Below are 57,671 nucleotides of genomic sequence, written 5' to 3' on the forward strand. Positions count from 1 at the left end.
AGCTGATAGAAACAGAAGCCACTGGAGCACCTCAAAAACACCATCATACACTAAATCAGTAAGTTGGCAGCATCACCGGTCACGGCATGCGTTGAATAAGCACTTAATGCTAGATTGTATTTTGTAACAGATTTATCCATTGTCGTTGATATCTTATTTTTAGCTAAAAATATAAAATCATATTAATTAATATTCATTGTCTTATCATGAGCATCGAATATTAAGACTTTCCCTAGTTTTCGAACCTGTTTTTGTTCCTTTGTATGATCCTTCGGGTTGAGCTGTAACTATTCATAACTTCTGCTTCTTTCTTCTCTGTCTATCGGTAAAATGGCCCCCCGCCAAATGGTGACTTCTTATTTTACCCTATGGGTAATACCCTTCCGCATGTTAAGGCTAATATCCTATTCGGATGGAGATAAATAATGCAGGTAGTAATGTTTGACAGGCAGTCAATATTTATTCATGGAATGAATGTAAGTTTGCAGCAACGTATTCCAGGAGTGGATGTTCAGGGTGTCAGTCAGGCAGATGAACTTTGGCTGACGCTGGAAGATAAACCCGAGGCATTAGTTATATTGGATGGCGACCTTGATGCTGAGTTCTGCTGTAGCTTGCTGCAACAGATAGCAGAGCGCTTTGCGATGGTGAAGGTGCTGGTGACCGCAACGGACTGCCGTAAAAAATGGTTGCAAGAGGTCACTAAACTGAACGTGCTGGCCATTGTTCCGCGCGATTCTGACGCGGAAACCTTTACGCTGGCCCTCAATAGCGTCGCGATGGGTATGATGTTTATCCCCAGAGACTGCATAACCGCTACCGAAAGCGGTGGGCAAAATATCAGATTGCTCAGCGCGCGCCAGCGGGAGATTTTGACCATGCTGGCCGCCGGAGAATCTAATAAACAAATTGGTCGACTGTTAAATATCAGTACCGGAACGGTAAAAGCCCATCTTGAGTCGTTGTATCAGCGCCTGGAGGTAAAAAACCGTACGCAGGCGGCAATGATGTTAAACAACACCATTTACTAGGAACATATTTCACAGTCAGAATATTTCTGGCTGTGAAATAGACACCGGCCAGATATTTTTAGCGCAAAATTGGGTAATTCCCACGCTGAATATCCACGTAATTAATGCTTCCAGCTGAAACCTGTCTTTTATTTGCGTCATTTCCTTATGGATGAATGCCTCGCAGATACTCATATCTGCGAGCAGCAATGTTTCTGCCTGCATCACCGTAATTGGGGTATCAAAGGATTCATTGGCGGAGATTTCGTGCCCGTAACCAATGACCCAGATGCCTTTTTTGTCCTGATACTTTTCCAGCGACAGGCCCTGCCATTGCTTAATAAATGCGATACAGGCGGGCGTGAAATGTGTCGAACGCAGCGGCATAATCATCTCTGTGCAAAGAGACCTATTCTAAAAAAACCACGCCGTTACGCTAGTTGCCTGACAGCCAGTATTTACCGCAAAACGACCTATGCCTTGGGCGGCTGATATTCCTGTTTTAACAGACCAAAAATCCAGTCATCGTGCCAGGTTTGATGTAGCCAGTAGCTTGCGCGTAGCGTGCCTTCATGAATGAACCCGACCTTTTCCAACAGACACCGTGAGGCTTCGTTTCCTGCGGTGACACAGGCGGTCAGTCGCCGCAGACCGCCGCTGGCAAAGGCGTATTCACACACGGCATGCAGAGATTCAGCGCCATAACCTTTACCCTGCGCCTCTGGGGCGAGCAGAAAGCCAACCTCGGCACATTCATTGTTCTCCTGAATGTATCCGGTCACGCCAAGCGGTGCTCCCGATGTCTTATCGCACAAGAGCAGACATAGCCAGTGTGGGCTGCCGGGAAACCATTCAGGCAGGCGGGAGTCGAAGGCTGTCCGTACTTCCTCTTCAGTACGTGCGTCAGCGACAAAACGCATCACATCTGGGTTCTGCTGTAGCGTTAAGAAGAACGTCCAGTCATTTTCTGTCAGTGGGCGGCAGAGCAGACGTGATGTTTGCAGTACAGGCACAGGCTTATCTCCAGAATAATTTTCAATGATTGTGCGGAAGTCACTGTAAAACTTATTTATTTGCTATATGAATGTGTTCTAGTCTACATCGGCACAACGTTGCGTTTAAAAAAGATAATTACATACCATTGTGAGGCCGCACGTTTTGGGTCCTTTTAGGGAAGATGATGACCAATAGCGCGTTACAAGCGACATGTACACCCTTTGAACATTGTCTGGGGATTATCCGCCAGGCGTCGGTAGAAATATTACTGCTTCTAGGCGTACATGCCGCAGAAGGCAAAGACCCGCGGTGGTTTCTCGAACAGCTGGATCAGGCACGACTGAATCTGGGCGGCTGGGGGGCTGTCGCCAGACGGTTGCAGATGAATGATGCGCAATTGAGCCAGTTCACTCTGCGGCTACGTCATCTTCAACAGAGTGTCCCCCAATATGAAAATGGCCAGGACGTCAGTGAAAACCAGCTGATTTCAGCGCTGCGCTTTGTGGCTTCTCTGGAACAATTACGCCAGCAACAGCCCATCCTGAAGTATCAAACCGAAATTGCACCTGTGGAGCCGGATGCTCAGATGCGGGCGCAGCGTCAACTTCGCGCAATAGAATTAACCCTCAAATCTCTGATTGCACGGGTATGGCCGGATCAACATCCTCTCAACAGCTTTCTGAAACAGCACTTTGGTGGTGAACGTCTGCGTCGCTGGCTAAAGTTGGGCGAAGGAAGAGATGCGCTGGACGGTATGATGTTTAGCGAGCTGGCGCTGATGGTCGTCGATAAGAAATTATTCGTTCGCCACTTTACGCAGATTTTTAACGATACCTCAGTGCTCATGTCATTTGTTGAGCCGCGCATCACGCTACGCATGTTTTTGGATGATTGCCGCCTGGCTCGTAACTGCGTTATCGCGCAGCAGCCGCTGACGTCGGTACAACTGATGTTGCTGGACTACCAGTACCGACAGATAACTCATCCTGTGCAACGGGCATTTGAAGAACGGCGTACGCGCATTAATCCTGCGTCGTATCTGGAATCTGATGAGGCCATGGTCCGCCAGTTTTGGGAAACAGCAAAGCAAAAAGACGAGCAAGCGGGAGGCGATAAGCATGAAATCGCAGACAGTATTGATCCGCCGGAAAAGCGGGCCAAGCGCACGGCGGAAGAACGTGAACAGCTGATTTCCGGTATGTTGTGGGTAGCGGTCGGCGTGATGGTGCTGGCGATTTCGCTGGGTGCGTTCTGGTTATTCACTTCGCCGCCGCCACAGGCGTCTTCCGGACAGTCCGTTGAAATCGTACAAGAGGAGCCACGGCGTGATGCCCCTAGCGCACGGGAGGCGGTGACCCGAATGGGCATCACCTGGGATGCCTTTAACATGCGGGCGGCTATCGATCGCAATGACACCCGCGTGACGTCACTTTTTCTGCAGGGCGGGATGGACTGGAAGCTGGCGTGGACGGAGCAGGCGTTTTCGGCGGGCAATACTGAGGTGTTGAGACTGCTGCTGCGTTACCCTTCGCAGATGGATGAAAGCAAACCATGCCGACAGTTTATGACTACGCTCAGCCATGCGATGTCGAATGGGGCATCGCTCACTTCGCTGCATAAAAGTTATCTGCAAAGTTTTTGTTCCGTGCCTGCGGTCGTTGCGCGTCAGCAATATGATCTTGAGCAGGCCGAGCTGCGTGTTCGCGCCCAGCCAAGCCCTGAGAACAAGAAATGGCAGAAAATTCACGCCGAGCTGTATGATGCAATTAACTGACAGCCTGATGACTCAGACCGTCAGCCGCTAGGGTTCGCCATACAAACCGATGAGTCTGCGCACCACGCCATTGGTCCAGCCAAAGCCGTCCTGCAACGGATATTCCCCGCCGCCGCCTTCGCGCGGCGCGGCGTCAGCTATGTGGTATTTTTCGATAAGTTTGTGGTGTTCCTGATAAAAGAGATTCACCGTTTTCAACCAGTTACGGGCAATTTCATCCCCGAGATGGTCGTCACCGTACAGTTTGAAGCCCTGGATCGCCATCCACTGCAGCGGCGCCCAGCCGTTGGGTTTATCCCACTGTTCACCGGTTTCATGCTCCGTGGCTAAAATGCCACCGGGCGTTAGCAGGCGACTGCGAACCGCGTTAGCAAGCCGATCGGCTTGTTCATGCGTTGCCATACCGACATACAGCGGCACAATACTGGCGGCAGAGAACAGGGCCATTTGTTCGCGCCGCCAGTCGTAATCGCGATAGCAGCCGTTTTCATCGTCCCAGAGATAGCGGTTTACCGCATCACGACGATCGCTGGCTTTCTGGCGAAAAAGTGCTTCCGTTTCTTTGTCACCTTTTAGCGCGGAAATATTGGCAATAGTGCTTTCCAGCTTGTAGAGGAATGCGTTCAGGTCAATTGGGATGAACTGCGTGGTGCGTATGCTGGCAAGGCGGCCTGCGTCGCGTAGCCAGCGCGATGAATAATCCCAGCCAGAAGCCGCGCCCGCGCGTAAATCCCGATACACTTCATTGGGCGGGCGACCCGAATGCTTGGCGGTCTCGACGTCTTCAAGCCATGATTCATCGCGTGGCGTATCACGATCGTCCCAATAGCGGTTAAGTAGAGAGCCGTCAGACATTCTGATCACGTGGCGGTAGGCCTGGTTGAGTACCAGGGAATCGGCGCCATCCATCCAGAACGCGTACTCCATTTTTAGATGATCAAGGTAACGACGCGCGCCGCGTACGCCATCCTCTTCAAACAGTTCCACCATCAGCGCAAATACCGGCGGCTGTGAGCGACTCAGATAGTAAGTGCGGTTGCCGTTCGGGATGTGACCATAGTTTTCAATCATCCAGGCAAAGTTATCTGCCATACATTTCAGCAGATCTTCGCGGCCGCTCTCTGCCAGACCCAGCATGGTAAAGTAGGAATCCCAGTAGTAGGTTTCGCTAAAACGCCCGCCTGGCACAATGTATGACTGCGGTAACGCCAGTAGCGAGGACCAGGGAATGTGATCCTGCGGCTCGCGCGTCAGCACCGGCCACAGTTGATCGATATGCTCTTTCAGCGAACTTTCCGGGTCAGAAACGTATTCGCTGGAGGGCGTTTCCGGGAGCCAGAAATGGTTCTCGACGAAGCGTCGCAGATCGAAGTCCCGATGGCGTTTAACCTTACGATAACGAATTAAAATGTCGAGCGGGTCCATTTTGGGCGCACAATCTGGGAAGGTTTTACTATCCGCAAACAGTTTGGATGACTGGACGTGTTCGAACAGTTCGAGATAACGATCGGCAGGGGTTAACGCATCTGAAGCGGGGAGCCCTTCAATCATCTCCGGCTCAGGCTCCGCCTCAATCATTTCATCCAGCTTTAACTCGCACGGATCCATTTCATAAAGCAGATCGATGTCGATCGTCATTTCTTCAGAAGGGGCGTGGGGTAGTTTCTGGTTGAGCATAATGAGAAAGACCTCCGATGGACGTTGAAAGATTAAGGCTATTGCCCGGTCGTCAGTTAAGCGTAGACATTCGCTTCGGTGTCGGGTGAGTAAAGCGTGCGGTTGATCACGTTTTAATGCTGAGCAAAATTTAAAGAATCAGACTATCCCAATGAAAATAATGGATAATTCAAAGTTCTGCATAATCTGAATATATTCCATTTTCAGAGCATTCGATTGCAACGAGGTGTGAACAGAGACAGGTAACGCCTTATCTCTATAATAGGCGCAGGCTATTCTATTGATAGTTCTCCCCCATGTAATTGCTTGATACTTATCAAAATAGTAATTCCCTCATTTCCTATGATGGTCAGGTCTGACAAAGACTGTGCATTAATTATTCTAATTTTCTGGGTCACAATAACTCACAACGGTGAGGGTAAAATAATGAAAATCATTACCCGTCTTACCGCGATTGCCATAGCTGGCATCGTGATTTGTTATTTTGGATTATCCGGTTATGTGTGGTATCACGATAATCAACGTAGCAAACAGGCTGATGTTCAGGCCTCTACGCTGGAAGAAAATAATAAGGTATTAGGATTTTTACGCGAAAAAGGATGCGATTATTGTCACACGCCTTCAGCTGAATTACCTTTCTATTCTTCTTTTCCTGTCGCTAAGCAGTTGATGAATTATGATATTCAACTGGGATACAAATCATTCAATCTTGAAGCCGTTCGTGCGGCGCTGGTCGCAGATAAACCCGTTTCGCAAAGCGACCTGAATAAAATTGAGTGGGTAATGCAGTACGACACCATGCCACCAACGCGATATACCGCGCTGCACTGGGCCGGGAAGGTCAGCGATACGGAGCGAGCCGAGATCCTGGGCTGGATTGCGAAACAGCGTGAGCAGTATTACGCCAGTAACGATACCGCCACGCAGCATCGTAATGAACCGGTGCAGCCGATACCAGAAAGCATCCCAACCGATGCCCGCAAAGTAGCGCTTGGCTTTACGCTTTACCACGACCCGCGTATTTCAGGTGACAGCACGATTTCTTGCGCGCATTGCCACGCTCTGAATGCAGGCGGCGTGGATGGCCGGAAAACGTCGATCGGCGTAGGCGGCGCCGTTGGCCCGATTAATGCGCCGACGGTGTTTAACTCGGTCTTCAACGTTGAACAATTCTGGGATGGTCGTGCGCCAACATTGCAGGCGCAGGCAGGCGGCCCGCCGTTGAACCCTATCGAAATGGCGTCTAAATCCTGGGATGAAATTATCCAGAAACTGGATAAAGATCCGCAATTGAAGCAAGAGTTTATCGCGGTTTATCCGCAGGGATTCAGCGGGGATAATATTACCGATGCGATTGCTGAGTTTGAGAAAACGCTAATTACGCCAAATTCGCCGTTTGATAAATGGCTACGCGGCGATGAAGCAGCGTTAACTGCTCAGCAGAAACATGGCTATCAATTGTTTAAAGATAATAAGTGTGCGACCTGTCATGGCGGTATTATTTTAGGCGGGCGCTCATTTGAGCCATTGGGTTTGAAAAAGGACTTTAATTTCGGTGAGGTCACTGCCGCAGATATTGGCCGCATGAACGTCACTAATGAATTACGTGACAAGCTGCGTCAAAAAGTCCCGGGCTTGCGTAACGTTGCGCTGACCGCGCCTTATTTCCATCGCGGTGATGTGCCTACGCTCGATGGTGCGGTAAAACTGATGCTGCGTTATCAGGTGGGTAAAGAACTGCCGCAGGAAGATATCGACGATATCGTGGCGTTCCTCGAAAGCTTAAACGGCGTGTATACGCCATATATGCAGGGTAAATAAGAGAAAACCGGATGGCAAAGCACCATCCGGTTTATTTATTGCTTAACGCATGGTAACGAATTCTTCTGCCGCCGTTGGGTGAATCGCAACGGTGTTATCAAAGTCTTTCTTGGTTGCGCCCATTTTCAGCGCGACCGCGAAGCCTTGCAGCATTTCATCCATTCCAAAACCAATACCGTGAATACCGACAATTTTCTCTTCCGGACCGACGCAAACCAGCTTCATGCGGCACGGCTGACGATGTGAGGTGACAGCGGTATACATCGCGGTAAATGATGATTTATACACTTTCACCTGGTCATCGCCGTGCTGTTCGCGAGCCTGCTGCTCGGTCAGGCCCACGGTGCCAATTGGCGGGTGGCTGAAGACCACGGTCGGGATGTTGCTGTAGTCCAGATGTTCGTCCGGTTTGTTGTTAAACAGACGCTCGGACAGGCGACGGCCCGCGGCAACGGCAACCGGCGTCAGTTCAACGGCACCGGTGTTGTCGCCGACGGCATAAATACCCGGCACGCTGGTGTTCTGGAATTTATCAACGACGATGTAGCCTTTTTCATTGGTTTTCACGCCGGTAACAGCCAGATTGAAGTTGTCCGTTTCTGGCTCACGACCAATCGCCCAAATCAGGCAGTCTACCGTTTCGCTACGACCATCTTCCAGTTGCAGGGTCAGGCTGCCGTCAGCGTTTTTAACAACCGCTTTTGGAATCGCGTGAGTATGCAGAGTCGGGCCTTCGGCGTTCATCACCTCAACCAACGTTTCGACGATCATCGGATCAAAACTGCGCAGCGGCGCGTGTTTACGCACGAACAGGTGAGTTTCTGCGCCCAGGCCGTTAATCACACCAGCCAGTTCAACGGCGATGTAGCCTGCGCCAACAACGGCTACACGTTTTGGCAGCGCTGGCAGCTCAAAGAAACCATTAGAATCAATACCATATTCCACGCCAGGAATGTTCGGATGGCTCGGGCGACCACCGGTGGCAATCAAAATATGATCGGCAGTAATGGTTTCACCGTTTACTTCAATGGTTTTGGCATCCACAAAGCGCGCAAAGCCTTTGATCACATCGACATTATTTTTGCCCAGCACGTTGTCGTACGAGGTATGAATACGATCGATATAAGCGGTACGCGTGGCGATCAGTTTATCCCAGTCGAACTTATTGATGGTGGTGTCGAAACCGTAATCCGGACCGTACATGTGGATCGCTTCGCGGACCTGTGCGGCATGCCACATCACTTTCTTCGGTACGCAGCCAACGTTAACGCAGGTGCCGCCTAACTCTTTGGCTTCAATCAGTGCGCATTTTTGACCGTACATTGCTGCACGGTTAATGGAGGCAATACCGCCGCTGCCGCCGCCAATAGCGATGTAATCATAGTGCTTGGTCATGACCGCTCCTTTATGTTCATTGTAGGGCGGAGAAGCGTTACGCCATCCGCCAAAATATTCGCGATTGTATACCTGATATTAAAAGGTTCCACCGATGGCTGCGATTACTCCGGCACGATCCAGCTTACGGAAGTGTGTCCGGTTCCTGCGGGAACCAGCTTGCTATGTAGCCACGGCAGGATGTTGTTCATCTGCTGCTCCAGCTTCCACGGTGGGTTAATCACAATCATGCCGGATGCCGTCATGCCGCGCTGATCGCTGTCCGGGCGTACTGCCAGCTCAATTTGCAGAATTTTGCGGATGCCGGTGTCTTCGAGATCGCGGATCATGCGCTTGATTTGTTGGCGCAGAACCACTGGATACCACAACGCATAGGTGCCGGTCGCGAAACGTTTGTAGCCTTCGTTAATACCGGTCACTACTGCCTGGTAGTCGCTTTTGATTTCGTAGGGTGGATCGATAAGGATCAACCCTCGACGGGAAACCGGCGGTAATTTTGCTTTCAGCTGCTGATAACCATCGGCTTTGGCCACGCGAGCGCGCTCATCTTTCTGGAATTCGCCGCGCAGCAGAGGGAAGTCGCTCGGGTGCAGTTCAGTTAATTGCAGACTGTCCTGTTCGCGCAGCAGCTGGCGAGCAATTAACGGAGAGCCTGGGTAGTAGCGCAACTGACCGCTACGGTTGAAGTGCTGCACTACGCCAATGTAGGGTTCCAGTTCGGCAGGCAAATCGTCCTGCTGCCAGATACGGGCGATCCCTTCCAGATATTCACCGGTACGTTCGGCATGCTCACTGCTCAGCTGATAACGGCCAGCACCAGCATGGGTGTCCAGATAGAGAAACGGTTTTTCTTTCTCTTTGAGCGACTCGATGATCAGGCTCTGAACGGTATGTTTAAGGACGTCGGCGTGGTTGCCTGCGTGATAACTGTGGCGATAACTGAGCATGGGTAATGAAATTCCGCTGAAATGACGATTTGCCACAGTTTACAGCAGATCGGCACAGATTACCCGTAGGCCCGGTAAGCGCAGCGCTACCGGGCGTCTTTCCGTCACGGTTAGCATTGAAATCCTCTACACTTAACCCCATTGTACAAATTAATATGCACAGCGCCGGATACGCGCTTCATTCACTCTTTTCAACAGGACCGCGCTAATGACCAATCCATTGCTGACTCCCTTCGAACTGCCGCCGTTTTCTAAAATTCAGCCTGAGCACGTTGTGCCTGCCGTCACTCAGGCGCTGAACGATTGCCGTGAAAATGTTGAGCGAGTGGTTGCGCAGGGCGCGCCGTACACCTGGGAAAACCTCTGCCAGCCGTTGGCGGAAGTTGACGATGTGCTGGGGCGTATTTTCTCGCCAATTAGCCACCTGAACTCGGTGAAAAACAGCCCGGAACTGCGAGAAGCCTACGAACAAACGCTGCCGCTGCTGTCTGAATACAGCACCTGGGTTGGACAACATGAAGGCCTGTACAAAGCGTACCGCGATCTGCGTGATGGCGATCATTACGCCACTCTGAACACTGCACAGAAAAAAGCGGTTGATAACGCGCTGCGCGATTTTGAGCTTTCTGGTATTGGTCTGCCGAAGGAAAAACAGCAGCGCTATGGTGAGATCGCTACCCGCCTGTCTGAGCTCGGCAACCTGTACAGCAATAACGTCCTCGATGCTACGATGGGCTGGACTAAGCTGGTGACCGACGAAGCGGAACTTGCCGGGATGCCGGAAAGCGCGCTGGCCGCCGCAAAAGCTCAGGCTGAAGCCAAAGAGCAGGAAGGCTATCTGTTAACGCTGGACATCCCAAGCTACCTGCCGGTGATGACCTACTGTGATAACCAGGGGCTGCGTGAAGAGATGTATCGCGCTTACTCCACGCGCGCGTCTGACCAGGGGCCAAACGCGGGCAAATGGGACAACAGCCCGATAATGGAAGAGATCCTCGCGCTGCGCCACGAGCTGGCACAGCTGCTGGGCTTTGAGAGCTACGCCTTTAAATCTCTGGCTACCAAAATGGCGGAGAACCCGCAGCAGGTACTCGATTTCCTGACTGACCTGGCGAAACGTGCCCGTCCGCAGGGTGAGAAAGAGCTGGCTCAGCTGCGCGCCTTCGCGAAAGCGGAATTTGGTGTTGATGAGCTACAGCCATGGGATATCGCTTACTACAGCGAGAAACAAAAACAGCATCTCTACAGCATCAGCGACGAGCAGCTGCGTCCTTACTTCCCGGAAAACAAAGCCGTTAACGGTCTGTTTGAAGTGGTTAAACGTATTTATGGCATCTCCGCCAAAGAGCGCACCGATGTTGACGTCTGGCATCCGGAAGTTCGTTTCTTCGAGCTGTACGACGAAAACAACGAGCTGCGCGGCAGCTTCTATCTTGATCTGTATGCCCGTGAACACAAACGCGGTGGGGCGTGGATGGACGACTGTGTCGGCCAGATGCGTAAGACAGACGGCACATTGCAAAAGCCGGTCGCTTACCTGACCTGTAACTTTAACCGTCCGGTGAACGGTAAACCTGCGCTGTTTACCCACGATGAAGTGATCACCCTGTTCCACGAGTTCGGCCACGGTCTGCACCATATGCTGACCCGTGTCGAAACCGCGGGCGTTTCCGGTATCAACGGTGTGCCATGGGATGCGGTCGAACTGCCGAGCCAGTTTATGGAAAACTGGTGTTGGGAGCCGGAAGCGTTGGCGTTTATCTCTGGTCACTTTGAGACCGGTGAACCGCTGCCGAAGGAACTGCTGGATAAAATGCTGGCGGCGAAAAACTACCAGGCAGCGCTGTTTATTCTGCGTCAACTGGAGTTCGGTCTGTTTGATTTCCGTCTGCACGCGGAGTTTAACCCGCAGCAAGGGGCTAAAATCCTCGAGACGCTGGCGGAAATTAAAAAACAGGTCGCCGTGGTGCCGGGCCCAACGTGGGGCCGCTTCCCGCATGCCTTCAGCCATATTTTTGCTGGTGGCTACGCAGCGGGTTACTACAGCTATCTGTGGGCAGACGTACTGGCGGCAGATGCCTTCTCTCGCTTCGAAGATGAAGGGATTTTCAACCGTCAGACCGGACAATCGTTCCTCGATAATATCCTTACCCGTGGCGGTTCTGAAGAGCCGATGGAATTGTTCAAGCGCTTCCGTGGCCGCGAGCCGCAGCTGGATGCAATGCTGGAGCATTACGGGATCAAAGGCTGATTATTCACGTGAAAATCTGCTTAGTAGATGAAACAGGCGCCGGAAACGGCGCCTTATCTGTTCTTGCCGCCCGCTGGGGACTGGAACACGATGAAGATAACCTGATGGCGCTGGTGATGACGCCGGAACATCTGGAACTGCGCAAACGTGATGAACCCAAACTCGGCGGTATCTTCGTGGATTTCGTGGGCGGTGCGATGGCCCATCGGCGCAAATTTGGCGGTGGACGCGGTGAAGCGGTGGCGAAGGCGGTTGGCATTAAAGGCGATTACCTGCCGGATGTGGTCGATGCGACAGCTGGGCTGGGGCGCGATGCGTTTGTACTGGCCTCGGTAGGCTGCCGCGTACGAATGCTGGAACGTAATCCGGTGGTTGCGGCACTGCTTGATGATGGCCTGGCGCGCGGCTATGCCGACCCGGAAATCGGTCCGTGGCTGCAGGAACGTTTACAGCTGATCCATGCGTCGAGTCTGACGGCGTTAACCGATATCACGCCGCGCCCGCAGGTGGTGTACCTCGATCCGATGTTTCCACATAAGCAGAAAAGCGCGCTGGTGAAAAAAGAAATGCGGGTGTTTCAGTCATTGGTGGGGCCGGATTTAGATGCGGATGGGCTGCTGGAGCCTGCGCGTCAGTTGGCCACCAAACGTGTGGTGGTGAAGCGCCCAGATTACGCGCCGCCGCTGGCGGATGTCGCCACGCCGAACGCGGTTGTGACGAAAGGGCATCGGTTTGATATCTACGCTGGGACAGCATAGTTTGTAGGTCTGTGCGCTGTGCTGCCTGATGCGCTGCGCTTATCAGGCCTACGACAGCGTGTCTTTGTAGGCCGGATAAGGCGTTAGCCGCATCCGGCATTATCCATTAAACAAACGGTGCCAGCGGGTCGGCAATCTCAAATGCTACTGCTCGGTCTGCTTTCGGTGGGTAAATCAGCTCGCTGACAATCGACACCTTCAGCTTCTTCGCTTCTGCGCGCGTCAGTTTCACCTGTTGATCCCATCCTTCGCTATACACCGCACCCCAGGCACCAAGATCCAGGCAGGTGACGTAGTTTTCCTGACGATATGGCAGTGGTGTTACGTTTAACAGGTCTGCCGCAGCGTTATTACCGGCAAATTTACCCAACAAAATCGCGTGCTGACAGGTCATTAACGCATGGTTGCCTTTGTCGTCGGTGGTGGCATAGGCCACATCGCCAGTGGCGTAGATATCATCGTGACCCACAACCTGCAGATTGGTATTCACATGCAGACGGCCCTGGCGATCGCGCGGGGCATTAATCTGTGCTGTCAGGCTATTGGCCTGTACGCCGACGGTCCAGATAACCGTCTGAGAGGCAATCACCTGCCCATCTTTCAGCGTGACGCCGGAGGCATCTACGCACTCTACTTCCGCATTGACCAGCCACTCGACGCCCAGTTCAGCAGAGGCTTCGATAATCACGTCACGTAATTCCTGGCTCCAGCGTCCGCCTGGCTGAGCACCGCGTTCAACTACGACAACTCTGGTCTTAGCATCAGCGCCCAATATTTCGCGCAAACGACCCGGTAATTCCAGCGCCATCTCTATCCCGGTGAAACCACCACCACAGACCACCACGGTATTGCGAGCCTCACTTTCCGGTTGTAATGCCAGATTGTTAATGTGCTGCTCCAGTACGGCGGCGCTCTCGAGTTGGTCGAGGTCAAACGCGTGCTCGGCGGCACCGGCGACGGTATCGCGGTTTACGTGACTTCCGCTGGCGAGCACCAGGCGGTCATAGCGACGCAGATGAGTGTCACCGTTGGCATCTTTCCAGCTCACCTCTTTAGAGTCCGGGAGGATTTGCTCGACGTGACCTTGCAGGAAGTTGACGCCGGTAACGTCAAACAACGGTTGCAGTGGTGCGACCAGCGTATGAACGGCGCTTTCATAAAAGCGTGGGCGGACACGCAGCTCCGGCTGTGGCGCAATTACTGTAATATCAATTGCCTGCTGATGTTTATCCGCCAGTCGTGCGGCGCTTAATGCTGCCCACATACCGGCAAAGCCGGCGCCCACGATCAGAATTTGTTTACGCATTGGGGTTTTCTCACTGGTGACTACGAATTATTTACTCGGATTTTATTTGTCGTAGTTAAGAATTGCAATGCGATCGAGATCCTTTTTGTCACAAAGGGTGGTTTTTTTTGATTATCTGTTTGATAAGTATGTATTTAAAGTTCTTTTGTGAAAAGGGATTACTTTGCTGTCTGGAATGAATGAGATGAAAAAGCTACAATAAACTCAGATTCATTTTGGCTGAGATAAGAGAATGGCATTCTACAGTTCGGGAGTTGAGTACGGCATTCATAGCCTGATGTGTATGGTCGACAGTAAGGGCGACGCGCGGGATATGAGCGTGCGGGAAATAGCCGAACTGCAAAGCGTACCGTATGACTATCTGGCAAAAATTTTCACCCGTCTGTCCAAAGCGGGTCTGGTGCGCAGCATTGAAGGCAAAGGTGGCGGTTTCCAGTTAGCTAAACCCGCTGAACACATCACGGTGCTGGATGTGGTGAATGCTATTGATGGCGATAAGCGCATCTTTGAGTGTCGTGAAATTCGCCAGCGGCTGGCGGTATTTGAGGAACATCCACCGGAGTGGGCCTGTGAAGGCATTTGTGGCGTGCGTTCGGTAATGGACATGGCCCAGCAGCGAATGGAAGAAGCGCTCGGCCAGCATACGATTCTGGACTTGGCGCGCAAAATGTACCGCAAAGCGCCGGACACTTTTGTGGTAGAAGTGCAGGAGTGGATAGACGCGCGTAAAGGGTAGTGAGTGAAAATGCCCGATAGCGCAAGGCGACCGGGCATGTTGAATGTAGGCCAGACAGGGGCAATAGCCGCCATCCGGCACTGAAGGTTATTGCTCGGTGCTCGGCGTATTAATCATGCGGTTCAGCCATGGCACCATAATCGCCATCACGACCGTTACGGCCAGGGTGACAAGGCCAATCTTACTGAAGACGTTGGTATAGATAGGCAGCGTTTGCAGCGGGTCGGTGATGTTCTCTGGTACGGCGGTGAACGTAGCGACATAACCCCCCATCAGGAAGGCCGCGGCCTGCGTCAGGAACCACATCCCAAGAATGAAGCCCATCAGATGTTGTGGCACGAGAGCAGCGACCATAGCCAGTCCCAGGGCGCTAATCAGCAGTTCACCCAGGCTCTGGAACAGATACACCAGCACGATAAACCACGGCGACGTCAGCCCTTGTGCATCGGCAAACCACATCCCGGCAGCGGCGGCCGTCAGGAAGCCCAATGAGCACAGGAACATACCGAGCGTAAATTTCATCGGCATGGTCAAGTCTTTGCCTTTGTTGCCCAGACGGGTATAGATTGCGGCCAGTACCGGACTCGACAGTACCACCCAGAACGGGTTCAGCGCCTGGAAGCTCACCGGGTTGATGGCGAAACCAAGAATTTCATGGTGTACGTTATTGATCGCAAAGAAGTTTAGCGATGTCGGCATCTGCGCGTACAGCACGTAGAACACCACCGCTTCCAGCATCAGGATAAAGGCCACGAACATCTTGTTGCGCCCGGTTTTATCCAGTTTGAATGCCTGACGGAAGAAGATGATGGTCACGACAATCGACAGGACGATCAGCACCAGGTTGGCAATCTGCACGTTGTGCATCAGCCAGGCGCAGATAAATACCATCACTACCGTACCGGCCAGCACGTACAACAGGTTACGGAAATTCAGTGGCTTATGGTCTGGCTCAGAGCCGATATTTTTCACCATTCCGCGGCAGGCAAAGTAGACCAGCAGCGCGACGATTAGTCCGGCTCCGCACAGGTTGTAAGTCACAGCGTAGCCAAACTTATCGGCAATCACCGGCGCCAGCGACAGTGACAGCAGCGAACCGATGTTAATCGACATATAAAACAGGGTGAAAGCACCGTCCAGACGGGCGTCTTTCGGGGGATAACATTTTGACAGCAGGCTTGCCGGGTTGGCTTTAAATAGCCCGTTACCAACGGCAATGGTACCCAAAGCAATAAAGATTAGATCCGGCTTAAGCAGCGACATCCCGGTCATGAAGTAGCCGATTGCCAGCACAATGGCACCGAGTACCAGCGTGCGCTTGGTGCCTAACAGGTGGTCGCCGACGTAGCCGCCGATCGAGATCAGGCCGTAAACCAGTGCGGCAAAGGCACCAAAGGTGACAAATGCCTGTTCTTGTGAAAATCCGAGCTGCTTAACAAAAAATACCGCCAGGATGCCCTGTACGCCGTAATAGCCAAATCGTTCCCATAATTCCACAAAGAAGATCATGAAGAACGGACGAGGTTGCTGCAGCAAGCCCGTAGGTGCAGTTTTATTCATATTCCATCGCCTTTCAAAGCCATCCCGAAAAGTATGAACGCGTATGCTTAAACGCGCCGAAAAAGTCTTATTTTGTTATAGACTGCGGTTATTGGCCGCAAGGGTAGAGTATTATAGAGATAGTTTTCGATCCAATTAGTTGATCACACTAATTATGATTTATTAGCTGGATGGATGTACTAATTGTGACCGAATGATAAAAACAAAAACGCCCGCAAAGGCGGGCGTTTACAGGCTTAACGACTTGCAGTGGGCCGGGTTAACTTCCGGCGGCAAGCATTTTATGCTTCTTCGTCGTCACGCAGCGGAACAATCAACATGTCGACGTGGACGGTGTTGATCAGTTGGCGCGCGGAGGACATCAGTTTGCTCCAGAAATCCTGGTGGTGACCACAGACGACCAGATCCATGTCGTATTTTTTGATGGCATCAACCAGAACCTGACCCAGGTCGCCGCTACCGCTCAGGGTTTCGGTGATAGGGTAGCCTGCATTGGTGGACAGCTCGGTTAACGCGTGGTGGGTTTCTTCAGAAATGCGTTTCTGCATGTCGCCCAGATTCACGTCGATAAGCCCGGTGTACAGGTCGGAATAGTTTACGTCAACGTGGATAAGGGAGACTTTAGCATTGTAAGGTCGCGCCATAGAAACCGCTTTTTCAACCAGAACTTTGCTTTCCGGAGAAAGATCAACCGCGATAAGAATGTGTTTATAAGCCATAGTGTTACTCCTTCCATAAGTTGTCGATGACTAGCCTGCTGGCGTTATATGCCGCCGCGTCATCCGCGTCCTGCGAACCTTGTGCGCGGGGCTAGCCCAGTCGTAAAAACGTACCATATAAGGACTATCCTTACATTATAGCGACCAGGATAATCCGTCAATCCGCCTTGCTTGCCAAATAGTTAAACAAATTTTTTAGTTAATTGCATTGATAGCGATTAACCTTATGGCAAAAAAATTAACTAATCTCCTACACTATCTAAAGAGGCGTTCGGATGCGTGATACTAACACGAACGGTTTCGGCTGCACTCTTCATTGAATGGTTTGGCAGGGTATCGGGGAGCGGTAGTCCCGGAAAGGAGTTCCGTGGGCGGGTCGCCGGGGAGGAGGTATGATAAGCACCATTGCATTATTCTGGGCTTTATGTGTCGTTTGCATTGTTAATATGGCGCGCTATTTTTCTTCGCTACGCGCACTGTTAGTGGTACTTCGTGGTTGCGATCCATTACTTTACCAGTATGTAGATGGAGGGGGCTTTTTTACCTCGCATGGGCAACCGAACAAGCAGATGCGTCTGGTGTGGTATATCTACGCTCAGCGTTACCGCGATCATCATGATGATGAATTTATTCGCCGCTGTGAGCGGGTTCGCGGTCAGTTCATTCTCACCAGCGCGCTATGTGGCCTGGTGCTAATCAGCATGGTTGCGCTGATTATCTGGCACTGATTCCAACAACAGATACAAAAAAAGCGGGTCAGCTTCCTGACCCGCTTTTTTACCGTGCATTCGCTTAGATAAGCTTCAGGGACAGCCAGTACAGCACCCCGGAAAGAATAATCGCAGCCGGCAGGGTGAAGACCCAGGCCATCAGAATGCTGGTTACCGTTTTACGCTGCAATCCGCCGCCATCAACAACCATCGTCCCCGCAACGGAAGAAGAGAGAACGTGGGTGGTGGAAACGGGCATACCGGTGTAGCTGGCGAGGCCGATAGAGACTGCGGCGGTCATCTGCGCCGACATCCCCTGGGCATAAGTCATGCCTTTCTTACCGATTTTCTCGCCGATGGTGGTGGCAACGCGACGCCAGCCAATCATCGTACCAATACCCAGCGCCAGTGCGACGGCCATAATGATCCAGATAGGCGCGTACTCAATGGTGCTCAGCATGTCAGCTTTCAGTTTTTTCAGCAGACGCTGATCGTCAGCGCTTACGCCAGGCAGCTTAACCACTTTATCGGTGGTATCAGAGATGCACAGCATAATACGGCGCAGCTGACCACGCTGTTCGACGCTTAACTTGTCATAGGTTTCCAGGTTCGCCAGCATACCTTTCGCACGTTCCAGCGCGTTGATTGTATTCGCCGGGTGGCAATGGAACTCTGTCGTCGTCGCGGGTGCCGCGTCCGTCGGGGACGGAATCAGCTGGTCTACGCCTGTGGCCTGTTTAAGCAGGTCAGGGCGCTGCTGGAAGAAGACTTCGACGTTATTGATTGCATCACGGGTACGGGTAATCTCGTAACCGGAAGCATTCATATTCACCACGAAGCCTGCAGGCGCTACGCCAATCAGCACCAGCATCACCAGACCAATGCCTTTCTGCCCGTCGTTAGCGCCATGAGAGAACGCTACGCCGATAGCGGAGAGGATCAGTGCAATACGGGTCCAGAACGGCGGCTTTTTCTTGCCATCTTTCTTTTCACGTTCTGCTGGCGTCAGGTGGATACGGGCACGTTTTTTTGTACCGCTCCAGTAACGACGCAGAATGAAAATAAGACCGCCTGCAACCACCAGACCAACAATTGGCGAGATGATAAGCGAAGCAAAAATACCGATAACTTTCGGAATGTTAAGTGCGTCCACCACCGAGGTGCCGGTCATCAGTGCATTGGTTAAACCAATACCGATAATGGCGCCAATCAGCGTGTGGGAGCTGGATGCAGGTAAACCAAAGTACCAGGTACCCAGGTTCCAGATAATTGCCGCCAGCAGCATGGAGAACACCATGGCAAGGCCATGTGACGATCCCATATTAAGCAGCAGATCCGTTGGTAGCATATGCACGATGGCATACGCCACGCTGAGACCACCCAGCAAAACACCAAAGAAGTTGAACAACGCAGCCATGACCACCGCCAATTGCGAACGCATTGCACGGGTATAGATCACGGTTGCGACAGCATTGGCTGTGTCATGGAAGCCGTTAATTGCTTCGTAGAACAGCACAAAAGCCAGAGCAAGCAATAGTAAAAGCCCGGTATGTAAATCCAGGCCAGCAAACAAATGTAGCATAGGACGTTACGCCATTTTGAGGACATGAACGCGGCGCATTATCAGTGACTTTGGCGGCGCGGGCAAAGTGAAATATAGAGTTTTTTTGATTTGTCTCCTGCTTTGTTTTACACCACTAAAGAATTATCCTATATATTTCAGTTAAATACACTTTATCGGTAGTTTGGTGCTGGTGCGACCACTGAGGAATCTTTACAATTCACACCCGCTTTTTAGAGAGGATCGCAACGTGGAAAGGTTTGATACCGTTATTATAGGCGCTGGCGCAGCGGGTATGTTTTGTGCCGCGCAGGCAGGACAAGCAGGTAGTCGAGTACTGCTGATTGATAATGGTAAAAAGCCAGGGCGCAAGATTCTCATGTCTGGCGGGGGACGCTGCAACTTTACCAATCTTTATGTCGAACCGGCCGCCTATTTGAGCCAAAACCCCCATTTTTGCAAATCGGCACTTGCGCGTTACACGCAGTGGGATTTTATCGACCTGGTGGGCAAACACGGTATTGCCTGGCATGAAAAAACGCTGGGTCAGCTGTTCTGCGATGATTCCGCTCAGCAAATTGTCGATATGCTGGTAGACGAGTGTGAAAAAGGTAACGTAACTATGCGGTTACGGAGCGAAGTCCTGAGCGTGGTGCAGGATGATGAAGGTTTCACCCTCGAACTGAATGGCATGACGGTCGGCACGAAAAAACTGGTTATCGCTTCAGGTGGGCTTTCCATGCCGGGTCTGGGGGCAACGCCGTTTGGTTATAAAATTGCCGAACAGTTTGGTCTGAAGGTGTTGCCAACGCGCGCGGGACTGGTGCCCTTTACGTTGCATAAGCCACTGCTGGAGCAGCTTCAGGTGCTCTCTGGCGTGTCGGTCTCCTCCGTTATCACCGCCGAAGACGGCACCGTATTTCGTGAAAATCTGCTCTTTACACACCGAGGACTTTCGGGCCCAGCTGTTTTGCAGATTTCCAGTTTTTGGCAGCCAGGCGAATTTGTCAGCATTAATTTGTTGCCGGATGTTGACCTTGCGAGCTTCCTCGACGAACAACGTAGCGCACATCCTAACCAGAGCTTAAAGAACACCTTAGCAATGCAGTTGCCAAAGCGTCTGGTGGAATGCTTGCAGCAGTTAGGGCAAATTCCTGACGTGTCTCTGAAGCAGCTTAACGTGCGCGATCAACAGACGCTGGTTGAAACGCTGACCGAGTGGCGGGTGCAGCCGAACGGTACGGAAGGGTATCGTACCGCTGAAGTCACGTTGGGTGGTGTCGATACTAACGAGCTGTCATCGCGCACGATGGAAGCCCGCAAAGTGCCAGGGCTCTACTTTATCGGCGAAGTGATGGACGTCACCGGCTGGTTGGGAGGCTATAACTTCCAGTGGGCGTGGTCGAGTGCCTGGGCATGCGCACAGGATTTGGTATTGTCCGAGGACAATAAAGTTGTACACAAAGCACTAAAGTTGTAACCATTCTCAAAAAACGACGCTAATGTTGTATACTTACTGAATGTGTAGTTATAGGGTTGGAGACTATAAAATGCACATATAGGTACGTATCAATGTCGTTTTTAGGGTACGATCATGGCTAGGGGTAGGCGTCTCAAATCCTATTTGGATTATGAAAATGCGCTAGGTGACGGCATAGGAGTGGGCTATGGCCAAAGTTATCAGCCCTGGCTTAGAGCTCAGGACGTTAAATCCCGTGGAAACCGTTCGATAGTCTTTGGCCTTAAGACGTTTCGAAACCATCATCTCCTTTCTTCTGTCGAAAGTAACTTTTTCTATCTGGCTGAGTTTAATGACTCGGTGATTGATATCCGGGAACAATTCCCACTCTTTCCTCTCCGGCTTACCCAACAAATAGCAAATCATCTACATTTTCAACATCCTATGGTGAGGGGAGTAAGAGGAGTACCTGTCGAAGTTCTGAATGTTATGACAACCGATTTTTTACTGACCTTGAGAACTCCTGAAGGCGGACTTCGATACAAAGCTATAGCAGTAAAACATAACGAGAGCATACCTGAACGCGAAGCCCAAAAACTTGAAATAGAGAGGATGTTTTGGCAGTTGATTGATGTTGAGTTTCAAATTTATGTTGGCTCGGAACTCAATAACGTCGTCGGTAAAAACATTTGCTGGGCTACTTCTGTATTAAGAGATGGTTCTGAATTTTATGATAAATATCCTCTTGATAAAATCCTATGGAAGCTTAAACCAGATGTTTATCCCATAGTAGGACTACGTGCAATGATTTCATCAATCTTTGGGGTAGATGCACAAGAAGCGATGATGTTATTGCAGGCAATGATTGGATTAAAAATGATAAATGTTGATTTATCATATCCAATACTCGAAACCGGTCTGATAAAGATAATTTCCAATGACCACTATATAGGACTGAACGCAAATGGATATTATTAGGAATTCAGTCTGGCTCTCTCAAGGCACTGATTTGCTTGCAGAGGGACTTTACCGTGTTTTGGATTTTGACAGAAAGGTCGATTTGTTAATTTTGTTTAAAATAAAATCAGAAAGAACGGGTAAGCCAATCCCTTTCTCATTTTCAATGTTTAAATATTATATTGAATCAAATAGCATAACTTGTAAAGATTATATATATCCTTCATATATGTTAGTAGATGAGAAAGAAATAACAGATAAAGACAGAGGAAGGCGAGATGAAAATTACAATATCATTAAAGATCTTGTAGATGACAGAATGTTTCTGTTCGACTATGCATTACATAAAAAGTCGCACCTTTTAATGGATTACTCCAGAAATAAAAAAATATCACAATATACTATCAGAACGCTTCTGGCGTTGTATTGGCGACATGGGCAGGATATTTATGCATTGCTACCCGCATTCTCGAACTGTGGCGCCGCTGGGAAAAGTAGAATCAAACATGAAATTAAACTTGGAAATTCCAAAAAAAACAGAGCATTACCTAATGAACGATCACGTGTTTTCATTCTTAATGAAAGAGATATAAATAATATTAGAAAATCTCTCATTACGTATCATTATAAAGTTAACGGAGATACGATAAAGAAAACATTAGAGAGACATATTGATTTGTATTTTAGGGATGAAATTAAAACAGCAAACCTAGAAAATAGAGCTCCATATGTTCCTTCTTTAAAACAATTTTCATACTGGAATAAAAAACTCTTCACTAAAGATTTCTCGATAAATAAGAAGAACACGAAAAAAGAAATAGACCTCAAAATGCGGGCGCTTTTAGGTAGTGTGGCTAATACAACTGTTTTGCCGGGTGATGTTTTCGAAATAGACTCAACTGTCGCTGATGTACATCTTATTTCGAGTTTAAACAGACGAAAAGTCATTGGGCGTCCTACTATTTATACAGTGGTGGATCGTGCAACAAGAATGATTGTTGGCCTTCATGTTTCTTTATACCATGCTTCATGGCGAGCCGCCCGACAAGCGTTAGCAAATTGCTTTATGCCAAAAAAAGAATATTGTAGATTATTTGGAATCTCTATTACTGATGATGATTGGCCTTGTTCTCACATTCCATTAACATTGATGTGTGACAACGGGGAGATGATTGGTCTTAAACCTCAGGAAGAGATGACCCCCCTGACAAAGCTTGAGTTTGCGCCAGTCGGTAGAGGCGACAGAAAAAGCATTGTTGAACGCTGTTTCGGCATTCTGAATGATGAGGTTATTCATAGGCTTATTGGAACAACACGAAGGGGAAAGATTGTTAAAGGAGAGCCAACACCGCAATCCAGGGCTTGTTTAACGATTCAGGAGGTCACGTCTTTACTGATTCGGGAGATACTTGCACATAATCAGAGAACGTATGAGGAACTGGCTTATATCAATCCCTTACTGATTGAAAATGATCTCGTAATATCACCAAAAAATAGTTGGATGATAAGCTTAAAGCACGGGAGATTCAGCGCAAGAGCCGTTGGGGCCGACGAAGTGATCGCACGATTGTTAATCCCTGTGAACGCTAACATTACCGCCGGTGGGATTCAGTACAATAATCTTTTTTATGAATGTGATCCTGAAATTGCATCAGGTGTCAGAGTATTTGGAAGAACCACTTGTGAAGCAAGAATAGATGACAATTGCGTAGATTATATATATGTAAGATTTGACAAAAATAGCATTTTCAAAAAACATTACCTACTTAAGAAAAGAGATGTATTTAAAGGGAAAGCTCATCTTGATACAGATGTAATGGCTGATTGGGTAGATACTCAAAAAGAAATTAATTTATTTACTCTGGATTCGCTCAGCAATATCAATAATAAAGATGAATTTAACAGGAAAGGTAACGAAAGATTAAATGAAATATACGAATCTCGCCGGGTACATGGTAAAGATATTAAAAAGAACAGGAAAAATGAACTTGATTCATTAGGGCGAACTCATGTTGCTAATGGAAGATCTGAACCCCTACTTCCTTCATCCAGTAATGTTCTGCTTTTGCCTGGCCGGGAGGAGAAACAAAGATGGTTAAAAGGTAAGAAGAAGACTGAGGACGCAGAATAATGAACCTTATACGGCGCGTTTCAGCGATATATAAAGAACAGGAGTTACCTGAGTATCGTGGCAATCCCTTAATTGAAGCACTTCCTGAAGCGCTTACGGAAGATGAAGTACTTCTGGAAATGAGTTATTTCCCCGAAATTGACGAAAAAATCCGCTGGACTGCCCCGGCGAATGTTAGAGAGCAGTATGTCGAACGTATAAAGAAATTCCGTTGCCTCAAACCAATCTTATCCAGGCTTATAAGATGATCTTACGGGCACTTAGGGAAAGCTATGCAGCTCGTAATCCTTTAAAAAGCGGAACAATTCAATATCTTCATTACTATGGAAATGAGCGTCCTGATATTGAGCCAGAAAGTGGATATTTTAAATCCCAGGCTGAAACTATTACGATAGTTGGAATGAGTGGTTCTGGAAAAACTACCATGATTGAGCAAGTCATGGATCATTTCCCTCAGATTATAGAACACAGCAGCTATAAAGGAGTTTTTCCCGGCTTCAGTAAGCAAATTGTATGGGTAAAGATTAATTGTCCATACAATTCAAGTGTGAGAGACCTTTGTGAAGAGATTTTACAAAAATTAGATGATGCAATTGGTATTGAACGAACTACACCTGAGATTAGAAATGGTGCTCTGGCTCGCCAGATTGCACAAAGAATTAAATCATCATTTTTGGGTATCCTTGTTATTGATGAAATGCAGAGGCTTAAATTTTCAAGAACCGGGGGTGAGAGTAAGTTGATTGATTTTTTACATGAAATTGTAGATTCCATGGGGGTATCTATGGTTTTTTGTGGAAATCATCCTTTTGACGAGACGCTGACAAAGAAAATGAGAATTGCCAGGCGGGCAGAGTCTGGTGGTTACATGAAAATTAAGAATGTTAGATACGATTCACAAGACTGGCAATCGTTTATTCATTATTTATGGCCATTACAATGGACAAATGTTGAAACTCCATTAAATGATGAGTTAAACGAAAAATTATTCATTTTATCTAAAGGCAATATTGGATTGGCTCAGATGATTTATCGGGGGGCACAATTAAAGGTTATCGGTAGCGGCAATGAAATCATCACTGGCGCAGTCTTGTCGGCCTCTGTACCGGTACTCGTGAGTCATACGGAGGAATATAAGGATACTCCACTCCCGGGGGCCGCGACTGAAGATGAGGAAGCTAAATGGCTCTCTGCATCTAATGAGGGTGATGCTTCGGCTAAAATCATGGCAGAGAAGTCCCTAAAGTCTTTGATCCCTGGGGATATAGACAGGCCACAGCACAAGGAATTCGTAGGAAAAATAGACGAGGTTTTGCGCAATTTCGACGAGAAAATACTGTCTCTTGACCACGATCTTGTTATCAACAGAACAGCTGAAAAGAAAAATACCTACGATGCTCTTCAGCGTTGCGGGCTTATAAATATAGATCCACTTAATAAATTGTAATGAGGTAACAGTTCGTAACGGTCAAAGAGAGGTGTGGGAAATGAGAATGTTGCCTGTTTTGCCTGATGAATCCTTGTTCAGCCGGTTTTGTCGGACAACTACCGTGTACGGTATGTCCCCATCTTCTCTGTTAACGATCATTTTCAACAAACCTGATATGAACGTCCATCCAATTCTCAATTCAGGATTAAAGGCTATTTCTCTTCATACATCCGAAAGTGCAGATCAGCTCTGGCATGAACAGACTTTACTCCCTCTTTTTGCCTGGGCACTACCAATCAGTCGTAATGAAATTATGGATTTCAACACGACCCCTGCCAGGCTTAATCGATTGTGCCGCCTTAGTAATTTTTCACTAGGGCAGCGCACACTATTGAAGTTTTGCCCGGTTTGCGCTCGTGAAGATACTTTTCATTATGGTGTTACTTATTGGCATCTGGCGCATCAGCTTCATGGGGTTACAACCTGCCATCGGCATCCGGTAGCGCTTGAAAGCATCCATGTCCCTTCTTCACCGCACATACGTATTGGACTGATGCCTCCTGTTTCGTATACAGAACAACTTAGCAATGAGATAGACTTCGATTTTGCTAAGTTTTGTTATGAGTCCCTAAATATAATCAGAAGAAAAGATATTACACACCCCAATTACATGGATGTACTTAAAAAGTTGAATTTATTATCATTGGATGGAAATTTAAAGAAAAATGTATTCTACGCACATGTTTATGCTAAGTGCCAGTTATTTGGGGAGGGTTCATCGGGAATTATACCAACATCCCTAACTGATTATCATTACTGGGAGCCTATACTCAAAGACAAATGTTGTCAGCATCCCACAAAGCATCTTTTGCTTTGTTATTGTTTGTTAAATACTTGCTGGCCAACGTATGCAGGAAGTCGTACTAATAAAAAGAAAGAAATCTTTAAAAGTCATAAGGAATACAGTTTTCATATAGTTGAAAATAATACTAGTGTTAGCAACCTTGGGAAGGAATTTAGTCGCAGCAGATGTTACATTAAAACACTTATTTATAAAAAATACCTGAGGGCGTTTAAGCGAAACACAAAAATTAATATATTCACTGAATTGCTTATCAAGTCTATGGCTGTAAGGGGGTTTAGTCTGGCATCCATAGCTGAGAAAAACTCATTATCGGAAGGAGCTGTATCCTCTGTAATTTCATCTTGTTACGGTTTATGCTCATGGCGTAAAAAATGTAAAAAAGATTCTTTAAGACGGCGTCATAAGCAGAAAATATTAAGATTTATACATAATCAATCCGTTTCTATAACACGAAAGTTAGTCAAAGAAAGTTGTTATGCAAGTTTCTATTGGCTAAATAAACATGAATGTGACTGGCTTAATTCCTGTCTTCCTAAAACAATACGATGCTATAAAAATAAAAGAGTAGACTGGAGCGAGAGAGATATTATCTCATCATCATTAATAAATGATGTTTTATCTCAGGGGCAGTACTCGATGTCACTTACAAGTCTAGATGCTTTACTGGGAGGGCATGGCTGGCTTTTGAAATACAGAGATAAACTACCAATGACAATGATACTTCTCAGAAAAATGGAACTAATTAAATAAGAGGGAGTTATATGGTTTACGAAAATGAATTGTGGCACAGTTTTCTTCTGCGTTCACAGATAATGTATAACTTATCCAATTGCAGGAACATAATATCAAAGCATGGCGCACTAAGGTACGATGCCTTTCCTCGTTTCGAACTGATTGATATGTACAAATTGCATAGCTTGCAGGATATATATGACATTCTTGCCACTAGAAATGGTTATATACTAACTTCCAATATAGTGTCGTTATCTTCTGGTGTTTACGGGTATTTTAACGCTGTTGAAGATGCCTGTCGGAAAAATTTTCACATAACTAATTCATATCCATTGGTAAACATCTCAAACATTCGTTACTGTCACAAATGTATTGTTGAAGATATACACTCTAAAGGCATTGGTTATCTGCGTCATAGATGGTTGTTTGAATCTAAATGTGCAGTTCATAGTACCAGTTTATATGAGGTTTGTTTTGATAACTATTTGAATGCAGTGAAAGGACTTAGTGACTTAATTATAAGTGGAATAAATCCTCATGGTTATTGTTCCCTTATGGTTGACGTTTCAAACCCTTTCAAAAATCCAGTGTATATATTACCATGTGCACGTAATAAAATTTTAAAATGGATTTCGGACAATAAAAATATGCTGATTTACTTTCTCTTTGATCTCTTCAAATGTAAGTCGCATTCAAGTTTATCTAAGGTTATCGAAGTCAAGATAATGCATGATAGATATATTTCTGCGGTGTTCAAGATGTTAAGTGAAGTTAATTTTTGTAATTTCAACTCATTTATTTCTGATATTTTTGAGGACGTAAGTTATGCCTCTATCGGACTTGATGATTATTCTGTTAATGTGCATTTTCTCAGGCTAAGGGCTGCAGATTGTAAATTTTGCCAGTTGAATGGTAAATATTTTTGCTCACTTTACAATGTAAAACTTCTTCGCTAATTTCACTTCATTTATAAAATACTAAGAAAGCTAGTTAGATAAGGTTTTATATTTTGACTGGGGCAGGAATAAATTATCACTCATAGAGTTTCCCTGGGGGTTACCACCTGTGTATGATGCCGGTTAGCAACAACGTCTAAAAGACCTGCGATCACGTGGGTCCCTCTCCAGCAAAGGGGCAAGGGGTGCTATATAACGGTGTACTGCTTACCCAATACGGCCTTGTATTTGAAAGATGCCGCATCTTGGCAAGATTCGTATTACAGCCTATAGTCTGTTAATGAGCATTACAGCCTATATGCTGTAAATCCCTGCGTTATGCTTGTTAACCCGTCGATACGGAAGGTCACTTATGAACACTCAATACGCTTTGAAGACTTTGAATCAGTTACGTCCTGTTTTAATCGGCTTTCGCAAAGCCAATGGACTGACGCAAAAAGATGTTTCTGAACGTTTGGGTATAACACAGCAAACTTATGCCCGACTAGAGGCCAACCCTGCAAGTGCGGGTTTTGAGCGTTTGTTTAGGGTGTTCAGCGTCCTTGGAGTGGAGATCGTACTTTCATCCAGGGAACCATTGTCAGATGCAAAGCCCGAATACGGAGCTATGCACAATTATTCTTCACTTCCAGCCAGGCGGGAGAAATGGTGACGCCTGGCGCTTCCCGGTCTAATTTTTCTTCAACAAGATTAACCCCTTAGCGGCCTGAAGTATCAGGTTGCGATAGAGCCTTTCATTTCTTCTGTTATGTTAAATACACCATTTTGAGCTATTTCGCTCGGCCTTAAATTATCTCTTCATTCTTCAGTGAAAATTTTATGTCGATCACGTTATCGATGAATTTAGGAAATAATCCGTAAATGAAAATCTATCTTCTTTTAAATTCATCAGTGTCAGTAGCAAATATTACGCATAAAAGAATGGTTATTATTATCATTTAAATTATAAAGCTCATGAGTCAATTCCAAAAAATATAATAAGCATTGAAATTATTACCCGTGATTCTGGAGTTTTAACTTTGCCATGTAACCAACCACAAGTTAGTTTCCGGTGTTTTGAGGGGCAGTAAAGTTCTGAAAGCGCGACCAGATCATAATCCCGAAATGTCGTTAAGATATTCTGAATAACGGTTATCCCTGCTTGTTGGCAGGCATTTGAAAATATATTTTGTATTCAGGTTGCAGCAAAACGCTTTCTTACACACAGGACTTCATATGCGGCTCAGAAAATTAAAACTGAAAAACTTCAGAGGCTACAGAAACTCTACTGAAATCATTATTGATGAAAGCATGACGGGTATTGTCGGTCGTAATGACTTTGGGAAATCAACGCTTCTGGAAGCGCTGGCTATTTTTTTTGAAACAGAAGGAATGAAGGCTGACAAGAATGACATGAACTGTTTCAGCCTAAGAGAAGGGGACGGCCGTTTTGAAATAGCCTGTGAATTTGATGACCTGCCCGATTTTATCATGATCGACGACAGGGTGCAGACCACGCTCGCCTCAGAACATCTGCTGAATGAGGACGGCAATTTTGAAATCGTCAAAACGTTTAAAGCAACGACCTCAGGAAAACCGGAGCAGACCTGCATCCGCTGCATCCACCCGGATGAGGAGCCCCTGAGAAATTTACTGGGCATGAAAATTTCTGAGCTCAAGGCGGTGGGAAAAGAAGTTGAAAAAAATGTGGCGGATAAACGCACTGCATCGTTATGGCGTCAGGCCATCAGGGAAGCCGCAGCCCCCTATACCTGTTCGGAAATTATGCTGGATGTCGATAAAGAGTTCGGAACCGACACAAAATCATTATGGGGTAAGATCCTCGATTTGCTGCCCACGTATGCGATTTTCAAAGCCGACAGGGAAAGCAGCGACGGGGATTCCGAAGCTAAAAACCCCTTACAGCAGGCCGTAAAAGACGCTCAGGCTGCGCTGCAGGACAAAATTACAGCGCTGGAAAATGAGATTCAGGACAGCGTCCTGGATGTCGCACAGAGAACGCTGGATAAATTACGTGAAATGGCCCCCGAACTCGCCAGTGAACTGACTCCACGATTTAAGGAGAAACCCAAGTGGACCTTCAATTTCACCCTGGACGGGGAAAATGGCATCCCCATCAATAAGCGCGGCAGCGGGATAAGGAGGCTTATCCTGTTGAATTTTTTTCGGGCTGAGGCTGAAAAGAATGTCGCGGGGACGCCCAGAAATGTGATTTATGCCATAGAGGAGCCTGAAACGTCACAGCATCCGAACTATCAGATGATGCTGATGAAAGCGTTACTGGCACTGGCAGGCCAGCCGCACCGTCAGATTATCGTCACCACCCATGTCCCGGCGCTGGCCGGATTAATCCCTGTCGAAGGCGTACGTTATGTTACCCGAAATGAGGCGGGTGAACCCGTAGTAAAAATGCCGGATGACGCAGTGCTGAAGGAAGCCACTGAAAGCCTGGGGGTGCTGCCAGAGACCGGTATGGAAAGGGCGCAGGGGATTGTTCTGGTAGAGGGAAAGTCGGATGTTACTTTCCTGAGGCATGCGGCCAGTTCATTAAAACAGTCAGGTGCGCTGCCAGCCTCTCTGGAGGACGTGAAAATAGTGCCAGTCCTCATAGGAGGGTGTGGTAGCGTCAAACACTGGGTTACATTGAATCTGGCCAAAGATCTGGGGCTTCCCTGGTGCGTATTTCTGGACTCCGATATTGGGGGAGACCCTGCACAGGTTCTGTCCATCCAGAAGCGTAAAAAAGAAGTAGAGGAGGCCGGTAAGGTATTTTTCGCTACGCGCAAACGTGAGATAGAAAACTATCTGTGCCCGGATCTTATCGAGGAAATTACTGGTGTAGCCGTCACGTTTACGGACACCTGTGACGCTAAAAAAATAATCGGCCGGGCTGTGGGAATGAAACCCGATAATGTACTAGATAAATTCTGGCCTCAGATGACATCAGAAAGAATCATCTCAAGATCAACCTATCATGACGGAACGCAGGAGAGAAGCGAGCTGGTTGAGATCCTGAGCGACATTGTATCCATGACGAGATAATGTATTAAATAAGCATCTCAGGTGCATATATTCCGGTCCTCAACAAAGGACCGGAGTACAGAGTAGTAAAAACCCGCAATTAATCGGGTTTGAATTATATAAAGATTAACCGACTCCCGCGCCCAGGAACGATGTAAAATCACGCTTGTCGTGACATTTCTACAATGTTTACTTTTGACTATCAAGCCATTTATTCATCTGCTCAATTTCACCTTTTTGAGCTTTAATGATGTCCTGCGCGAGCTTTCTCATTTTCGGATCTTTTCCGTATTTGAGCTCGGTCTCAGCCATTGCTATTGCCCCTTCATGGTGCGCTACCATGCCTTTCGCAAAAGCCTTGTCGGGATCGGACTCATTTACGGCAGCCATCATTTTGTCATGCATGTCTTTCATGCCAGCCATATATTCCTGTGACGAAGCCGAGGTAGACATATCAGTCATTTTCATTTCTGAATGTTCTGCTGAAATCGCTGGCAGGGATAACATTAATACTGCAAATAAAGTGTTTCTGGCTTTCATAAAAAATATCCTTTTAGCGTTGATGCCCGTTAACTGTAGCAGAATCTGATAAAAATGCCCCCTGTAGGGGGCAAAGATGTTGCCATATATCCGGTTACGGAAAAATCTATCAAGGAAATAAGGACAGCACAGATACTTCCCTCGCCGTCAGCCTGCACTGAGCATGCGACGATGCGCTTCGGCCATGGCCTGATGTGGGCCAGACTGACCGTTATTCATAAATTCATGGGCAACTGCAGCTCTTTCATGCTCATTCATTGCCGCTAATGACTTCGACGGCCCGGTAGGGGAAACGGTCTGACTTCCCATCATCCTCTGATGACTTTCCACCATTTTCTGGTGCGCATCCGCCGACCCGTTCGTCATGGTTTCATGAGCAATAATGGCCTGTTCATGCTGGTCCATACCGGCTATACGAGGTGCAGTCCCCTGGATCCCGACAGGAGCCGCAGCAGACTGCATCTGGTGAGCAGGTGCCTGTGCATTGTTGACCCGCTCATGGATATTCACGGTTTCAGTGGCCCAGGCCGAAGAAATTAAGCCAAAGCCCAGCAAGGATGCTAATACGATATTTTTCATGATAACTCTCCATTTCTTAATTAGTGATGTCCGGGGGAGTACAACCGGTGTTTTCAGTTCCATAACTGAAACAGGTTCGGAAGTGTTTATTTCTCCGGGAGGGGACTGGATATTCATTTCCTGGCGTCCACTGACGCCGGATATTGATAAAGCAATCCAGCCTTCCTGATAAGTTGCACTAATTATATCGAATGGCTTCTGTTTGCTGCATGACAGGCTAATGACATCTTTGTCATTTAAATCTTTATTCCCAGCACTGGGTGTCCGGAATCATTTTCTCCAGTCTGGGCACGGATAAGATAAAACGCGTTGAGTGTACGTCCGATTCCACCTGCACTCTTCCGTGATGTGCTTCCACGATTGACTTCACAATCGCAAGGCCGATGCCGCTGCCTTCTCCTTTTCGTTGTCTGGACGGATCCACCCGATAAAAACGGTCAAACAACCTTGATAAATGCTCTTCAGGGATTGGTTTCCCCGGATTTTCAATCACAAGGTCAAAAAAGCTCTCCTGCTCTCTTATTGAGACGGTGATTGCCTGTCCCTCTGGGGTATAACGCAGGGCGTTGGATAACAGATTATTGATCGCTCTTCTGAACATTTGTGGATCTCCCTCAACCAGGCAGGGCATCCCGTTAAATTTGAGCATAATATTGCGTTCTTCGGCCCAGGCTTCGAAAAACTCGAAGACTTTCATGACTTCTGCTCTGAGGTCAAACCGAACCCTGTCAGGTATCAGCTGATTATTGTCCGCCTGTGCCAGGAACAGCATGTCGCTGACCATTTTGGTCATCCGGTTATACTCTTCAAGGCTGGAATAGAGGACATCCTCAAGTTCCTTCTGCGTTCGATCCTGACTCAGAGCGATTTCAGTCTGCGTCACCAGATTGGTGATGGGTGTTCTGATCTCGTGCGCGATATCGGCAGAGAAATTGGCCTGGCGGGTAAAAACATCCTCAATCTTTCCAATCATATGATTGAACGAGATAACCAGCTGCTCCAGCTCAATGGGAACGCGTGTCGGTTCCAGCCGCGCATCAAGATTCTCGGAGGTGATGTTTTTAATGGCATTGCTGACATTACGAAGGGGCAGGTGCCCCTGACGGACAGCAATGCGAATGATCAGAACAATCAGCAGGCTTATCACGACGGCAATCGCAATCAGATTTTTTTTCAGCGCATCGAGGTAATGGAGATGGAAATTAATGGAGAGGCCAGTCAGCATGACATAGTTCTGCTGTTTGCCCTGAAATGTCGCCTGGCCAGAGGAGGCGATAATCCGGTACGTTTCCATCTTCATTCCGGACCCGGTATCCATCGCTCTCGCAGTATCCTCCACCGTCCAGAGAAAGACATCCCGTGCGCGGCTGTGCTCGCTAAAATCGGCTGAATTCACGGCCGGGCGTAGTGCTGCCCCCTGCGCAGAGCTGTACAGCACCTCACCCCGGGGATTGAGGAGCAAAAGGGCAACGTTGCGGTAGCTGGCGATCGATTCCTTTATTTTGCTTACTTTTTTTTCATCCGGATCTGCCGGGGACTGGAGTATACGGCTCAGTGTGGTGCTGATTTGTTGCAGATCGCTGACATCCTGCTCGGCAAAATGCTTTTCAACAGAATGCAGCATAAACCAGGTGAAGGCGATAAACGCCAGTATTGTGGACAGGCTGATAAAAAAGGTCAGCCGCAGAGCGAGTGAGAAAGGTCGTCTGGACGGTTTGCTATGCATCCGGGATCTCCAGCATGTAGCCCACGCCCCGCACTGTCTGGATCAGTTTTGTCCCGTAATCGTTGTCTATTTTAGCGCGGAGTCGCTTTACTGCGACATCAATCGCGTTAGTGTCGCTGTCAAAATTCATGTCCCAGACCTGAGAGGCAATCAGGGAGCGGGGAAGAACTTCTCCCTGATGGCGAATGAAGAATTCCAGCAAGCTGAACTCTTTACTGGTGAGCACAATGCGGTTCCCGGCGCGGCTGACTTTTCTGGATACGAGATCAACCGAGAGGTCAGCCACTTTAAGCTGGCTTTCCGTGATCATCGTGTTTCCCCGCCTGAGGAGGGTTCTTACCCGGGCGAGCAGTTCAGCAAACGCAAAGGGCTTCACCAGATAATCGTCCGCACCCAGCTCAAGTCCTTTGACCCTGTGTTCAATCGTGCCAAGGGCCGTCAGCAGTAATACCGGCATCCCCTTTCCGGCACTGCGCAGCATACGGATGATATCCCAGCCGTTTACATCAGGCAGCATGATATCCAGGATGGCTAAATCATACTCGGCTGTCATGGCAAGATGATATCCGGTCAGACCATTATCAGCGTGATCCACGACGAACCCCGCCTCTGTCAGCCCCTTGCTGAGATATTCACCTGTTTTAATTTCGTCTTCAACGATTAATATTTTCATCATGCTCCCCGGCTGGCTGCTAATGTCATTTTATTGCGCCCACGATCGTTATCAACGGATTACAGCAAAAATGACAACATTGTCATTATCCTGTCACCCGGCAAACAGAGAGCGTTCGGTAAAGTATCCCTATCAATACTCTGGACTTCGTTTGAACCATTTACCAGGTCTGCCTGTACGAGAAGCGTTATGTTCAAATTAAAATTACTCAGCATCAGTACCATATTCATCCTGGCTGGTTGTGTTTCTCTGGCACCTGAATATCAGCGTCCGCCAGCTCCGGTTCCCCAGCAGTTTTCATTGTCTAAAAACAGTCTGACGCCTGCGGTAAACAGCTATCAGGATACGGGCTGGCGAAACTTTTTTGTCGATCCCCAGGTCAGCAGGCTGATCGGTGAAGCCCTGAATAATAACCGTGATTTGAGAATGGCTGCCCTGAAGGTTGAAGAGGCCCGGGCCCAGTTCAACGTCACGGATGCAGATCGTTATCCCCAACTGAATGCCTCATCCGGGATCACATACAACGGTGGTCTGAAAGGTGACAAGCCGACCACACAGGAGTACGACGCGGGTCTGGAGCTCAGCTATGAGCTCGATTTTTTTGGCAAACTTAAGAACATGAGTGAGGCTGATCGCCAGAACTACTTTGCCAGCGAAGAAGCCCGTCGTGCCGTACACATCCTGCTGGTCTCCAACGTTTCACAGAGCTATTTCAGCCAGCAACTGGCGTACGAACAACTCCGTATTGCGCGGGAAACGCTGAAAAATTATGAACAGTCTTATGCATTCGTTGAGCAACAACTGGTGACCGGGAGTACGAACGTTCTGGCGCTTGAACAAGCCAGGGGGCAAATCGAAAGTACCCGCGCCGAAATAGCCAAACGAGAAGGCGATCTGGCTCAGGCAAACAATGCCCTGCAACTGGTGCTGGGAACGTACCGCGCAGTTCCGTCAGAAAAAGGGATTAAAGGTGGGGAGATCGCACCAGTAAAATTGCCACCAAATCTGTCGTCACAAATATTGCTGCAGCGTCCGGATATTATGGAAGCGGAATACCAGTTGAAAGCGGCTGATGCCAATATTGGCGCAGCGCGAGCGGCTTTTTTCCCGTCCATTACCCTGACCAGTGGTCTCTCCTCAAGCAGTACGGAGCTGTCCAGCCTCTTTACGTCAGGAAGTGGAATGTGGAATTTTATTCCTAAAATTGAAATTCCTATATTTAATGCTGGCAGGAACAAAGCCAATCTGAAGCTGGCTGAAATTCGCCAGCAACAGTCCGTGGTTAATTACGAACAAAAAATTCAGTCAGCCTTTAAGGATGTTTCCGACACGCTTGCGCTGCGCGACAGCCTTAGCCAGCAACTTGAGTCACAGCAGCGTTATCTTGATTCACTTCAGATAACTCTACAGCGTGCCAGAGGATTGTATGCAAGTGGTGCTGTCAGTTACATCGAAGTGCTGGATGCAGAACGTTCCCTCTTCGCGACGCAGCAAATCATTCTCGATCTTACCTATTCCCGACAGGTTAACGAAATTAATCTGTTTACCGCGCTGGGTGGCGGTTGGGTAGAGTAAATTTATTCAATTAATCAGGAAATTAAAATGCGTAATTCACTTAAAGCCGTTTTATTTGGTGCCTTCTCTGTCATGTTTTCTGCCGGTCTTCATGCTGAAACACATCAGCATGGCGATATGAATGCTGCCAGTGATGCTTCGGTACAGCAGGTTATCAAGGGCACCGGTATCGTTAAAGACATTGATATGAATAGTAAAAAGATTACCATTTCGCACGAAGCAATCCCGGCGGTGGGCTGGCCTGCAATGACCATGCGCTTCACTTTTGTTAATGCAGACGACGCTATCAATGCCCTGAAAACCGGCAACCATGTCGATTTCTCGTTTATTCAGCAGGGCAATATCTCCTTACTCAAAAGCATTAACGTTACGCAATCCTGATTAACAGTCCGGAGCGAATACATCCAGTGCGCCTGAACATTCATTATGGGATTACTGTGAATGAATAATCGTGCGCATATGCCAGGTGTTTTGATTTTTCAGCGAGAAATTGTATGGCTTCTTTAAAGATAAAATATGCTGCAATAATTATCAGCAGCCTCATAGCAGGGGGGCTGATATCGGTTACTGCCTGGCAGTATTTAAACTCATCACAAAAAACAGTACCAGCAGAACAAAAGGCACCGGAGAAAAAGGTACTTTTCTGGTATGACCCTATGAAACCGGATACCAAATTTGATAAACCCGGAAAATCGCCTTTTATGGATATGGACCTTGTGCCGAAATATGCTGATGAAAGTGGCGATAAAAGCAGTGGCGGGATCCGTATCGATCCAACTCAGGTTCAGAATCTGGGATTAAAAACGCTAAAAGTCACGCGAGGAATGCTGAATTATTCTCAGACAATCCCGGCTAATGTCAGTTACAACGAATATCAGTTTGTCATTGTGCAGGCGCGTTCTGACGGTTTCGTCGAAAAAGTGTATCCCCTGACGATTGGCGATCATGTGAAGAAAGGCACTCCGCTTATCGATATCACCATTCCTGAATGGGTTGAGGCACAAAGTGAGTTTCTGCTGTTATCCGGTACAGGCGGTACGCCAACCCAGATAAAAGGGGTTCTGGAGCGACTTCGTCTGGCTGGTATGCCGGAAGAGGATATTCAAAGGCTGCGTTCAACCCGCACAATCCAGACCCGTTTTACCATTAAAGCACCTATTGATGGTGTCATTACTGCATTTGACCTGCGCACCGGCATGAATATTTCCAAAGATAAGGTGGTGGCTCAGATTCAGGGGATGGACCCGGTCTGGATCAGCGCTGCAGTGCCAGAATCTATCGCCTATCTGCTGAAAGATACGTCGCAGTTTGAAATTTCGGTACCGGCTTATCCGGATAAAACATTCCATGTCGAAAAATGGAACATTCTTCCCAGCGTGGATCAGACAACCCGCACGCTTCAGGTCCGCCTCCAGGTTACTAACAAGGATGAGTTTCTCAAGCCGGGCATGAATGCCTATCTCAAACTGAATACCCAAAGTCAGGAGATGCTGCTGATACCAAGCCAGGCCGTTATCGATACCGGCAAAGAACAGCGCGTGATTACTGTTGATGATGAAGGCAAGTTTGTGCCGAAACAGATCCACGTTCTGCATGAATCACAGCAACAGTCCGGCATTGGCTCCGGTCTTAATGAAGGCGATACCGTGGTGGTCAGTGGCCTGTTCCTCATTGACTCCGAAGCCAATATTACGGGCGCGCTGGAACGTATGCGCCACCCTGAAAAAACAGAAAACAGTATGCCAGCAATGTCTGAGCAGCCTGTAAATATGCATTCAGGGCACTGAGGAGACGACGATGATTGAATGGATTATCCGGCGCTCTGTCGCCAACCGTTTCCTGGTCATGATGGGCGCACTGTTTCTCAGCATCTGGGGCACATGGACGATAATTAACACGCCGGTCGATGCGCTGCCTGACCTGTCAGATGTGCAGGTCATTATTAAAACCAGCTATCCCGGACAGGCTCCGCAGATTGTAGAAAACCAGGTCACCTATCCGCTTACCACCACCATGCTGTCCGTACCTGGCGCAAAAACCGTGCGTGGCTTTTCACAGTTCGGTGATTCGTATGTGTATGTCATTTTTGAAGACGGGACCGATCTGTACTGGGCCCGTTCGCGCGTGCTGGAATACCTGAATCAGGTTCAGGGCAAACTGCCTGCGGGTGTGAGCTCTGAAATCGGTCCGGACGCCACGGGAGTGGGCTGGATATTTGAATATGCCCTGGTCGATCGCAGCGGAAAACACGACCTTTCAGAACTGCGTTCTTTGCAGGACTGGTTTCTGAAATTTGAACTGAAGACCATCCCGAACGTGGCTGAGGTAGCCTCGGTTGGTGGCGTGGTGAAGCAGTACCAGATTCAGGTCAATCCGGTAAAACTGTCCCAGTATGGGATCAGCCTGCCCGAAGTGAAACAGGCTCTTGAATCGTCTAACCAGGAGGCCGGTGGTTCATCCGTTGAAATGGCCGAAGCGGAGTATATGGTCCGTGCCAGCGGTTATCTTCAGAGCATTGATGATTTTAATAACATCGTCCTGAAAACAGGTGAGAACGGCGTGCCGGTTTATCTGCGGGATGTTGCCCGCGTGCAGACCGGGCCCGAAATGAGGCGTGGTATTGCCGAGCTGAACGGCCAGGGAGAAGTCGCTGGCGGCGTGGTGATCCTGCGGTCGGGTAAAAATGCGCGCGACGTTATCACGGCAGTGAGGGATAAACTGGAGACGCTGAAGGCCAGCCTGCCGGAAGGCGTTGAAATCGTGACCACCTACGATCGCAGCCAGTTAATCGACCGGGCGATTGATAACCTCAGTTCCAAACTTCTGGAAGAGTTTATCGTGGTGGCCATCGTCTGTGCTCTGTTCCTGTGGCACGTACGTTCTGCCCTGGTGGCGATTATCTCTCTGCCGCTTGGCCTGTGTATCGCCTTTATCGTCATGCACTTCCAGGGACTGAACGCCAATATCATGTCGCTGGGAGGGATAGCGATTGCCGTCGGTGCGATGGTGGATGCCGCCATTGTGATGATTGAAAATGCGCACAAACGGCTTGAGGAGTGGGATCATCAGCATCCGGGTGAGCAGATTGACAACGCCACCCGCTGGAAGGTGATTACCGACGCCTCCGTGGAAGTGGGACCCGCGTTGTTCATTAGCCTGCTGATCATCACCCTGTCCTTTATTCCTATCTTTACCCTGGAAGGGCAGGAAGGTCGTCTGTTTGGCCCGCTGGCATTCACGAAAACGTACTCCATGGCGGGAGCGGCCGCACTGGCCATCATCGTCATTCCTATTCTGATGGGATTCTGGATCCGGGGGAAAATTCCTGCAGAGACCAGTAACCCCCTGAACCGGGTGCTGATCAAAGCGTATCATCCTTTGCTGCTGCGGGTCCTCCACTGGCCAAAAACAACCCTGCTGGTTGCGGCCTTGTCCATTTTCACGGTTATCTGGCCACTGAGTCAGGTGGGCGGTGAATTTCTGCCGAAGATTAACGAGGGCGATCTGCTGTATATGCCGTCGACCTTGCCTGGCGTCTCTCCGGCAGAAGCTGCAGCGCTCCTGCAGACAACAGACAAGTTAATCAAAAGCGTTCCTGAAGTGGCTTCTGTATTTGGCAAGACCGGTAAAGCAGAGACCGCAACGGATTCCGCGCCGCTCGAAATGGTGGAAACCACGATCCAGCTCAAACCTGAGGATCAGTGGCGTCCCGGCATGACAATTGACAAGATTATTGATGAACTCGACAGGACAGTCCGTTTACCGGGTCTGGCAAACCTCTGGGTGCCGCCTATCCGTAACCGTATTGATATGCTCTCAACCGGGATCAAAAGCCCGATAGGTATCAAAGTGTCCGGGACTGTTCTGTCCGATATCGACGCGACGGCGCAGAGTATCGAGGCGGTAGCCAAAACCGTGCCTGGCGTGGTGTCTGTCCTGGCTGAGCGACTTGAGGGCGGGCGCTACATCGATATCGATATCAACCGGGAGAAAGCCTCCCGCTACGGGATGACGGTAGGTGATGTCCAGCTGTTCGTCTCTTCAGCAATCGGAGGTGCTATGGTGGGTGAGACAGTTGAAGGGGGGGCCCGGTACCCTATTAACATTCGCTACCCGCAGGATTACCGGAACAGTCCGCAGGCGCTGAAACAGATGCCGATCCTGACCCCGATGAAGCAGCAGATCACGCTGGGCGATGTCGCGGATATTAACGTCGTTTCTGGACCAACCATGCTGAAAACCGAAAATGCCCGGCCAGCCAGCTGGATTTATGTTGATGCCCGCGGCAGGGACATGGTGTCGGTGGTTAACGACATTAAGACGGCCATCAGCGAGAAAGTGAAACTGAGACCGGGAACCAGTGTGGCATTCTCCGGACAGTTTGAACTGCTTGAGCATGCCAACAAGAAACTGAAGCTGATGGTGCCGATGACGGTGATGATCATTTTCATCCTGTTGTATCTGGCATTCCGCCGGGTTGACGAAGCCCTGCTGATCCTGATGAGCCTGCCGTTCGCCCTGGTTGGCGGAATATGGTTCCTGTACTGGCAGGGCTTCCATATGTCAGTGGCGACCGGAACCGGGTTTATCGCCCTGGCCGGGGTGGCAGCAGAGTTTGGCGTGGTCATGCTGATGTATCTGCGTCATGCCATTGAAGTGCACCCGGAATTGTCCCGTAAAGAGACGTTCACACCGGAAGGTCTTGATGAAGCCCTTTATCATGGTGCCGTGCTGCGTGTCCGGCCGAAAGCCATGACCGTGGCGGTGATCATCGCGGGTCTGCTGCCGATACTCTGGGGAACCGGCGCAGGTTCAGAAGTCATGAGCCGTATTGCGGCCCCCATGATTGGCGGGATGATCACAGCTCCGCTGCTGTCCCTGTTCATTATTCCTGCCGCCTATAAACTCATCTGGCTGCGCAGACATAAAAAGAGCGTGTCATAACCCTGAAAGGACACCCCTGCGGGTGTCCTTTTGCATAAATTCACCCTGACGTCAGGGTTTACATCGATAACATACAGAGGTGAGTATGAAAAAAATAATTTTAATGGCCCTGGCTTTTGGCCTTTCACTTCCGGCAATGGCAGGTGAAAAAGTAATAGACATGTACAAGTCTGAAAACTGTGGTTGCTGTTCCCTGTGGGGCAAGGCGATGGAAAAGGACGGGTTTGAGGTACGGACCCAAGTCATGAATGATCAGGCTCTGTCAGCCCTGAAAGAAAAATATGCTGTTCCTGCTGAGCTGAGAAGCTGTCATACCGCAGTTACTGGTAATTTGATCATTGAAGGTCATGTGCCTGCCACAACGATACATAAGGCAATGCAGTCTGGTTCAGGGATTTATGGCCTTGCCACCCCCGGTATGCCTGCGGGAAGCCCGGGAATGGAGATGGGGGCCCGTAAAGAGGCTTACGATGTTATCGCATTCTCTCCGGAGGGCAGTAAAAAGATCTTCCAGCGAATCGAATAGTCAGCGGAACGGCTGATAACGGGACGCCGGTAGCAGGCACTCCTGTGCCGGCGACATTCGTGGTAATCGCATCCATGACATAACCTGAATACAGAAGACGCTTCAGGTTTGCATAAGGAGAGTTACTGTGAAAAATGACAATGCAGTGCAACACAACAACCAGACTGCCTCTGAACAGACATTATCCCCGGACGAGAGTCACGTATTGCATAAGGTGAGAGATCCCGTGTGCGGGATGACAATCATGCCCGATAAGGCGCACAGCAGCATTCGATACCAGGAGCATCAGCTTTATTTCTGCTCCGCCAGCTGTGAGAGCAAATTTAAAGCTCATCCCGATCATTATCTTACAGAAGATGCCAGTGAACATTCCCATCACCACCATCACCACCATCACCACGAGGTCATCCCTGATCAGATAAAACAGCCTCACCACCAGGCGGAGAACGATATTTCTGAAGGTGTGTGGACATGCCCGATGCACCCGGAGATACGCCGTCGTGGTCCAGGAAGCTGTCCTGTCTGTGGAATGGCACTGGAACCACTCGTAGCCACGGCATCCACGGGGCCAAGCGATGAACTTCGCGACATGACAAGACGCTTCTGGCTGGGGTTGTTGCTGGCGTTTCCGGTTCTGATACTCGAAATGGGATCTCATCTGTTTCCCGCCTTGAGAAATATAGTATCGCCACAGTACAACACATGGCTGCAGCTGCTTCTGGCCTCTCCTGTCGTGTTGTGGTGTGGCTGGCCATTTTTCGCCCGGGCCGGGATGTCGTTACGTAACCGTTCCCTGAATATGTTTACCCTTGTTGCTATGGGGACCGGCGTAGCCTGGGTTTACAGCGTCATTGCAACTGTCTTCCCCTCCTGGTTTCCTGCATCGTTCAGAAACATGGATGGCCTGGTGGCCGTTTATTTTGAAGCCGCGGCAGTAATTACGGTGCTTGTACTGCTGGGACAGGTTCTTGAGCTGCGGGCACGGGAACAAACCTCAGGTGCCATTACTGCGCTTCTGAACCTTGCCCCCAAAACCGCCAGGCGGCTGGACCATGACGGTCATGAAACGGATATTAATGCGGAAGATGTCCTGCCTGGCGATAAGCTCCGCATCAGACCTGGGGAGAGTATTCCGGTCGACGGTATCGTGGTCGAAGGCACAACAACCGTTGATGAATCGATGGTGACCGGGGAGTCTATGCCGGTTACCAAAACGGAGGGTGCCCCTGTCATTGGGGGGACGATTAATCAGACAGGTAGTCTTATCATCCGTGCAGAGAAAGTCGGAGATGAAACGATGCTCTCACGAATTGTTCAGATGGTCGCTGATGCACAGCGTTCGCGAGCCCCCATCCAGAGAATGGCTGACAGCGTTTCAGGCTGGTTTGTTCCTCTGGTGATACTTATCGCGGTTGTTGCTTTCGTGATCTGGTCTGTCTGGGGGCCCGAGCCCAGGATGGCGCACGGTCTGATTGCGGCTGTGTCGGTCCTGATTATTGCCTGTCCCTGCGCGCTGGGGCTGGCCACGCCGATGTCGATAATGGTGGGGGTGGGCAAAGGAGCCCAGGCCGGGGTGTTAATCAAAAATGCCGAAGCCCTTGAGCGTCTTGAAAAAGTGGACACGCTGGTTGTCGACAAAACAGGCACGCTCACGGAAGGTTCGCCTACGGTGACAGGAATTATCAGTCTCAGTCCGGGTGGGGAAGCCTCTCTTTTGCGTGTAACGGCCGCAGTGGAAAAAGGCTCGCAGCATCCGCTGGGTATGGCAGTCGTCAGAGCAGCACAGGAAAAGGGGATCGCAATACCCGCAGTCACTCATTTCGATGCGCCGTCGGGTAAAGGTGTCACAGGCGATGTCGAAGGTCAACGGATTGTTATTGGTAATGAACTGGTTATGCAGGAAAACAGTATCGTTGTTGATAATCAAAAGGCCGTTGCGGATACGTTGCGGATGGAAGGCGCTACCGTTATCTATGTGGCCACGGACGGGGACCTTGCAGGCCTGATAGCTATTTCGGATCCCGTGAAAGCAACCACGCCGGATGCACTTAAAGCGTTGCGTCAGGCGGGGATCCGCATCGTTATGCTCACCGGGGATAACCAGCTTACCGCTGAAGCAGTCGCACGGAAACTGGGAATAGATGAGGTTGAAGCCGGGATTCTGCCGGATGGCAAAAAAGCAGTGATAACCCGACTGAAAGCGTCTGGCCATGTGGTTGCGATGGCCGGAGACGGTGTGAATGATGCCCCGGCGCTGGCAGCGGCTGACGTGGGAATAGCCATGGGAACGGGTACAGATGTGGCAATTGAAAGTGCCGGAGTCACCCTTCTCAAAGGCGACCTGATGATACTGAACAGGGCCCGTCATCTGTCAGAGATCACCATGAAAAATATCCGACAGAATCTGTTTTTTGCATTTATCTACAACGCACTTGGTGTGCCGGTGGCTGCAGGCCTGCTTTATCCTGTGTATGGAATACTGCTGTCGCCAGTTATTGCGGCGGCGGCCATGGCTCTTTCTTCCGTCAGCGTCATTGTGAATGCGTTGCGTCTGAAAAGTGTCAGGCTCGGGAAATAACACTGAGTGAAGGGTCTGTTATGAACAGAAGGAGTCCAGTATGAAAAGTACCACCTATGCGCTTATTGCTGTCGCCGCGATCGCGGCATTTGCCCTCCTGCGAGAACACTGGTCACATGTGGCAGGTTACTGGCCATATCTGTTATTGCTGGTCTGCCCGCTAATGCATCTTTTCCACGGCCACGGAGGGCATGGGGATCACCAACATCACGGAAGTGAAAACGATAAAAAAATTAATCCGGCAAACGGGGCCGCGTCGCGGTCCCGTTATCAGTCCAGGTATCGTTCGTAGTCTCTGGCATGCGCAAAGGCATGCTGTTCGAGTTTGTTATCAGCGGGTGCCGATGCCCGGAACGCCAGTGAATTAACAGGATTGTTATTGATGACCAGCTCGTAATGTAAATGAGGACCGGATGAACGTCCGCTGTTACCGGATAACGCAATAGCACCTCCCCGGGTAACTCTGGCCCCTTTAGTAACGAGTATTTTATTGAGGTGGAGATAGCGAGTTTTAACACCGGCTTTTCCCGTTACTTCAACAAAATATCCCATGGTACTGTTGTATTCGGCCCGGGTGATTTTTCCGTCGATGACGCTGACTATTTTCGTGTTCATGGGCATGGAATAATCAATGCCATTATGGGGACTCACTTTTCCCGATACCGGGTTAAGTCTTGCAGGATTGAAAGGTGAACTGAGTCTTGCTGTGGCTGGTAACGGATAATCGAGACTGCCTTTCCCGGAAGTATCGGAAAGATTATAGAACTTTTTGTCTGATATACGATACGCCGTGTAATTAAATGAGCCGGACGTAAATTTATAAGCCACTACACGTGATTTTCCCGCTTTCTTTTGCAGTACGAGTTTTAATGATTCATTTTTTTTCAAATGCCGAAGATTAAAGCGGGAAGGCAAAGAGCGCTGAAGGATAGCGATCTCGTTCGATTCCAGCCCCGAGCGGGTGGCTGAAAGGTAAGCATTTTCTTTTACGACATCGGTAGAATACATTTACTGGAATTCGCCGTTAGCATGAACACTGCGGCGTATGCTAGGGGTTTTCAGGAGGCGTGTCATCTGCCAGTTAATCGGGAGCACCGTTGATGGTCGTCATTTTTGTAACATATCTTGTTTCCCGTTTGCTCCTGAAGATCTGGGAACTGTATGACCAGCCTGACGGTGATGATTAACGGGACTGAAACAGGTTACGGCAGAGCAATATGGGGCTCATGTCCTGCTACGTAACCCGTCAGTAAAGCCCTGCTAAGCACTAACCCGCCTGCAGTTACCTGGAGGAATACAGGCCGCGAAGCTTTCTTGCCTGTGTCTGATGAGCTTCCGCACCGGCATTATTGACCTGCTCATGCACGAGGGCGGCTTTCTCTCCGGCATTCAGTTCGTTAAAAGAAGAAGAGGAGGTCTTTGAATTTGCACCACTGTCGGACAGCATTTTTTTATGTTCCTCAATCATTTTCTGATGTGCATAGGACGCGCTGTTGTTCATAAATGAATGAGCAACAATGGCCCTTTCATGTTCATTCATTTCAGAGAATGAGGGCGTGTTGTTTTTATTAACCCTGTCCGGTAAGTTTTCATGCGTCGAGGAATTCATATGACTGACGGCTGAGGCATTATTAACAAATCGATGTGCTTCATGGGCAATATCACTGGACTGAGCAAAAGCTGCCCCACAAAATAAAGCTGTAAACGCAGTGGCCGTGATTAATATATTCATGTGTAATTACCTTCTGAGGTACATAAAAGATGTCCTTATGATCATATATAAAAATAATCAACCTGTGGGGAAGATGACGTAAATGTAATACAGCTATGTACATTACACGATTGTAATGAATTTGTTTCTTAAGGTGTGCTAGATTCATTTCATTGTAAGTGGATGAACCAGTAATTTAATTTAAATCGGTTCTCGAATTCTGTCAGTAACCATACTTTAAATAAGGGAATGCGCATGCTGTTGAAAACGTCTCGACGAACTTTCCTGAAGGGGTTAACCCTCTCTGGCGTAGCCGGAAGTCTTGGCGTATGGAGTTTCAATGCGCGTTCCAGTCTGAGCCTGCCAGTTGCCGCATCCCTGCAGGGTACTCAGTTTGACCTGACCATTGGTGAAACGGCCGTCAATATCACGGGCAGTGAGCGTCAGGCCAAAACAATCAATGGAGGCCTGCCGGGGCCCGTTCTTCGCTGGAAAGAAGGTGACACCATTACCCTGAAGGTCAAAAACCGTCTTAATGAACAGACGTCCATTCACTGGCACGGCATTATTCTTCCGGCCAATATGGATGGTGTTCCGGGGCTGAGTTTTATGGGCATAGAGCCTGATGATACCTACGTTTACACCTTTAAGGTTAAGCAGAACGGGACTTACTGGTACCACAGCCATTCCGGTCTGCAGGAACAGGAGGGGGTATACGGTGCCATTATCATCGATGCCAGGGAGCCAGAACCGTTTGCTTACGATCGTGAGCATGTGGTCATGTTGTCTGACTGGACCGATGAAAATCCTCACAGCCTGCTGAAAAAATTAAAAAAACAGTCGGATTACTACAATTTCAATAAACCAACCGTTGGCTCTTTTTTCCGCGACGTGAATACCAGGGGGCTGTCAGCCACCATTGCCGATCGGAAAATGTGGGCTGAAATGAAAATGAATCCGACTGACCTCGCGGATGTCAGTGGCTACACCTACACCTATCTCATGAACGGGCAGGCCCCGCTGAAAAACTGGACCGGACTGTTCCGTCCCGGTGAAAAGATACGCTTACGGTTTATCAACGGCTCGGCAATGACCTATTTCGATATCCGTATCCCCGGGCTGAAAATGACGGTCGTGGCTGCAGATGGCCAGTATGTAAACCCGGTTACCGTTGACGAATTCAGGATTGCCGTTGCCGAAACCTATGATGTCATTGTGGAGCCTCAGGGTGAGGCCTATACCATCTTCGCACAATCCATGGACAGGACCGGTTACGCTCGAGGGACACTGGCCACGAGAGAGGGGTTAAGTGCTGCCGTTCCCCCCCTCGATCCTCGTCCTCTGTTGACCATGGAAGATATGGGTATGGGGGGAATGGGACATGATATGGCAAGAATGGACCACAGCCAGATGGGAGGCATGGATAACAGCGGAGAGATGATGTCTATGGACGGTGCTGACCTTCCGGATAGCGGGACATCCTCCGCGCCCATGGATCACAGCAGCATGGCCGGTATGGATCATTCCCGGATGGCCGGAATGCCGGGTATGCAAAGTCATCCTGCGTCAGAAACGGATAACCCACTGGTTGATATGCAGGCGATGAGCGTCTCTCCGAAATTAAATGATCCGGGTATTGGTCTTCGAAATAACGGAAGAAAGGTTCTCACGTACGCGGATTTGAAAAGCCGCTTTGAGGATCCTGACGGACGTGAACCTAGCCGTACCATAGAACTGCATTTAACCGGCCACATGGAAAAGTTTGCCTGGTCATTTAACGGAATCAAGTTTTCAGATGCCGCACCGGTGCTGCTGAAATACGGTGAGCGGCTCAGGATCACGCTGATCAACGATACCATGATGACTCACCCCATTCACCTGCATGGTATGTGGAGCGATCTGGAAGATGAAAACGGTAATTTCATGGTTCGTAAACACACAATAGATGTTCCCCCTGGTACAAAACGCAGTTACAGAGTGACAGCAGATGCGCTTGGCCGCTGGGCGTATCACTGCCATTTGCTCTATCACATGGAAATGGGAATGTTTCGTGAAGTCCGGGTGGAGGAATGATGCGAATGAAGAGAAATTTGAAGGCCATACCTGTTCTGGTCGCCTGTTTGTTTACCTCACAGCTTTCTATTGCGGCGGGCTCCGTCTCTGCAGATCCCCACGCCGGGCACGACATGTCTGCCATGCAGATGCCAGCAGATGAGAATTTCACTGAGATGACGTCAATGGAGCCCATTGTAACTGAGAGCAGAACGCCAATTCCGCCTGTTACCGATGCCGACCGGAAGGCTGCATTCGGCAATTTACAGGGGCATGCGATTCACGACAGTGCGATTAATTATCTGGTTCTGCTGGATCAACTGGAATGGCAACGGTCGGATAACACCAACAATTTCAGCTGGAGTGTTAACAGCTGGATTGGAGGCGACACAGATCGGATTTGGCTAAAGAGTGAAGGTGAACGAAGCAATGGGGAAACGGAGGCGGCTGAAGCGCAGTTACTCTGGGGACATGCGGTTGGCCCATGGTGGGATTTGGTTGCGGGTGTCAGGCAGGATTTCAGACCTGCTTCTGCCCGGACCTGGGCTGCTGTCGGTTTTCAGGGGCTGGCACTCTATAATTTTGAGTCTGAAATTACGGGTTTTGTCAGTAATGGCGGAAAAGCAGCCCTTCGTCTGGGAGGAGAATACGACGTTTTACTGACTAACCGGCTCATACTCCAGCCATCCTATGAGGTGAATTTCTACAGTCAGGATGATGAATCGCGGGGTCGCGGCAGGGGACTGACTGACACAGAGCTGGGGCTCCGGCTGCGCTATGAAATACGCCGTGAGTTTGCACCCTATATAGGCGTTTCCTGGAATCAACTTTACGGGAAAACATCCGATATGGCGAAAAGAGAAGGTGAGAAAGACCATCAGGTAGTATTCCTGGCGGGAGCCAGAATCTGGTTTTAACGCACTGATATAAAACACTCAACTAAACAGGTAAATAAAATGTCGATTTTAAATAAAGCCATTCTTACAGGTGGCCTCGTTATGGGCGTTGCTTTCTCTGCTATGGCCCATCCGGAATTAAAAAGCTCTGTGCCACAGGCTGATTCAGCCGTAGCGGCCCCGGAAAAGATTCAGCTTAATTTCTCGGAAAATCTGACCGTGAAATTCTCAGGTGCAAAATTAACGATGACGGGTATGAAAGGCATGTCATCACATTCTCCGATGCCGGTCGCGGCAAAAGTGGCGCCAGGCGCTGACCCTAAATCGATGGTCATTATTCCGCGAGAGCCTTTACCCGCTGGCACTTATCGTGTTGACTGGCGCGCGGTTTCTTCAGATACGCACCCTATTACCGGTAATTACACCTTTACAGTGAAGTAATATTATGAACGACCTGATTATGATTGTTATTCGTTTTCTTCTTTATCTGGATTTGATGGTAATATTTGGATTGCCATTTTTTCAGATATATGGAATAAGCGGTGTCAGACATGAAACCTATAACCTGACTAATTTCAGGTCGTTTATAACCTTTGCTGTTGTTACAGGCATCATTCTTACTGGCATTAATATGCTCCTGGTATCTAATGCCATGAGTGGAGTAACTGACCTCAGAGAATTATCCATCCATGTTATCGAGATGGTGATAGAAGAAACTGATGTGGGTATTAGCTGGATTGTCAGGCTCTGTGCCCTGTTTACCACACTCGGTACTTTGTTCCTTTACACTAATAAGAGAGTATTGTCCTGCCTGCTGATGACGATGAGTGGGGGCGTGGCGCTGGCTACACTTGCCTGGGGAGGACACGCCGTTATGCATGACGGTCTGCATTACTATCTCCATTTACTGAGCGATCTGACCCATCTCGGCGCTGCAGGTGCCTGGACAGGTGCTCTGGTTGCATTTGCTATCCTGCTGATGCGCAGAAACGAGCATAATGCACAGAGCGTCATTGTGATATCTGACTCCCTGGCAAAATTTGCCACGGCAGGAACGGTGATTGTTGTAGCCCTGATCCTGAGTGCGCTGGTCAACTATCTGTATATTGCTGAGGGTAACTTAACTCCCTTATTCAACAGTTCCTGGGGGAGGATATTGCTTGCCAAGACGGCTCTGTTTGTTCTGATGCTTCTTCTGGCTGCAGCAAACCGGTTTCACCTGGGTCCCCGGCTTGAAGTTATGGTCAGGGAAGGGAATTATGATCGCAGCGTTGCCCTGATGCGAAACAGCATCCTGACAGAATTCGTTGTTGCGATTATCATTCTGGGCGCCGTAGCGTGGCTCGGAATGCTTGCTCCGTCTCAGGTCAGCTAGGGGACAGCCAAAGCTCATGCGTGAGATTTTTACTTTCATATCAGCGAGTTGACCATGCAGCGTATTTTAATCGTTGAAGACGAACAAAAAACAGGTCGTTACCTGCAGCAGGGACTGGTTGAGGAAGGCTATCAGGCCGATCTCTTTAATAATGGCCGCGATGGTCTCGGGGCCGCGTCGAAGGGACAGTATGATTTGATAATACTGGACGTGATGCTGCCTTTCCTCGACGGGTGGCAAATCATCAGCGCACTGAGGGAGTCCGGGCACGAAGAACCGGTCCTGTTTTTAACCGCAAAGGACAACGTGCGGGACAAAGTGAAAGGACTGGAGCTTGGCGCAGATGACTACCTGATTAAGCCCTTTGATTTTACGGAGCTGGTTGCACGTGTAAGAACCCTACTGCGCCGGGCACGCTCGCAGGCCGCAACAGTCTGCACCATCGCCGATATGACCGTTGATATGGTGCGCCGGACCGTGATCCGTTCGGGGAAGAAGATCCATCTCACCGGTAAAGAATACGTTCTGCTTGAGTTGCTGCTGCAACGCACCGGAGAAGTGTTACCCAGGAGTCTTATCTCGTCCCTGGTCTGGAACATGAATTTTGACAGTGATACGAATGTGATTGATGTCGCCGTGAGACGTCTGAGAAGTAAAATTGATGATGACTTTGAGCCAAAACTGATCCATACCGTTCGCGGTGCCGGATATGTCCTGGAGATCAGAGAAGAGTGAGGTTCAAAATTTCCCTGACCACACGCCTGAGCCTGATTTTTTCTGCGGTGATGCTTACGGTATGGTGGTTATCAAGTTTTATCCTGATTAGCACCCTTAATGGCTATTTCGATAATCAGGACCGCGATTTTCTGACAGGTAAACTTCAGCTCACCGAAGAGTTTCTTAAAACAGAGACGTTCAGGAACAAAACGGATATTAAGTCATTATCAGAAAAAATAAACGATGCGATGGTGGGGCACAATGGCTTATTCATTTCTATAAAAAACATGGAAAATGAAAAAATTGTTGAACTCTATGCCAAAAATTCTGTTGTTCCAGCGGTCCTGCTTAATAAGTCGGGTGATATTCTCGACTATATGATCCAGACGGAAGAAAATAACACCGTGTACCGCAGTATCTCGCGGCGGGTTGCCGTGACGCCGGAACAGGGTAAAAGCAAACATGTCATCATTACGGTTGCCACGGATACTGGGTATCACACCCTGTTTATGGACAAACTCAGTACTTGGCTGTTCTGGTTCAATATCGGTCTGGTCTTTATTTCTGTTTTTCTGGGCTGGCTGACCACACGTATTGGTCTGAAACCGCTACGGGAAATGACCAGTCTGGCTTCCTCCATGACCGTACACAGCCTGGATCAGCGTCTAAATCCCGATCTGGCTCCGCCGGAAATCTCTGAGACCATGCAGGAGTTCAATAATATGTTTGATCGCCTGGAGGGGGCATTCCGGAAACTGTCAGATTTCTCGTCTGACATCGCGCATGAGCTGCGCACACCAGTCAGTAATCTGATGATGCAGACGCAGTTTGCACTGGCTAAGGAAAGGGATGTTTCGCATTACCGCGAAATTTTATTCGCTAACCTGGAAGAACTGAAAAGGTTGTCACGAATGACCAGTGACATGCTTTTTCTGGCACGTTCAGAGCATGGTCTGCTGCGGCTGGATAAACATGATGTGGATCTGGCAGTCGAACTGAATGAATTACGTGAGTTGTTCGAGCCCCTGGCAGACGAAACAGGAAAGACAATCACGGTTGAAGGAGAGGGCGTTGTTGCCGGAGACAGCGATATGCTCCGACGTGCTTTCAGTAACCTGCTTTCCAATGCAATCAAGTATTCTCCCGATAACACCTGTACAGCGATACACCTTGAGCGTGACAGTGACTGTGTGAACGTGATGATTACGAATACGATGTCCGGCCAGGTTCCCGCTAATCTGGAACGTTTGTTTGACCGGTTCTATCGCGCAGACTCATCAAGGTTCTACAACACGGAAGGCGCGGGGCTGGGATTATCAATTACAAGGTCGATCATTCATGCTCACGGCGGCGAGCTGTCAGCAGAACAGCAGGGGCGTGAAATTGTGTTCAAAGTGCGCCTGTTAATGGATTAATCCCGTTGTTCAGGAGAAACCTGGAAGGTGACAAAATTGTCATCATTCAGTCACGCGATAAACAGAGGCGGTTTTTTATAATTATTCATAAATCAGGAGCAGCGTGATAACACAATCACCTGGTTCCTGGAGTGATGATTAACCCGCCCTGAGATCAACTGCTTTCTCTGTTATAAGCCATTGATTGTTTGGGTATGTAAACACCGGAGACCCAACCATGAAAAAGATTCTCGTATCATTTGTTGCCATTATGGCTGCCGCTTCATCTGCCATGGCTGCAGAGACAATGAACATGCATGACCAGGTAAATAATGCACAGGCACCTGCCCACCAGATGCAGTCATCTGCTGAAAAAAGTGCAATTCAGGGAGACAGCATGACAATGATGGATATGAGCAGTCACGATCAGGCCGCAATGTCCCATGACATGATGCAAAACAGCAATTCTGCTGCCCACCAGGACATGGCTGAAATGCATAAAAAAATGATGAAAGCTAAACCCGGAGCTACCAACGAAACAGCAAAGTCATTTTCTGAAATGAGCGAGCATGAGAAGGCCGCAGCTGTACATGAGAAGGCGAATAATGGTCAGTCTTCCGTTGTTCACCAGCAGCAGGCTGATAAGCATCGCAGTCAGATCACCCAGAATTAACCCGCAGCTCCACTTGTTAGACCCTCATTTGACGCCGAAGTCACTGGCTTACGCTCCCGTCCGGGAGCGTTTTTTTTTCCCATATATCAAACTTTAACTCTGAAGAGGTGGAAGTATCTGACCAACACTGTCACGTAACGCCAGATAACTACAAAAACACCTTTTTCCTCCTGTAAATTGCAGTTCCTGCAAGAACATCAAGGCATAATGTTGGAACAGCGTGTGATACACACTTAGCATTATGTTTTGTATGTGTTTTTTTTAAAACTTTACAACTTTAAAGTCTTTTTCAGGTTAAAGGATACAACTTTAATGTCTCTACACAGGTATCTGGTGAGTGAATTTGTTTACCTCTGTTACAAGGAACTGACTCAGGCATGCGTTTCTTAACTCCGGGAATGATAAGATAAATCAGTTAAAAATCGTACACAGAAGGGAACGGGATGCACATGGTTATTCCTGAGGTAAAACAGGAGCGGCTCTATCAAAAGATAGCCAATCTCATCATTAAGCTCATCAACGATAGTATTTTTCCGCCGGGAAGCTTCTTGCCCCCTGAACGTGAACTGGCGAAGCAACTTGGCGTGAGTCGGGCATCGCTCAGAGAAGCGTTGATTGTGCTTGAGATCTCAGGGTGGATCACCATCCAGTCCGGTAATGGCGTGATTGTTACTGATAAAAAGCATTCTGCCAGTGATTATACGGTTGAAGAAATCCTCTATTCACGTGAGTTAGTCGACAGCCATTGTGCGCGTCTTGCTGCCCAGGCCGGGAAAGATGAGCTAATTAGCCAGCTTGAAGCGCTGCACCTCAGCATGGAAAAAGCCATTAGTGAAAACAATGTCCACGGTTTTTACTCTCTCGATAAGCTATTCCATTTAACGGTATCTGAAGCCAGTCAGAACCGCGTTTTGCTCGATATGTCGCGTATGTTGTGGGAGCAACGCGTTAACATCCCGTATGCCGGACTGGACAAACGCTCCGGCAACCGGGATGTGTTAACCAGTATGAATCAGCAACATAAAGCAATTGTGGATGCGATTCGCCAGGCGGATGCTGACGGTGCTTATCAAAAATCTCTGGAACATCTGGCTTACGTCAGGCAGATCGTGGGTCTTTGAAACAATAAGCGTTAATAACTCAGAGCGGCTACCGCTGCACGCGCGCCTAAGCTGTGCAATTGCTGACAGGCAGCGGTGACATGCTCAACAAAGTCGGTGTTATCGCGCAGATCCCGCCCAAAGATGGTGTCAATTGCCAGTAGTGCCCTGACACGCTCCCCAGTTGATGGATAGTGCTGATAAATAGCCCTAAACTGTTCCGCCAAAGGATCGACCACTTCAATTGGATTGCCTTTTTCATCTATACCACTGACGTAGCGTATCCAGCCTGCAACGCCCAGAGCCAGGCGACGGTAGTTGTCTCCTTGTTCAAGATGAAGCCGAATGGGGTCCAGCAAGCGTTGCGGTAATTTCTGACTGCCATCCATAGCAATTTGCCAGGTTCGGTGCTTCAACGATGGATTGCTAAACCTTGCGATCAGCAACTCCGCATAACCTGCCAGGTCTGTACCTTCAGGCATCGACAGCGTTGGAGCCTGTTCATCAAGCATTAACGCCAGCGCAGCGTTGCGATACGCCGGGTTTGTCATCGTATCGGCAATCGTCTCGTAGCCACCCAGATAACCAAGGTATGCGAGGAAAGAGTGACTGCCGTTGAGCATACGCAGCTTCATCATTTCAAACGGCACTACATCTTCCACAAACTGCGCGCCAACCCGATCCCAGTCCGGACGACCATTAACAAAGTTATCTTCGATAACCCACTGGCGGAACGGCTCGCAGGCAATGGCACAGGGATCGTACACGCCAAGCTGCCCGGCGATTTGCGCTAATGCCTCATCCGTTGCCGCTGGGACAATGCGGTCCACCATCGTACAAGGAAACGTAACATGCGCGGCTATCCAATCGGCCAGTTGCGGGTCGCGGGTCGCTGCCAGCCCCAGGACAGCTGCTTTCGCGACATGGCCGTTCTCTCGCACGTTGTCGCAGGAAAGCACGGTAAAGGCCTTTAATCCCTGCTTGCGACGCAATGCCAGAGCTTCGACAATATAGCCAATCGCCGATTTTGGTGACTGCGGGTTTACAATGTCATGCTGGATAAACGGGTGATTCAGATCCAGTTCGCCGCTGGCGGGATCGGTACAATAACCTTTCTCGGTAATCGTCAGTGAAACAATGGCGGTTTCCGGGCGCGCCATTGCGCGGATAATTGCATCTCCGCCATCGAATTCTGGATGCAGAGCTTCGTTCATCGAACCGATGATTTTAAGTTCTGTATTTTGCGCCCCACGCTCGGCAACGGTATAAAGCAGATCCTGCGCCTTTAGATTTTGAATTAGCGTGGCATCGTTTCCGGGCATCAGGTTAACCTCGCAGATACCCCAGTCGCTATCGCTGCTTTCCAGCAGATGATGGGTATAAAGTGCCTGGTGGGCTCGGTGAAAGGCCCCGCAGCCAAGATGTACGATTCGAGAAACCAGGCGTGAACGATCCCAGCATGGGCGCGGGGTGGAAATCTGAGCGTTGGCGAGATTTTGTTCCATGACAACCTCCTGTCATTGAAGATCTTCTTTGATGATGTGCTATCAAAGACCGGTCCTGACGGAATGAAAAACCGCATAGCGATGGACACCATGCGGCAATAATCTGATTAACTGAAAAAGGCGCGCCGGATAGCCAGCTCAACACCACGTACTTCAGCCAGACCTTTCAGACGCCCAATAGCGGAATAACCGGGATTGGTTTTCTTTTTCAGATCGTCAAGCATCTGGTGACCATGGTCTGGTCGCATGGGGATCAAGACGGCGTTACCATCATTTTTACGGCGCTCTTCTTCTTCGACTATCGCTTTCACCACGTTGTACATATCGACATCACCGGAAAGATGTGCCGCTTCATGGAAGGTTTTGGGATTATCTTCGCGTTGCGTGGAGCGCAGATGGGTAAAGTAAATCCGTGGGCCGAACTGTTTAATCATATCTACCAGATCGTTGTCTGCGCGCACCCCATAAGAGCCTGTACACATTGTGAAGCCATTCGCCATACTGTTGACGGTTTCCACCATCCACTGCATATCTTCGATGGTGGAGACAATACGCGGCAGACCAAGAATTGGGCGCGGCGGATCGTCTGGGTGCACGGCCATGCGTACGCCAACCTCTTCCGCAACCGGGATGATAGCCCGCAGGAAAAAGGCAAAGTGCTCGCGCAGGGCCGCTTTGTCGATATTTTGATAAGTCGCCAGGTGGCTACGGAATTGGTCCAACGTGTAACCTTCTTCGGCGCCTGGCAGACCGGCAATAATGTTTCGTGTCAGCCGCGCCTTGTCCTCTTCGCTCATGGTGGCGAAACGCTCACCCGCTTGAGCTATCTCATCCGTGGTGTAATCTGCTTCGGCTCCCGGACGTTTGAGAATATGCAGCTCAAAGGCGGCAAACTCAATCTGGTCAAAGCGCAGGGCTTTTGAGCCATCGGGCAATTCATATTCCAGATCTGTGCGCGTCCAGTCCAGAACCGGCATGAAGTTGTAACACACGGTATAGATGCCACATTGGGCAAGATTACGCAGCGTCTGCTGATAATTGCTAATCCAGAGATCGTATTGCCCCGTATGGGTCTTGATATCTTCATGAATCGGCACGCTTTCCACGACGGACCAGACCAGACCGGCTTTCTCTACGATCTCTTTGCGTTTGAGAATTTCTTCTACGGACCAGATTTCACCGTTTGAAATATGATGAAGCGCTGTTACTACGCCGGTTGCTCCGGCCTGACGAACATCGGACAACGACACGGGATCGTTCGGGCCATACCAACGCCAGGTTTGTTCCATTGTTTTATCTCCTGGGAAAATTAATGAAAGGTCGCATTGATCTTCAGATAGCGTTCCGGGTATTGATCGAGTTCTTTTACAGCGGCAGGAACCTCATCAATACTCACTACTTTGCTGACAACATCCGCAGGATTGATGTTCAGCGTTGCAAGCATCTGTAACGCTTCTTCAAACTCGCCTGCGCTGGTGCGGGATCCGCGAAGATCCAGTTCCTTAAACGTGATCAGATTGGTGGGTAACGATGTTTCCTGTTTTGGCCAGCCGGTGAAGGCAATACGACCAGCAAAAGAGGCCAGATCCAGCGTTTCGCGAATCGCGCTGTTAGCGCCAGAGGCTTCAACCACGACCTGGGCCATCGTGCCCTGCGTAATATCTTTTATCGCGTCAACAACCTGCGTATTCGAGGGATTGATAACGTACGGGACGCCTAGCGATTTGGCATACTGGAGTCTTTCTTCCACGATATCGATCAGGATAGGTGTCGCGCCATAACGTAATGCGCTCAGTGCCGCCATCAGACCTATCGCACCCGCCCCAATGATGGCGATATGTTCCCCTGCGGTGAGTTTGGCCCGATGTAGCGCATGTAGCGCAATGGTCAGCGGTTCTGCCAGCGGAGCCATCTCGGAGGCTACGTCATCAGGGATTTTGTGAATCAAATGCGCAGGGTGAGCAACCACCTCCTGCATTGCACCATCAATATGTACGCCAATTACTTTTAGATTCTCACAACAATTTGTTCTGCCTACCGAGCAGGGATAACAGTGACCACAATAGATATAAGGGTCAACAATTACGCGGTCTCCTTCTTTTATGTTGGCCGGCATACCATTGCCTTCTTTAATAACAACGCCGGTAACTTCGTGGCCAATAATACGTGGGTAGGTTACTAAAGGATTAGTTCCGCGAAATGCACCAATATCAGAACCACATATTCCGGCAGCATCAACTTTAATCAGCACTTCATTATCTTTCTTTTCAGGATAATCAACCCAGCGGGTTTCAATTTCACCGGGTTTATTGATGTAAACAGCTTTGACTTTCATT

General features: G+C 49.0%; 47 protein-coding genes and 2 pseudogenes (1 of these 49 running past the window's edge). 30 read left to right on the forward strand and 19 right to left on the reverse strand.

From position 1 onward, the window contains the following. The first annotated feature begins 425 nt into the window (after positions 1 to 425). Entirely contained in the window at positions 426 to 1,031 is a 606-nt protein-coding gene (locus OGX92_RS07465; RefSeq protein ID WP_003827446.1) for a helix-turn-helix transcriptional regulator, read from the forward strand. 15 nt (positions 1,032 to 1,046) lie between these two features. On the opposite strand, the gene OGX92_RS07470 is transcribed toward OGX92_RS07465, so the two are convergent. Next, the gene (locus OGX92_RS07470) at positions 1,047 to 1,397 is read right to left on the reverse strand and encodes a glycoside hydrolase family protein (protein WP_148361349.1); all 351 of its coding nucleotides are present in this window, start codon (positions 1,395 to 1,397) and stop codon (positions 1,047 to 1,049) included. 86 nt (positions 1,398 to 1,483) lie between these two features. Continuing rightward, positions 1,484 to 2,023: a GNAT family N-acetyltransferase gene (locus OGX92_RS07475; protein ID WP_063941878.1), complete on the reverse strand. Its 540-nt coding sequence runs from the start codon at positions 2,021 to 2,023 to the stop codon at positions 1,484 to 1,486. A gap of 167 nt (positions 2,024 to 2,190) precedes the next feature. On the opposite strand from OGX92_RS07475, the gene OGX92_RS07480 reads away from it, so the two are divergent. Beyond that, entirely contained in the window at positions 2,191 to 3,780 is a 1,590-nt protein-coding gene (locus tag OGX92_RS07480; protein WP_200921580.1) for an STY4199 family HEPN domain-containing protein, read from the forward strand. Positions 3,781 to 3,807: 27 nt separating this feature from the next. Here OGX92_RS07480 and OGX92_RS07485 read toward each other — a convergent pair whose 3' ends face one another. After that, positions 3,808 to 5,457: an alpha,alpha-trehalase gene (locus OGX92_RS07485; protein ID WP_003827453.1), complete on the reverse strand. Its 1,650-nt coding sequence runs from the start codon at positions 5,455 to 5,457 to the stop codon at positions 3,808 to 3,810. Positions 5,458 to 5,883: 426 nt separating this feature from the next. On the opposite strand from OGX92_RS07485, the gene OGX92_RS07490 reads away from it, so the two are divergent. Beyond that, on the forward strand, positions 5,884 to 7,278 hold the full coding sequence (locus tag OGX92_RS07490; RefSeq protein WP_003827455.1) for a cytochrome-c peroxidase: 1,395 nt from the start codon (positions 5,884 to 5,886) through the stop codon (positions 7,276 to 7,278). Between the two features lie 42 nt (positions 7,279 to 7,320). On the opposite strand, the gene gorA is transcribed toward OGX92_RS07490, so the two are convergent. Continuing rightward, positions 7,321 to 8,673: a glutathione-disulfide reductase gene (gene gorA / locus OGX92_RS07495; protein WP_003827456.1), complete on the reverse strand. Its 1,353-nt coding sequence runs from the start codon at positions 8,671 to 8,673 to the stop codon at positions 7,321 to 7,323. Between the two features lie 104 nt (positions 8,674 to 8,777). Next, positions 8,778 to 9,620, reverse strand: coding sequence for a 23S rRNA (adenine(2030)-N(6))-methyltransferase RlmJ (locus OGX92_RS07500; RefSeq protein WP_191222048.1), 843 nt, complete (start codon positions 9,618 to 9,620; stop codon positions 8,778 to 8,780). 208 nt (positions 9,621 to 9,828) lie between these two features. Here OGX92_RS07500 and prlC point away from each other — a divergent pair, with 208 nt between their 5' ends. Both prlC and rsmJ read left to right on the forward strand, forming a co-directional pair. Continuing rightward, positions 9,829 to 11,871, forward strand: coding sequence for an oligopeptidase A (gene prlC / locus OGX92_RS07505; protein ID WP_286586384.1), 2,043 nt, complete (start codon positions 9,829 to 9,831; stop codon positions 11,869 to 11,871). Positions 11,872 to 11,879: 8 nt separating this feature from the next. Then, the gene (rsmJ, locus tag OGX92_RS07510) at positions 11,880 to 12,629 is read left to right on the forward strand and encodes a 16S rRNA (guanine(1516)-N(2))-methyltransferase RsmJ (RefSeq protein ID WP_063941419.1); all 750 of its coding nucleotides are present in this window, start codon (positions 11,880 to 11,882) and stop codon (positions 12,627 to 12,629) included. Between the two features lie 106 nt (positions 12,630 to 12,735). On the opposite strand, the gene OGX92_RS07515 is transcribed toward rsmJ, so the two are convergent. Next, positions 12,736 to 13,935, reverse strand: coding sequence for an NAD(P)/FAD-dependent oxidoreductase (locus OGX92_RS07515; RefSeq protein ID WP_286586385.1), 1,200 nt, complete (start codon positions 13,933 to 13,935; stop codon positions 12,736 to 12,738). Between the two features lie 232 nt (positions 13,936 to 14,167). Here OGX92_RS07515 and OGX92_RS07520 point away from each other — a divergent pair, with 232 nt between their 5' ends. Next, positions 14,168 to 14,671, forward strand: coding sequence for an RrF2 family transcriptional regulator (locus OGX92_RS07520; RefSeq protein ID WP_003023361.1), 504 nt, complete (start codon positions 14,168 to 14,170; stop codon positions 14,669 to 14,671). Between the two features lie 87 nt (positions 14,672 to 14,758). Here OGX92_RS07520 and dtpB read toward each other — a convergent pair whose 3' ends face one another. Together dtpB and uspA are read right to left on the reverse strand one after the other, a co-directional pair. Further along, on the reverse strand, positions 14,759 to 16,231 hold the full coding sequence (dtpB, locus tag OGX92_RS07525) for a dipeptide/tripeptide permease DtpB (protein ID WP_126956435.1): 1,473 nt from the start codon (positions 16,229 to 16,231) through the stop codon (positions 14,759 to 14,761). Between the two features lie 281 nt (positions 16,232 to 16,512). Continuing rightward, entirely contained in the window at positions 16,513 to 16,950 is a 438-nt protein-coding gene (gene uspA / locus OGX92_RS07530; RefSeq protein ID WP_003023368.1) for a universal stress protein UspA, read from the reverse strand. 392 nt (positions 16,951 to 17,342) lie between these two features. Between uspA and uspB the strand changes: the two genes are divergently transcribed. Continuing rightward, entirely contained in the window at positions 17,343 to 17,678 is a 336-nt protein-coding gene (gene uspB / locus OGX92_RS07535) for a universal stress protein UspB (RefSeq protein WP_003023371.1), read from the forward strand. Between the two features lie 64 nt (positions 17,679 to 17,742). Here the strand turns inward: uspB and pitA are convergent, their stop codons facing one another. Next, on the reverse strand, positions 17,743 to 19,242 hold the full coding sequence (pitA, locus tag OGX92_RS07540; protein WP_003827471.1) for an inorganic phosphate transporter PitA: 1,500 nt from the start codon (positions 19,240 to 19,242) through the stop codon (positions 17,743 to 17,745). A gap of 229 nt (positions 19,243 to 19,471) precedes the next feature. Between pitA and OGX92_RS07545 the strand changes: the two genes are divergently transcribed. The 8 genes and pseudogenes from OGX92_RS07545 to OGX92_RS07580 all read left to right on the forward strand — a co-directional run bounded on the left by OGX92_RS07545 (position 19,472) and on the right by OGX92_RS07580 (position 30,792). Then, entirely contained in the window at positions 19,472 to 20,701 is a 1,230-nt protein-coding gene (locus OGX92_RS07545) for a BaiN/RdsA family NAD(P)/FAD-dependent oxidoreductase (RefSeq protein ID WP_193134821.1), read from the forward strand. Positions 20,702 to 20,815: 114 nt separating this feature from the next. Then, on the forward strand, positions 20,816 to 21,658 hold the full coding sequence (locus OGX92_RS07550) for a TnsA endonuclease N-terminal domain-containing protein (protein ID WP_000090707.1): 843 nt from the start codon (positions 20,816 to 20,818) through the stop codon (positions 21,656 to 21,658). Beyond that, positions 21,645 to 23,768, forward strand: a complete 2,124-nt coding sequence (locus OGX92_RS07555) for a TnsB C-terminal domain-containing protein (RefSeq protein ID WP_000351433.1) — start codon at positions 21,645 to 21,647, stop codon at positions 23,766 to 23,768. The genes OGX92_RS07550 and OGX92_RS07555 overlap by 14 nt, the downstream gene beginning before the upstream one ends. Next, positions 23,768 to 25,215, forward strand: a pseudogene (locus tag OGX92_RS07560) (ATP-binding protein). Before OGX92_RS07555 ends, OGX92_RS07560 begins: the two are co-directional and overlap by 1 nt. 40 nt (positions 25,216 to 25,255) lie before the next feature. Next, positions 25,256 to 26,812 (forward strand): TnsD family Tn7-like transposition protein, encoded by a 1,557-nt coding sequence (locus OGX92_RS07565; protein WP_286586386.1) that lies wholly within the window; start codon positions 25,256 to 25,258, stop codon positions 26,810 to 26,812. An 11-nt stretch (positions 26,813 to 26,823) separates the two neighbouring features. Further along, a complete protein-coding gene (locus tag OGX92_RS07570; RefSeq protein ID WP_286586387.1) occupies positions 26,824 to 27,750 on the forward strand; it encodes a hypothetical protein in 927 nt (308 codons plus the stop codon). A 352-nt stretch (positions 27,751 to 28,102) separates the two neighbouring features. Further along, positions 28,103 to 28,402, forward strand: a complete 300-nt coding sequence (locus OGX92_RS07575) for a helix-turn-helix domain-containing protein (RefSeq protein WP_001097216.1) — start codon at positions 28,103 to 28,105, stop codon at positions 28,400 to 28,402. A gap of 563 nt (positions 28,403 to 28,965) precedes the next feature. Then, positions 28,966 to 30,792, forward strand: a complete 1,827-nt coding sequence (locus tag OGX92_RS07580; protein WP_001239419.1) for an AAA family ATPase — start codon at positions 28,966 to 28,968, stop codon at positions 30,790 to 30,792. A 168-nt stretch (positions 30,793 to 30,960) separates the two neighbouring features. Here OGX92_RS07580 and copM read toward each other — a convergent pair whose 3' ends face one another. From copM to silR, 4 genes are all read right to left on the reverse strand, one after another. Next, complete coding sequence (gene copM / locus OGX92_RS07585) at positions 30,961 to 31,311, reverse strand: CopM family metallochaperone (protein ID WP_000647571.1); 351 nt, start codon at positions 31,309 to 31,311, stop codon at positions 30,961 to 30,963. A gap of 147 nt (positions 31,312 to 31,458) precedes the next feature. Continuing rightward, complete coding sequence (gene silE, locus OGX92_RS07590; protein WP_286586389.1) at positions 31,459 to 31,890, reverse strand: silver-binding protein SilE; 432 nt, start codon at positions 31,888 to 31,890, stop codon at positions 31,459 to 31,461. Positions 31,891 to 32,134: 244 nt separating this feature from the next. Next, on the reverse strand, positions 32,135 to 33,616 hold the full coding sequence (gene silS / locus OGX92_RS07595) for a copper/silver sensor histidine kinase SilS (protein WP_000555733.1): 1,482 nt from the start codon (positions 33,614 to 33,616) through the stop codon (positions 32,135 to 32,137). After that, complete coding sequence (gene silR, locus OGX92_RS07600; protein ID WP_000697966.1) at positions 33,609 to 34,289, reverse strand: copper/silver response regulator transcription factor SilR; 681 nt, start codon at positions 34,287 to 34,289, stop codon at positions 33,609 to 33,611. The genes silS and silR overlap by 8 nt, the downstream gene beginning before the upstream one ends. A gap of 189 nt (positions 34,290 to 34,478) precedes the next feature. Between silR and silC the strand changes: the two genes are divergently transcribed. From silC to OGX92_RS07635, 7 genes and pseudogenes are all read left to right on the forward strand, one after another. Further along, a complete protein-coding gene (silC, locus tag OGX92_RS07605; protein WP_286586391.1) occupies positions 34,479 to 35,864 on the forward strand; it encodes a Cu(+)/Ag(+) efflux RND transporter outer membrane channel SilC in 1,386 nt (461 codons plus the stop codon). 27 nt (positions 35,865 to 35,891) lie between these two features. Beyond that, a complete protein-coding gene (locus OGX92_RS07610; RefSeq protein WP_001246152.1) occupies positions 35,892 to 36,245 on the forward strand; it encodes a Cu(+)/Ag(+) efflux RND transporter periplasmic metallochaperone SilF in 354 nt (117 codons plus the stop codon). 113 nt (positions 36,246 to 36,358) lie between these two features. Next, complete coding sequence (silB, locus tag OGX92_RS07615; protein ID WP_060635086.1) at positions 36,359 to 37,651, forward strand: Cu(+)/Ag(+) efflux RND transporter periplasmic adaptor subunit SilB; 1,293 nt, start codon at positions 36,359 to 36,361, stop codon at positions 37,649 to 37,651. Between the two features lie 10 nt (positions 37,652 to 37,661). Beyond that, positions 37,662 to 40,808, forward strand: a complete 3,147-nt coding sequence (gene silA, locus OGX92_RS07620) for a Cu(+)/Ag(+) efflux RND transporter permease subunit SilA (RefSeq protein WP_286586395.1) — start codon at positions 37,662 to 37,664, stop codon at positions 40,806 to 40,808. Positions 40,809 to 40,893: 85 nt separating this feature from the next. Continuing rightward, positions 40,894 to 41,334: a DUF411 domain-containing protein gene (locus OGX92_RS07625; protein ID WP_286586397.1), complete on the forward strand. Its 441-nt coding sequence runs from the start codon at positions 40,894 to 40,896 to the stop codon at positions 41,332 to 41,334. A gap of 127 nt (positions 41,335 to 41,461) precedes the next feature. Continuing rightward, positions 41,462 to 43,912, forward strand: coding sequence for an Ag(+)-translocating P-type ATPase SilP (gene silP, locus OGX92_RS07630; RefSeq protein WP_023304581.1), 2,451 nt, complete (start codon positions 41,462 to 41,464; stop codon positions 43,910 to 43,912). A gap of 40 nt (positions 43,913 to 43,952) precedes the next feature. Continuing rightward, positions 43,953 to 44,144, forward strand: a pseudogene (locus OGX92_RS07635) (DUF2933 domain-containing protein); the annotation flags it as partial. A gap of 38 nt (positions 44,145 to 44,182) precedes the next feature. Here OGX92_RS07635 and OGX92_RS07640 read toward each other — a convergent pair. Together OGX92_RS07640 and OGX92_RS07645 are read right to left on the reverse strand one after the other, a co-directional pair. Further along, positions 44,183 to 44,920: a peptidoglycan DD-metalloendopeptidase family protein gene (locus tag OGX92_RS07640; protein WP_000287499.1), complete on the reverse strand. Its 738-nt coding sequence runs from the start codon at positions 44,918 to 44,920 to the stop codon at positions 44,183 to 44,185. A gap of 274 nt (positions 44,921 to 45,194) precedes the next feature. Next, complete coding sequence (locus OGX92_RS07645) at positions 45,195 to 45,644, reverse strand: PcoE/SilE family metal-binding protein (protein ID WP_286586401.1); 450 nt, start codon at positions 45,642 to 45,644, stop codon at positions 45,195 to 45,197. A 234-nt stretch (positions 45,645 to 45,878) separates the two neighbouring features. Here OGX92_RS07645 and pcoA point away from each other — a divergent pair, with 234 nt between their 5' ends. From pcoA to OGX92_RS07685, 8 genes are all read left to right on the forward strand, one after another. Further along, a complete protein-coding gene (gene pcoA / locus OGX92_RS07650; RefSeq protein WP_058661226.1) occupies positions 45,879 to 47,696 on the forward strand; it encodes a multicopper oxidase PcoA in 1,818 nt (605 codons plus the stop codon). Positions 47,697 to 47,701: 5 nt separating this feature from the next. Beyond that, a complete protein-coding gene (gene pcoB / locus OGX92_RS07655; RefSeq protein ID WP_072252507.1) occupies positions 47,702 to 48,592 on the forward strand; it encodes a copper resistance outer membrane transporter PcoB in 891 nt (296 codons plus the stop codon). A gap of 39 nt (positions 48,593 to 48,631) precedes the next feature. Beyond that, entirely contained in the window at positions 48,632 to 49,012 is a 381-nt protein-coding gene (gene pcoC, locus OGX92_RS07660; RefSeq protein WP_000025662.1) for a copper resistance system metallochaperone PcoC, read from the forward strand. A 55-nt stretch (positions 49,013 to 49,067) separates the two neighbouring features. Further along, entirely contained in the window at positions 49,068 to 49,946 is an 879-nt protein-coding gene (pcoD, locus tag OGX92_RS07665) for a copper resistance inner membrane protein PcoD (protein WP_332144961.1), read from the forward strand. Between the two features lie 54 nt (positions 49,947 to 50,000). After that, complete coding sequence (pcoR, locus tag OGX92_RS07670) at positions 50,001 to 50,681, forward strand: copper response regulator transcription factor PcoR (RefSeq protein ID WP_001188930.1); 681 nt, start codon at positions 50,001 to 50,003, stop codon at positions 50,679 to 50,681. Beyond that, entirely contained in the window at positions 50,678 to 52,078 is a 1,401-nt protein-coding gene (gene pcoS / locus OGX92_RS07675) for a copper resistance membrane spanning protein PcoS (RefSeq protein ID WP_286586402.1), read from the forward strand. Before pcoR ends, pcoS begins: the two co-directional genes overlap by 4 nt. A 217-nt stretch (positions 52,079 to 52,295) precedes the next feature. Then, on the forward strand, positions 52,296 to 52,730 hold the full coding sequence (gene pcoE / locus OGX92_RS07680; RefSeq protein WP_000723069.1) for a copper resistance system metallochaperone PcoE: 435 nt from the start codon (positions 52,296 to 52,298) through the stop codon (positions 52,728 to 52,730). 443 nt (positions 52,731 to 53,173) lie between these two features. Next, positions 53,174 to 53,851 (forward strand): FadR/GntR family transcriptional regulator, encoded by a 678-nt coding sequence (locus OGX92_RS07685; protein WP_003827476.1) that lies wholly within the window; start codon positions 53,174 to 53,176, stop codon positions 53,849 to 53,851. Between the two features lie 11 nt (positions 53,852 to 53,862). Here OGX92_RS07685 and OGX92_RS07690 read toward each other — a convergent pair whose 3' ends face one another. From OGX92_RS07690 to OGX92_RS07705, 4 genes are all read right to left on the reverse strand, one after another. Further along, positions 53,863 to 55,335 (reverse strand): fructuronate reductase, encoded by a 1,473-nt coding sequence (locus OGX92_RS07690; protein WP_193134819.1) that lies wholly within the window; start codon positions 55,333 to 55,335, stop codon positions 53,863 to 53,865. A gap of 107 nt (positions 55,336 to 55,442) precedes the next feature. Further along, positions 55,443 to 56,624: a mannonate dehydratase gene (gene uxuA, locus OGX92_RS07695; RefSeq protein WP_286586403.1), complete on the reverse strand. Its 1,182-nt coding sequence runs from the start codon at positions 56,622 to 56,624 to the stop codon at positions 55,443 to 55,445. Positions 56,625 to 56,644: 20 nt separating this feature from the next. After that, positions 56,645 to 57,670, reverse strand: coding sequence for a zinc-binding dehydrogenase (locus OGX92_RS07700; protein WP_003827481.1), 1,026 nt, complete (start codon positions 57,668 to 57,670; stop codon positions 56,645 to 56,647). Beyond that, on the reverse strand, positions 57,642 to 57,671 hold the end of the coding sequence (locus OGX92_RS07705) for an MFS transporter (protein ID WP_063941413.1). Its footprint extends 1,260 nt past the window's final position; only the last 30 of its 1,290 coding nucleotides appear in the window; the start codon falls outside the window, past its right edge; it ends in the stop codon at positions 57,642 to 57,644. Before OGX92_RS07705 ends, OGX92_RS07700 begins: the two co-directional genes overlap by 29 nt.

Origin of the sequence: Citrobacter sp. Cpo089 (genome assembly GCF_030332695.1) — a bacterium.
Lineage (GTDB): Bacteria > Pseudomonadota > Gammaproteobacteria > Enterobacterales > Enterobacteriaceae > Citrobacter > Citrobacter portucalensis.

Bases quoted from the DNA above. Each gene is read 5' to 3' on its own strand.
- pcoC (WP_000025662.1), top strand. From the start codon at position 48,632: ATGTCGATTTTAAATAAAGCCATTCTTACAGGTGGCCTCGTTATGGGC.
- OGX92_RS07625 (WP_286586397.1), top strand. From the start codon at position 40,894: ATGAAAAAAATAATTTTAATGGCCCTGGCTTTTGGCCTTTCACTTCCG.
- OGX92_RS07480 (WP_200921580.1), top strand. From the start codon at position 2,191: ATGACCAATAGCGCGTTACAAGCGACATGTACACCCTTTGAACATTGT.
- OGX92_RS07550 (WP_000090707.1), top strand. From the start codon at position 20,816: ATGGCTAGGGGTAGGCGTCTCAAATCCTATTTGGATTATGAAAATGCG.
- dtpB (WP_126956435.1), bottom strand. From the start codon at position 16,231: ATGAATAAAACTGCACCTACGGGCTTGCTGCAGCAACCTCGTCCGTTC.
- OGX92_RS07690 (WP_193134819.1), bottom strand. From the start codon at position 55,335: ATGGAACAAAATCTCGCCAACGCTCAGATTTCCACCCCGCGCCCATGC.
- pcoA (WP_058661226.1), top strand. From the start codon at position 45,879: ATGCTGTTGAAAACGTCTCGACGAACTTTCCTGAAGGGGTTAACCCTC.
- OGX92_RS07520 (WP_003023361.1), top strand. From the start codon at position 14,168: ATGGCATTCTACAGTTCGGGAGTTGAGTACGGCATTCATAGCCTGATG.
- OGX92_RS07515 (WP_286586385.1), bottom strand. From the start codon at position 13,935: ATGCGTAAACAAATTCTGATCGTGGGCGCCGGCTTTGCCGGTATGTGG.
- copM (WP_000647571.1), bottom strand. From the start codon at position 31,311: ATGAAAGCCAGAAACACTTTATTTGCAGTATTAATGTTATCCCTGCCA.
- prlC (WP_286586384.1), top strand. From the start codon at position 9,829: ATGACCAATCCATTGCTGACTCCCTTCGAACTGCCGCCGTTTTCTAAA.
- silS (WP_000555733.1), bottom strand. From the start codon at position 33,616: ATGCATAGCAAACCGTCCAGACGACCTTTCTCACTCGCTCTGCGGCTG.
- uspB (WP_003023371.1), top strand. From the start codon at position 17,343: ATGATAAGCACCATTGCATTATTCTGGGCTTTATGTGTCGTTTGCATT.
- OGX92_RS07645 (WP_286586401.1), bottom strand. From the start codon at position 45,644: ATGAATATATTAATCACGGCCACTGCGTTTACAGCTTTATTTTGTGGG.
- silC (WP_286586391.1), top strand. From the start codon at position 34,479: ATGTTCAAATTAAAATTACTCAGCATCAGTACCATATTCATCCTGGCT.
- OGX92_RS07500 (WP_191222048.1), bottom strand. From the start codon at position 9,620: ATGCTCAGTTATCGCCACAGTTATCACGCAGGCAACCACGCCGACGTC.
- OGX92_RS07465 (WP_003827446.1), top strand. From the start codon at position 426: ATGCAGGTAGTAATGTTTGACAGGCAGTCAATATTTATTCATGGAATG.
- OGX92_RS07580 (WP_001239419.1), top strand. From the start codon at position 28,966: ATGCGGCTCAGAAAATTAAAACTGAAAAACTTCAGAGGCTACAGAAAC.
- pitA (WP_003827471.1), bottom strand. From the start codon at position 19,242: ATGCTACATTTGTTTGCTGGCCTGGATTTACATACCGGGCTTTTACTA.
- OGX92_RS07700 (WP_003827481.1), bottom strand. From the start codon at position 57,670: ATGAAAGTCAAAGCTGTTTACATCAATAAACCCGGTGAAATTGAAACC.
- pcoD (WP_332144961.1), top strand. From the start codon at position 49,068: ATGGTAATATTTGGATTGCCATTTTTTCAGATATATGGAATAAGCGGT.
- OGX92_RS07570 (WP_286586387.1), top strand. From the start codon at position 26,824: ATGGTTTACGAAAATGAATTGTGGCACAGTTTTCTTCTGCGTTCACAG.
- pcoR (WP_001188930.1), top strand. From the start codon at position 50,001: ATGCAGCGTATTTTAATCGTTGAAGACGAACAAAAAACAGGTCGTTAC.
- gorA (WP_003827456.1), bottom strand. From the start codon at position 8,673: ATGACCAAGCACTATGATTACATCGCTATTGGCGGCGGCAGCGGCGGT.
- OGX92_RS07640 (WP_000287499.1), bottom strand. From the start codon at position 44,920: ATGTATTCTACCGATGTCGTAAAAGAAAATGCTTACCTTTCAGCCACC.
- OGX92_RS07555 (WP_000351433.1), top strand. From the start codon at position 21,645: ATGGATATTATTAGGAATTCAGTCTGGCTCTCTCAAGGCACTGATTTG.
- silB (WP_060635086.1), top strand. From the start codon at position 36,359: ATGGCTTCTTTAAAGATAAAATATGCTGCAATAATTATCAGCAGCCTC.
- OGX92_RS07565 (WP_286586386.1), top strand. From the start codon at position 25,256: ATGAGAATGTTGCCTGTTTTGCCTGATGAATCCTTGTTCAGCCGGTTT.
- uspA (WP_003023368.1), bottom strand. From the start codon at position 16,950: ATGGCTTATAAACACATTCTTATCGCGGTTGATCTTTCTCCGGAAAGC.
- OGX92_RS07490 (WP_003827455.1), top strand. From the start codon at position 5,884: ATGAAAATCATTACCCGTCTTACCGCGATTGCCATAGCTGGCATCGTG.
- OGX92_RS07575 (WP_001097216.1), top strand. From the start codon at position 28,103: ATGAACACTCAATACGCTTTGAAGACTTTGAATCAGTTACGTCCTGTT.
- silR (WP_000697966.1), bottom strand. From the start codon at position 34,289: ATGAAAATATTAATCGTTGAAGACGAAATTAAAACAGGTGAATATCTC.
- OGX92_RS07470 (WP_148361349.1), bottom strand. From the start codon at position 1,397: ATGCCGCTGCGTTCGACACATTTCACGCCCGCCTGTATCGCATTTATT.
- silE (WP_286586389.1), bottom strand. From the start codon at position 31,890: ATGAAAAATATCGTATTAGCATCCTTGCTGGGCTTTGGCTTAATTTCT.
- silA (WP_286586395.1), top strand. From the start codon at position 37,662: ATGATTGAATGGATTATCCGGCGCTCTGTCGCCAACCGTTTCCTGGTC.
- OGX92_RS07610 (WP_001246152.1), top strand. From the start codon at position 35,892: ATGCGTAATTCACTTAAAGCCGTTTTATTTGGTGCCTTCTCTGTCATG.
- OGX92_RS07685 (WP_003827476.1), top strand. From the start codon at position 53,174: ATGCACATGGTTATTCCTGAGGTAAAACAGGAGCGGCTCTATCAAAAG.
- pcoE (WP_000723069.1), top strand. From the start codon at position 52,296: ATGAAAAAGATTCTCGTATCATTTGTTGCCATTATGGCTGCCGCTTCA.
- pcoB (WP_072252507.1), top strand. From the start codon at position 47,702: ATGAAGAGAAATTTGAAGGCCATACCTGTTCTGGTCGCCTGTTTGTTT.
- OGX92_RS07485 (WP_003827453.1), bottom strand. From the start codon at position 5,457: ATGCTCAACCAGAAACTACCCCACGCCCCTTCTGAAGAAATGACGATC.
- uxuA (WP_286586403.1), bottom strand. From the start codon at position 56,624: ATGGAACAAACCTGGCGTTGGTATGGCCCGAACGATCCCGTGTCGTTG.